This window comes from Streptomyces sp. NPDC006332, assembly GCF_040612855.1.
Classification (GTDB): domain Bacteria; phylum Actinomycetota; class Actinomycetes; order Streptomycetales; family Streptomycetaceae; genus Streptomyces.
In genome coordinates, this window is the sequence record NZ_JBEXRA010000016.1 from 104,402 (window position 1) to 161,365 (window position 56,964).

The 56,964-nt window shown below is 67.0% G+C and carries 50 protein-coding genes and 2 pseudogenes (1 of these 52 running past the window's edge); 25 read left to right on the plus strand and 27 right to left on the minus strand.

Translation table 11 applies throughout. The features are described from left to right. A pseudogene (locus tag ABZ027_RS17145) lies at positions 1–2,962 on the minus strand (hypothetical protein); the annotation flags it as partial. 103 nt (positions 2,963–3,065) lie between these two features. Then, positions 3,066–3,932 carry a hypothetical protein gene (locus tag ABZ027_RS17150; protein WP_356768964.1) on the minus strand — a complete coding sequence of 289 codons (867 nt, stop codon included), beginning with the start codon at positions 3,930–3,932 and terminating at the stop codon, positions 3,066–3,068. Between the two features lie 125 nt (positions 3,933–4,057). Between ABZ027_RS17150 and ABZ027_RS17155 the strand changes: the two genes are divergently transcribed. The 3 genes from ABZ027_RS17155 (at position 4,058) to ABZ027_RS17165 (ending at position 8,470) form a co-directional block, all read left to right on the plus strand. Beyond that, the gene (locus ABZ027_RS17155; RefSeq protein WP_356768966.1) at positions 4,058–4,348 is read left to right on the plus strand and encodes a GH32 C-terminal domain-containing protein; all 291 of its coding nucleotides are present in this window, start codon (positions 4,058–4,060) and stop codon (positions 4,346–4,348) included. A gap of 402 nt (positions 4,349–4,750) precedes the next feature. Then, positions 4,751–5,131, plus strand: coding sequence for a hypothetical protein (locus ABZ027_RS17160; protein ID WP_356768967.1), 381 nt, complete (start codon positions 4,751–4,753; stop codon positions 5,129–5,131). A 63-nt stretch (positions 5,132–5,194) separates the two neighbouring features. Next, complete coding sequence (locus ABZ027_RS17165; protein WP_356768969.1) at positions 5,195–8,470, plus strand: hypothetical protein; 3,276 nt, start codon at positions 5,195–5,197, stop codon at positions 8,468–8,470. 70 nt (positions 8,471–8,540) lie between these two features. On the opposite strand, the gene ABZ027_RS17170 is transcribed toward ABZ027_RS17165, so the two are convergent. The 4 genes and pseudogenes from ABZ027_RS17170 to ABZ027_RS17185 form a co-directional block, all read right to left on the minus strand. Next, on the minus strand, positions 8,541–8,798 hold the full coding sequence (locus ABZ027_RS17170; protein ID WP_356768971.1) for a hypothetical protein: 258 nt from the start codon (positions 8,796–8,798) through the stop codon (positions 8,541–8,543). Positions 8,799–8,864: 66 nt separating this feature from the next. Next, positions 8,865–9,854 carry an NmrA family NAD(P)-binding protein gene (locus ABZ027_RS17175; RefSeq protein WP_356768973.1) on the minus strand — a complete coding sequence of 330 codons (990 nt, stop codon included), beginning with the start codon at positions 9,852–9,854 and terminating at the stop codon, positions 8,865–8,867. 98 nt (positions 9,855–9,952) lie between these two features. Then, positions 9,953–10,503, minus strand: a pseudogene (locus ABZ027_RS17180) (alpha/beta hydrolase); the annotation flags it as partial. A gap of 55 nt (positions 10,504–10,558) precedes the next feature. Next, positions 10,559–11,260, minus strand: a complete 702-nt coding sequence (locus tag ABZ027_RS17185) for an SDR family oxidoreductase (RefSeq protein ID WP_356768975.1) — start codon at positions 11,258–11,260, stop codon at positions 10,559–10,561. A gap of 843 nt (positions 11,261–12,103) precedes the next feature. Here ABZ027_RS17185 and ABZ027_RS17190 point away from each other — a divergent pair. Further along, positions 12,104–12,283: a hypothetical protein gene (locus ABZ027_RS17190; RefSeq protein WP_356768977.1), complete on the plus strand. Its 180-nt coding sequence runs from the start codon at positions 12,104–12,106 to the stop codon at positions 12,281–12,283. A gap of 304 nt (positions 12,284–12,587) precedes the next feature. On the opposite strand, the gene ABZ027_RS17195 is transcribed toward ABZ027_RS17190, so the two are convergent. From ABZ027_RS17195 to ABZ027_RS17230, 8 genes are all read right to left on the minus strand, one after another. Next, complete coding sequence (locus tag ABZ027_RS17195) at positions 12,588–13,157, minus strand: TetR/AcrR family transcriptional regulator (RefSeq protein ID WP_356768979.1); 570 nt, start codon at positions 13,155–13,157, stop codon at positions 12,588–12,590. 231 nt (positions 13,158–13,388) lie between these two features. Then, complete coding sequence (locus tag ABZ027_RS17200) at positions 13,389–14,687, minus strand: SNG1 family protein (protein WP_356768981.1); 1,299 nt, start codon at positions 14,685–14,687, stop codon at positions 13,389–13,391. Positions 14,688–15,389: 702 nt separating this feature from the next. Beyond that, positions 15,390–16,352 carry a lipoyl(octanoyl) transferase LipB gene (gene lipB, locus ABZ027_RS17205; RefSeq protein ID WP_356768983.1) on the minus strand — a complete coding sequence of 321 codons (963 nt, stop codon included), beginning with the start codon at positions 16,350–16,352 and terminating at the stop codon, positions 15,390–15,392. A 142-nt stretch (positions 16,353–16,494) separates the two neighbouring features. Next, complete coding sequence (locus tag ABZ027_RS17210) at positions 16,495–17,652, minus strand: L-dopachrome tautomerase-related protein (RefSeq protein WP_356768985.1); 1,158 nt, start codon at positions 17,650–17,652, stop codon at positions 16,495–16,497. A 289-nt stretch (positions 17,653–17,941) separates the two neighbouring features. Then, positions 17,942–18,460, minus strand: a complete 519-nt coding sequence (locus ABZ027_RS17215; RefSeq protein ID WP_356768987.1) for a nuclear transport factor 2 family protein — start codon at positions 18,458–18,460, stop codon at positions 17,942–17,944. A 66-nt stretch (positions 18,461–18,526) separates the two neighbouring features. Beyond that, the gene (locus tag ABZ027_RS17220) at positions 18,527–19,339 is read right to left on the minus strand and encodes an oxidoreductase (RefSeq protein WP_356768988.1); all 813 of its coding nucleotides are present in this window, start codon (positions 19,337–19,339) and stop codon (positions 18,527–18,529) included. Between the two features lie 476 nt (positions 19,340–19,815). Beyond that, a complete protein-coding gene (locus ABZ027_RS17225; RefSeq protein WP_356768990.1) occupies positions 19,816–19,971 on the minus strand; it encodes a hypothetical protein in 156 nt (51 codons plus the stop codon). A gap of 385 nt (positions 19,972–20,356) precedes the next feature. After that, positions 20,357–20,998: a TetR/AcrR family transcriptional regulator gene (locus ABZ027_RS17230; RefSeq protein ID WP_356768992.1), complete on the minus strand. Its 642-nt coding sequence runs from the start codon at positions 20,996–20,998 to the stop codon at positions 20,357–20,359. Positions 20,999–21,150: 152 nt separating this feature from the next. Here ABZ027_RS17230 and ABZ027_RS17235 point away from each other — a divergent pair, with 152 nt between their 5' ends. From ABZ027_RS17235 to ABZ027_RS17255, 5 genes are all read left to right on the plus strand, one after another. After that, positions 21,151–22,062: an SDR family oxidoreductase gene (locus tag ABZ027_RS17235; protein WP_356768994.1), complete on the plus strand. Its 912-nt coding sequence runs from the start codon at positions 21,151–21,153 to the stop codon at positions 22,060–22,062. 4 nt (positions 22,063–22,066) lie between these two features. After that, entirely contained in the window at positions 22,067–23,221 is a 1,155-nt protein-coding gene (locus ABZ027_RS17240) for a hypothetical protein (RefSeq protein ID WP_356768996.1), read from the plus strand. Beyond that, entirely contained in the window at positions 23,218–24,141 is a 924-nt protein-coding gene (locus ABZ027_RS17245) for an alpha/beta fold hydrolase (protein WP_356768998.1), read from the plus strand. The genes ABZ027_RS17240 and ABZ027_RS17245 overlap by 4 nt, the downstream gene beginning before the upstream one ends. 88 nt (positions 24,142–24,229) lie before the next feature. Next, the gene (locus tag ABZ027_RS17250) at positions 24,230–25,141 is read left to right on the plus strand and encodes a metal-dependent hydrolase (RefSeq protein WP_356769000.1); all 912 of its coding nucleotides are present in this window, start codon (positions 24,230–24,232) and stop codon (positions 25,139–25,141) included. A gap of 23 nt (positions 25,142–25,164) precedes the next feature. Next, entirely contained in the window at positions 25,165–26,265 is a 1,101-nt protein-coding gene (locus ABZ027_RS17255; RefSeq protein WP_356769002.1) for a PDR/VanB family oxidoreductase, read from the plus strand. Between the two features lie 847 nt (positions 26,266–27,112). Here ABZ027_RS17255 and ychF read toward each other — a convergent pair. Continuing rightward, positions 27,113–28,201, minus strand: coding sequence for a redox-regulated ATPase YchF (gene ychF, locus ABZ027_RS17260; protein ID WP_356769004.1), 1,089 nt, complete (start codon positions 28,199–28,201; stop codon positions 27,113–27,115). 398 nt (positions 28,202–28,599) lie between these two features. On the opposite strand from ychF, the gene ABZ027_RS17265 reads away from it, so the two are divergent. Beyond that, positions 28,600–29,028, plus strand: coding sequence for a DUF6542 domain-containing protein (locus tag ABZ027_RS17265; RefSeq protein WP_356769006.1), 429 nt, complete (start codon positions 28,600–28,602; stop codon positions 29,026–29,028). A gap of 50 nt (positions 29,029–29,078) precedes the next feature. On the opposite strand, the gene ppgK is transcribed toward ABZ027_RS17265, so the two are convergent. Both ppgK and ABZ027_RS17275 read right to left on the minus strand, forming a co-directional pair. After that, complete coding sequence (gene ppgK / locus ABZ027_RS17270; RefSeq protein WP_356769008.1) at positions 29,079–29,834, minus strand: polyphosphate--glucose phosphotransferase; 756 nt, start codon at positions 29,832–29,834, stop codon at positions 29,079–29,081. Between the two features lie 29 nt (positions 29,835–29,863). Then, positions 29,864–30,889: a 4-hydroxy-3-methylbut-2-enyl diphosphate reductase gene (locus tag ABZ027_RS17275; RefSeq protein WP_356769010.1), complete on the minus strand. Its 1,026-nt coding sequence runs from the start codon at positions 30,887–30,889 to the stop codon at positions 29,864–29,866. A 159-nt stretch (positions 30,890–31,048) separates the two neighbouring features. Here ABZ027_RS17275 and xseA point away from each other — a divergent pair, with 159 nt between their 5' ends. Together xseA and ABZ027_RS17285 are read left to right on the plus strand one after the other, a co-directional pair. Continuing rightward, on the plus strand, positions 31,049–32,257 hold the full coding sequence (gene xseA, locus ABZ027_RS17280; protein WP_356769012.1) for an exodeoxyribonuclease VII large subunit: 1,209 nt from the start codon (positions 31,049–31,051) through the stop codon (positions 32,255–32,257). Positions 32,258–32,278: 21 nt separating this feature from the next. Continuing rightward, positions 32,279–32,533 carry an exodeoxyribonuclease VII small subunit gene (locus tag ABZ027_RS17285; RefSeq protein ID WP_356769014.1) on the plus strand — a complete coding sequence of 85 codons (255 nt, stop codon included), beginning with the start codon at positions 32,279–32,281 and terminating at the stop codon, positions 32,531–32,533. Positions 32,534–32,590: 57 nt separating this feature from the next. On the opposite strand, the gene ABZ027_RS17290 is transcribed toward ABZ027_RS17285, so the two are convergent. Then, entirely contained in the window at positions 32,591–33,820 is a 1,230-nt protein-coding gene (locus tag ABZ027_RS17290) for an RNA-guided endonuclease TnpB family protein (protein WP_356769016.1), read from the minus strand. Positions 33,821–34,132: 312 nt separating this feature from the next. Here ABZ027_RS17290 and ABZ027_RS17295 point away from each other — a divergent pair, with 312 nt between their 5' ends. After that, positions 34,133–34,723: a malonic semialdehyde reductase gene (locus ABZ027_RS17295; protein WP_356769018.1), complete on the plus strand. Its 591-nt coding sequence runs from the start codon at positions 34,133–34,135 to the stop codon at positions 34,721–34,723. A 64-nt stretch (positions 34,724–34,787) separates the two neighbouring features. Here the strand turns inward: ABZ027_RS17295 and ABZ027_RS17300 are convergent, their stop codons facing one another. Continuing rightward, the gene (locus ABZ027_RS17300) at positions 34,788–35,309 is read right to left on the minus strand and encodes a DUF4245 domain-containing protein (RefSeq protein ID WP_356769020.1); all 522 of its coding nucleotides are present in this window, start codon (positions 35,307–35,309) and stop codon (positions 34,788–34,790) included. A gap of 125 nt (positions 35,310–35,434) precedes the next feature. Between ABZ027_RS17300 and glpX the strand changes: the two genes are divergently transcribed. Continuing rightward, positions 35,435–36,469, plus strand: a complete 1,035-nt coding sequence (gene glpX, locus ABZ027_RS17305) for a class II fructose-bisphosphatase (protein ID WP_356769022.1) — start codon at positions 35,435–35,437, stop codon at positions 36,467–36,469. A gap of 111 nt (positions 36,470–36,580) precedes the next feature. Here glpX and ABZ027_RS17310 read toward each other — a convergent pair whose 3' ends face one another. Next, positions 36,581–36,958: a WhiB family transcriptional regulator gene (locus ABZ027_RS17310; protein WP_356769024.1), complete on the minus strand. Its 378-nt coding sequence runs from the start codon at positions 36,956–36,958 to the stop codon at positions 36,581–36,583. A 196-nt stretch (positions 36,959–37,154) separates the two neighbouring features. Then, a complete protein-coding gene (locus tag ABZ027_RS17315) occupies positions 37,155–37,862 on the minus strand; it encodes a DUF1707 domain-containing protein (RefSeq protein ID WP_356769026.1) in 708 nt (235 codons plus the stop codon). Between the two features lie 188 nt (positions 37,863–38,050). Here ABZ027_RS17315 and ABZ027_RS17320 point away from each other — a divergent pair, with 188 nt between their 5' ends. The 4 genes from ABZ027_RS17320 to ABZ027_RS17335 all read left to right on the plus strand — a co-directional run bounded on the left by ABZ027_RS17320 (position 38,051) and on the right by ABZ027_RS17335 (position 41,532). After that, entirely contained in the window at positions 38,051–39,730 is a 1,680-nt protein-coding gene (locus tag ABZ027_RS17320) for a fumarate hydratase (RefSeq protein ID WP_356769028.1), read from the plus strand. Positions 39,731–39,996: 266 nt separating this feature from the next. After that, complete coding sequence (locus tag ABZ027_RS17325) at positions 39,997–40,203, plus strand: hypothetical protein (RefSeq protein ID WP_319198958.1); 207 nt, start codon at positions 39,997–39,999, stop codon at positions 40,201–40,203. After that, positions 40,187–40,702 carry a DUF6879 family protein gene (locus tag ABZ027_RS17330; RefSeq protein ID WP_356769030.1) on the plus strand — a complete coding sequence of 172 codons (516 nt, stop codon included), beginning with the start codon at positions 40,187–40,189 and terminating at the stop codon, positions 40,700–40,702. The genes ABZ027_RS17325 and ABZ027_RS17330 overlap by 17 nt, the downstream gene beginning before the upstream one ends. After that, positions 40,699–41,532: a helix-turn-helix transcriptional regulator gene (locus tag ABZ027_RS17335; RefSeq protein WP_356769032.1), complete on the plus strand. Its 834-nt coding sequence runs from the start codon at positions 40,699–40,701 to the stop codon at positions 41,530–41,532. The genes ABZ027_RS17330 and ABZ027_RS17335 overlap by 4 nt, the downstream gene beginning before the upstream one ends. A 1,635-nt stretch (positions 41,533–43,167) precedes the next feature. Here ABZ027_RS17335 and ABZ027_RS17340 read toward each other — a convergent pair. Together ABZ027_RS17340 and ABZ027_RS17345 are read right to left on the minus strand one after the other, a co-directional pair. Further along, positions 43,168–44,334 (minus strand): phage major capsid protein, encoded by a 1,167-nt coding sequence (locus ABZ027_RS17340; RefSeq protein ID WP_356769034.1) that lies wholly within the window; start codon positions 44,332–44,334, stop codon positions 43,168–43,170. Between the two features lie 525 nt (positions 44,335–44,859). Continuing rightward, positions 44,860–46,098 carry an IS701 family transposase gene (locus ABZ027_RS17345; RefSeq protein WP_356769036.1) on the minus strand — a complete coding sequence of 413 codons (1,239 nt, stop codon included), beginning with the start codon at positions 46,096–46,098 and terminating at the stop codon, positions 44,860–44,862. Positions 46,099–46,268: 170 nt separating this feature from the next. Here ABZ027_RS17345 and ABZ027_RS17350 point away from each other — a divergent pair, with 170 nt between their 5' ends. Continuing rightward, on the plus strand, positions 46,269–46,853 hold the full coding sequence (locus tag ABZ027_RS17350) for a GNAT family protein (protein WP_356769039.1): 585 nt from the start codon (positions 46,269–46,271) through the stop codon (positions 46,851–46,853). Positions 46,854–47,209: 356 nt separating this feature from the next. After that, complete coding sequence (locus tag ABZ027_RS17355; protein ID WP_356769041.1) at positions 47,210–47,794, plus strand: hypothetical protein; 585 nt, start codon at positions 47,210–47,212, stop codon at positions 47,792–47,794. A gap of 13 nt (positions 47,795–47,807) precedes the next feature. Here ABZ027_RS17355 and ABZ027_RS17360 read toward each other — a convergent pair whose 3' ends face one another. From ABZ027_RS17360 to ABZ027_RS17375, 4 genes are all read right to left on the minus strand, one after another. Continuing rightward, entirely contained in the window at positions 47,808–48,134 is a 327-nt protein-coding gene (locus tag ABZ027_RS17360; RefSeq protein WP_356769043.1) for an HNH endonuclease signature motif containing protein, read from the minus strand. 290 nt (positions 48,135–48,424) lie between these two features. Then, on the minus strand, positions 48,425–48,862 hold the full coding sequence (locus ABZ027_RS17365) for a hypothetical protein (protein WP_356769045.1): 438 nt from the start codon (positions 48,860–48,862) through the stop codon (positions 48,425–48,427). Between the two features lie 246 nt (positions 48,863–49,108). Beyond that, positions 49,109–50,677, minus strand: coding sequence for a recombinase family protein (locus tag ABZ027_RS17370; protein ID WP_356461546.1), 1,569 nt, complete (start codon positions 50,675–50,677; stop codon positions 49,109–49,111). A 176-nt stretch (positions 50,678–50,853) separates the two neighbouring features. Beyond that, positions 50,854–51,240 carry a hypothetical protein gene (locus ABZ027_RS17375; protein WP_356769081.1) on the minus strand — a complete coding sequence of 129 codons (387 nt, stop codon included), beginning with the start codon at positions 51,238–51,240 and terminating at the stop codon, positions 50,854–50,856. Between the two features lie 503 nt (positions 51,241–51,743). Here ABZ027_RS17375 and ABZ027_RS17380 point away from each other — a divergent pair. The 5 genes from ABZ027_RS17380 to ABZ027_RS17400 form a co-directional block, all read left to right on the plus strand. Next, positions 51,744–54,149, plus strand: a complete 2,406-nt coding sequence (locus tag ABZ027_RS17380) for a glycoside hydrolase domain-containing protein (RefSeq protein WP_356769047.1) — start codon at positions 51,744–51,746, stop codon at positions 54,147–54,149. Between the two features lie 11 nt (positions 54,150–54,160). Then, entirely contained in the window at positions 54,161–54,619 is a 459-nt protein-coding gene (locus tag ABZ027_RS17385) for a hypothetical protein (protein ID WP_356769049.1), read from the plus strand. 196 nt (positions 54,620–54,815) lie between these two features. Further along, the gene (locus ABZ027_RS17390) at positions 54,816–55,253 is read left to right on the plus strand and encodes a hypothetical protein (protein WP_356769051.1); all 438 of its coding nucleotides are present in this window, start codon (positions 54,816–54,818) and stop codon (positions 55,251–55,253) included. A gap of 258 nt (positions 55,254–55,511) precedes the next feature. After that, entirely contained in the window at positions 55,512–56,069 is a 558-nt protein-coding gene (locus ABZ027_RS17395; RefSeq protein ID WP_356769053.1) for a hypothetical protein, read from the plus strand. Between the two features lie 397 nt (positions 56,070–56,466). Beyond that, positions 56,467–56,964: the start of a class II fumarate hydratase gene (locus ABZ027_RS17400; protein WP_356769055.1), read on the plus strand. It continues 888 nt past the right edge of the window; 498 of the gene's 1,386 nt are visible here — the first part of the coding sequence; it begins with the start codon at positions 56,467–56,469; the stop codon falls past the right edge of the window.

Genomic DNA, 56,964 nt, shown 5'->3' on the forward strand with positions numbered 1-56,964 from the left:
CGTCCGCGAGTTGGGCGCCGCTGACCGCCCGCACTACGTCTTTGTGGCCGGTGAGGGTGTGGCGGGGGGTGCCGGTTTCCAGGTCCCACACGATGGCGGTCTTGTCGTAGCTGGCCGTGACGGCGACGGGCGTCCCGTCCGCGAGTCGGGCGCCGCTGACCGCCCGCACTACGTCTTTGTGGCCCGTGAGGGCGTGGCGGGGAGCGCCAGTTTCCAGGTCCCACACGATGGCGGTCTTGTCGTAGCTGGCCGTGACGGCGACGGGCGTCCCGTCCGGCAGGGCGGCACCGGTCACTCCATTCACCTCACCGCTGTGGCCGGTGATGACAGGACGGTGGGCGCCGGTACGCAGATTCCAGAAGATCATGCTCCTGTCGCTGCTGGTGGTGATGGCAAGCGGCGTCCCGTCGGACAAGAGGATGCTGCTCACCGCTCTCACCCACTGGGTGTGGCCCGTGGGGCTGTGCACATAAGCAGGGACTCGCCGAGCATTGTGCTGTGTTGTCGACAGGTGCAGTGCCAGGGGCGGCCGGCCATTGAGTGGAACCGCAGCAATCGCGCGGGCCAGGCTGGGCCTCAGCTTGGCAGCGTACCAGGCTAGGAGGAAGCGGCGTGTGGCGGTGGCATGGCCTTTGGGAAGGCGGGCTGCGGCAACACGGTAAATGTGGGCGTGGAGGACAGCTCGTTCTGTGTTCGCTTCAGGCAGATGGGGGACGAGGATGTCGGGGTCGGCGTGGACCAGGAATGAGGGGTCTTCCAAGAGGTGATCAACGGCTCCGTTGCCGACGGTGGCAGCGTGTTCGGCGATGTGATGGAGCAGATAGGGGGGTGCGTGTTCCCAGTCACGGCCGCCGTCAGCAGCGGTCGGCACGGTTGCGAGGAGCGCGGAGTAGAGGACGGCCGGGTCGGTGAGAGGCGCCGTATGGTCGGTGAGCGCTTGATGGAAGTAGCGGTAGAGCAGGCGCTGTTCGGCGTCGGGCGCGGTGCGTAGGTAGAACGCGGCCTTGGCCAGAGCGCGCTTGGTGTCAGTGAGCTGGGGCGTGGGCTGGCCGCGATCGGGAGGCTGGTGGGCGAGAGCGGCGGTGTGGATCAGGTCGAGAGGCATTCCTTGGCCGCGAGCGTGGCCCAGGACGGTCAGGACGGGATCGATCCAGAAGTCCGTGCGGGCGAGGGTGGCGCGGTGGAGTTCGAAGACTTCGGTGATGCTGCCGGGTGGCGGGGCCGTGTCGTCGCCGGTCGAGGTGAGGAGGTGGTCGGCGTAGAGGGTGGCGACGAGGAAGACGCCGCTGTCGGTGTAGCGAGCGATCTGTTCGGCGATGTCGCGGACGCGCTCCGGGGGGTAATGCGTGTCGAGGGTGAGGTCGAGGTAGGTGTGCAGGTCGTCGGCCAGAACGCGGCGATCGTCGTCAGTCTTCGGGTCGAGATCCAGCACCGCCTCAGGGTGCTCGCGTGTGTATCTGTACAGGGAGGGCAGCTGGTAGCCGTAGCCGTCCCGGAAAAAGTACTCAGTCCTCCACCACCGACGGGTACCGAGGAGAACTCGAGGCCCCGGCCCCTGGGAAGACTCGTTGGCAAGCGGCATGAGAAGTTCGCTCACGACTTGGGCGGGGTCGATCGCTTCGTCGAGGGCGTCAAGGATCACCAGCGTGTCGCCCGCCCTCTTGAGTTCCTGCAACAGCTCTGCTGTCCTCACGCGGCCGGAGGGTTCCCAGCCAGGCCGGTCGTCGGTGCGGGAGACCTGCTGGTGGAGCTGATGGTGCAGGGAATCGGTGATCTGCTGGATGCTGAGCTGACGGGCGTGGACTGCCAGGACGGGCCCGGCCAGGGCAGGCCGGAAGCCACGCACGGCATTACGGACGCGGCGACGCAGGGGGGCGAGCTCCGGGTGCGTGAGGCATGCGGTGACGCCGAGCAAGGCGGACTTGCCGCTGCCGGCACCTCCGGTGACCATCAGCAGCCGACGCCCGCCGTCAGCGGGCTGGTCGTCGGTATCGCTCTGGTCGGCAGGGTTGTTGATCCAGTTCTGAATGAAGCCGAGTGCGCTGGCTCGTCCGGAGAAGTGGACGACGTCGGCCTGGGAATTGCCGGCGGCGCGGGTCGCGAAATGCAGCGGATCCAAGCCGGGCGAGCAGGCATGGGCGAATTCACGTAGGCGGGGATCCATACCCTCCAGCAGAGCGGTGCGAGGATCACCGGTGTGAGCGGGATTCCGCAGGAAGGGCTGGGGTTCGGGGGCGGCTTCGAGTTGGGGGGTGCGGACGATTGTCTGATGGTGGCGGCCCGCAGCGATGTCGGCGCGGGCGAGCTCGCGGTTGATGGCGGCCGCAAGGGTGTCGACTGGCAGGTATTCCAGGGTGGGCGTGAGGTCTAGGGCACCGTCGGCGAGCCGGTTCACCACCGTGGCGGTGGCAGTGGTGAAGCGAGCGCCGTAGGTATCAGTATCGTTCGTGCACGCCCCGATGATCCAAGCGTTGCGCACGCCGTCTTGCGGGCGACAGGCGGCCAGGTCCTGCAGCTGCTGCTGAACAACGGCCTGTCCGGCCCCGCACACATCGAGCAGGAACAGAACCAGCCGCCCTCCGTTCTCCGCCATGGACAACAGCCTGTCGAAGGCGACACAGGTGTCGTCGAGGAACTCGTCTCGCGCGTCGGCGCCGGCCGTACACAGATACAGGCCGCCGTTGGCGCCCCGGATCCCGTGGCCTGCGAAGTGCAAGATCAGCGGCTCACCATCGGTGCTCTGCCGCAGCCTGCGCCAATGGTCGAGGAGCGTGCTCTGGTCGGCCTCCAGCAGCGGGTCACCGCCGGTGCTGACCCCTGCACGGTGCAGAGTCGAAGCCAGCGTGCGCACTGCCGTCTCGACTGAAGGCAGCGGACGGAGCTGCAGAATGCCGCTGGCCTGAGCCTTCTCGCTCTCGTCAGGCTCGGGAAACGCACCCGCGCCCGCCAACAGTGCCCTCACCACTATCCTGCGCCCTCCCCGCGTTGCTTACCTGCAATCCGGCACGGAGCCGCGCCCCTGCCGAAACCGATGTCGGTCACGAGAGGCGACGTGTGATATCCGGTCAGGAAAGGTAGGGAATGATGGCTAGGCCGGTGAGTCCATTCGCCAGGTAACCACCGAGCCCGTGAAAGCCCAGCCCGTTGTCGAATGTCTCGTCTTGATCCACTGGGAACACTTCGGACAGCTTCGGCGGGATCGCCACCAGATCCCCGACATCGGCGAAGTTTGTCCAGTGGCCCACTCCGGCGGGTTTGGCCCCTCGCCCGCCGCGCAGGCCCGGCTCTAGGCGGCGCACCAGCGACGGCAGCCGCAGCGGCGAGCCAAGGGTTACGAACTGAGGGGCGGTCAGCTCCGGGTGGGCGTGAAGCGTTTCGTACGCGACGACGGAACCGAGCGAGTGCGCAACGACCACATGCGGACGTTCACGCCGGATCGTCTCGGCGACACGCTCCCGCACCAGTGCGCGTCGCTCCGGCCACGATGTGTACGCCTCCACCTCGCGCAGTAGAGCGACCATCACTCTTTCCAGACGCCGCACGGTCTGCTCCCTGACCCGCTGCCCGACCCGGCCGATGCGGTCGTCCACCAGCCAGCCGAGCATCTGTCGCAGGGGGGCCAGCGCGACGTTCTGCAACTCCCCGGGCACCGGAGCGCCAGCCTGCACAAGCCACTCCGCGGCCAGCTCCCGCTGAGGTGCCGTCAGGTTCTCAAAGCTCAGGCCGGCGTCGGAGGACTGCGTCTCTCCCGGCACATCCGGGCACAGAAGATCTGCGTAGTACGCCATGACCAACTCTGGTACGTCGGCCGCCAGTCTGGCCTTGGCCATCCCCTCGGCGAGCTTCACACGGCAGTCGTCGGCCTTGACCGCCGCTGCCTTTGCGGGCGGCATCCCGCGGACGTAATTGAAGATGCCGTGCACCAGCACCACAGATGCCACTTCTCTCCCCCGTTCGACACAGTGGTTCCACTGGCAGCCGACTCCGTCTACGTACGAGAGGTAGCACATCACACGCCTGCCGCATCGGCGCATTGACTCAGAAGTCACACAAGCGTGTGGGAGGCCAGCCCTGTCGCCAGCCCCGGACGAAGTGGGGCGCCCTGGTCGGCCGCCGGCGAGGCGCGACCGACTTCGACCCCACCTTCTCCGGCGTCCAGCGCGCCCCGCTCGATCTGCACGACGGCCGGCTGAGCCTGCACGTCCTCGTCGACGCCTCCTCCGTCGATGTCTACGCCCAGAACAGGTGCGGCGAACAGGTGACCCTCACCGATCAGATCTTCCCCGCCCCCGCCAGCACCGGCATCGACGCCTTCGCCGAGGGCGGCACTGGGTGCTTCGCACCTTGACCGACCACTGAGTTGCACCGTTGCACGTCTTCGGAGGGCCCGCCCAGAGACTTGTCACATGGGGTGGGCCCCTCTGCTGTGGCGGCTTCCTGGCACCTGCACCACGGGAGCGCGGCCCGCGCCAGTCGGTGCCGGAGAAGCAGGGCTTGCAGATAGACGGTGAGCCGACACCGCGGTGCAATGTGCCGTCTGAGCAGGTCGGCCTTGTCCAGCGAGCGAACCTCATAGACGCGCGTGCGGTGACCCAGTTCACCGGATCCGGCGCTTGGGCGTCACCCAAGGCGATGGGTGGAGGCCCGATTTCTGTTCCCTGAGGAGTAGTTGATGTGAAACTTGTAGCCCATGTCCCCTCCGCGCAGCAGGGTGACGTTGAATAGATTCGGTCAGACGAAAGGGGCAGGTATGAACGGGGTGGAGCTGGTGGTCGCCGCGCTGGCCGCGGGTGCTGCGGCGGGCCTCACGGACACTACAAGCAGTGCGATTCAGGACACTTACGCCGGGTTGCGTGAGTCGGTGCGACGGCGTCTTGCGACTGGCAGCGCGGATGGCGTTGGGATCCTGGAGGCCAGCGAGGCCGAGCCCGTCATGTGGCAGGACCGGCTGGGCGAGCTTCTGTCGGTGTCCGGCGTCGACCAGGACGAGGAAATCCTGGCCGCCGCACGGTCCTTGCTCCAGGACCTGGGTGGCTTCAGCCCGCACGGCGGGCCGCGTGTCGTGGATGCCCGTGGGGCCAAGGGCGTCATGATCGGGACCCACAACACCCAGACCAATACGTTCAACTGACGGGCCGCACAGGTGGCCACGGACGAACTCGGCTCTGAAGCAGACCTCCGCGGGGCCAGGGGCGTGCAGATCGGCGACGGCAACGTCCAGGTCAACGTGACCGCGCCCGCGGTCCCGGCGGCACGTTCGGCGTACCTGTACCAGGTGAAGGCAATCGCTCCCGAGGCTCTGAATGGCCGGGAGGAGGAACTGGCCGAACTCGCTGACTTCTGCACCCGGCCCGGTGCCGGCGACTACCAGTGGTGGCGCGCCGAGGCGTGGGCGGGAAAATCCGCTCTGCTGTCTTGGTTCGTTCTGCACCCACCGCCCGGGACACGTATCGTCTCGTTCTTCATCACGGCCCGTCTCGCTGCGCAGAACGATCGCGAGGCGTTCCTGGACGTGGTCATCGAACAGCTGGCGTCCCTCCTCGGCGAGCCCATATCGCCTTTCATGACCGCCGCCACCCGTGCCGCACACCTGTGGCAGTTACTCGATGCCGTAGCTGTGTCCTGCAATGACCAGGGACAACGCCTCGTACTCGTCGTAGACGGCCTCGACGAGGACAGCGGAGCAGCCGCCCACAGTATCGCCGCGCTGCTGCCAGCCCAACCCCCGGCCGGTATGCGCGTTGTCGTGGCGGGGCGCCATCACCCGCCAGTTCCCTCGGATGTGCCCGCAGGGCACCCGCTGCACGATCCGGCAGTCGAAAGGATCCTTACGGTGTCCCCGCACGCGCAGGTCGTACGGCATGACGCGGACCGGGAGCTGAAACGGCTGCTGCGCGGCACGGCGGCGGAACAAGACCTGCTGGGCCTGGTTACCGCAGCTGGTGGCGGTCTCAGCAGCAGGGATCTGGCTGAACTGACGCGTTTTGAGCCATGGGAGGTGGAGGAAGCCCTGCACGCCGTGACTGGACGGACGTTCGCCCGTCGGCCGGCCTCTGACCGGACCGGGCTTGCGAATGACGTCTACATGCTCGGCCACGAGGAACTTCAGCAAACCGCCGTAAGGTTCCTGAGGGACGCGCGCTTGGCGCAGTACCGGCAACGGCTGCATGCCTGGGCTGACCAGTACCGCTTCAATAACTGGCCCGGCGAGTCTCCCGAGTATCTAATGCGCGGCTACTTTCGCATGCTGCATGCTGTCGGAGACCTGCCCAGGATGATCTCCTGCGCTCTCGACAAGACCCGCCACGACCGAATGCTGGACGTGAGCGGCGGCGATTCGATCGCGCTAACCGAGATCATCACCACGCAGGACGCGATCCTTGATCGCGGAAAGCCAGATCACTTGCCGGCCATGACCCGTTTGGCGGTCTGCCGCGACAGACTTGCCCAACGCAACACCCACATCCCCGTCGGCCTGCCCGCTGTTTGGGCCTTCCTCGGCCGTCCCCTGCGCGCCGAGGCGCTGGCCCGGTCCATCCCAGATCCAGGTAGCCGGGTTCGGGCGCTGGATGCCCTCATCGGGGCGCAGGGCCAGCGAAGTGCCCTAAACCGGGCGCGAGGAGCGCACCAGGTCGCCCCCTTTGGTGAGGCCCTTGCATACGAGGCCGCGGCAGTGGCCCGCACCATCATCAGCCCATTTGAGCGGGCCTTGGCATTGTCGATGGTGGCGGAGTCGGCAGTGCAGCTGGGGAATGTCCCCCATGCTGATGCCCTGGTCCGCGAGGCCGCGGCCGTGGCACAGGCCATTGCCAATCCAAAAGCGCGAGCGCGAGCATCAACAGCGGTGGCAAAGGCCGTGGCTCGAGCCGGGTACGTTGACCTCGCTGAGGCCCTCGCCCAGACCATCACCAATCGGCAGGAGCGGGCGCGGGCGCTAGGGGCGGTGGCGTCGGTTCGAATTGCAGATGCCGACCGTCACGAGGTCTCGGACCATGCCAGCACACACGTGTACCAGGCGGCGGACGCAGCTTCGGGGGCCCCTGAAATTCTTGATCGGGCCGAGGCCGAAGCCAGGGCCAACACCGACTCGTCCCGCAGAGCGTCGGCGTTGGTGGCGGTGGCGGAGGCGGCAGTTCGGGCCAGGGACGTTGACCGAGCAGAAGCCCTCGCCCACGAAGCTGAGGCCACGGCCCGCAGCATTAGCGACCCCTCTGAGCTAATGGCAGTCGTGGAGGCAGTGGCCAAGGCAGCGGACTCCACGCGCGCCGAAGCTCTCGCTCGCAGGATCACGGAACCAGGTTTGCGGATACAGGCGTTGGTGGCCGTGGCAGAGGCGGCAGCTCGTGCTGGGGACGCCGAGCGTGCCGAGGCTGTCGTCCGCACGATCACGGAACCGGGCTTGCGGATACAGGCGTTGGTGGCCGTGGCAGAGGCTGCAGCTCGGGCCGGGGACGTTGACCGCGCGGCAGCCCTCGCCCACGAGGCCGCCGCACGCGACATCAGCGACCTGCCGGAGCAAGTGAAGGTCACAGCCGCCGTGGCGTTAGTGATGGCCCGGTGCGGGGACACTGAGCGAGCTGAGACGCTTGCTCGCAGCATTTCCGCTCCGCATCAGAGGGCGTCAACGTTGGCTGCTGTGGCTCGGGTTGGGGACGTCGATCGCGCCGGGCCACTCTTGGCCGAGGCCGGGGCGGCAGCCCGGACCGTCACGAGCCCGAAGCCACGAGATATGGCGCTATCGGCTGTAGTGAAGGCCGTGGGACGAGCCGGGGACATTGACCTCGCTGAGGAGCTCGCCCAGACCATCACCAACCCTTATGAGCGGGCGTCGGTGCAGGCATCGGTGCGGGCGTCAGCGGCGATAGCAGCACGAGCCGAGGACGCAGACCGCGCGGAAGCCCTTGCCCGCACCATCACCGAGCCAGGACCACGAGTGCGCGCATTCATGGCGGTGGCGTCGACTGTGGCTCGGGCTGGTGACGCCGACCGCGCCGAGGCCCTGACCCGGGAAGCCGAGGCCGATGCGTTGGCCATCTCAGACCGGGGAGTGAAGGTGCGAGCGTTGGAGACGGTAGCTGTGGCTCTCGCTCGGGCTGGCAACGCCGGGCGCGCCGAGGCGCTCACCCGGGAGGCCGAGGCGGCTGTTGCAAAGCCGCGGGTACGAACACGGGTCGCGGGAACACCGGTGCGAGCACGGGTGGCGGCGGCGGTTGCTCAGGCTGGGGACGTCGACCGCGCTGAGGCGCTGACCCGGGCCATCATCAACCCGCGAGAGCGGGCAGGGGCATTGGTGGCCGTGTCACGCCAAGCCCAGGCAGATCGAGCCTCTTCCCTGATCATGCAGGCGTTGCGGCTCGGCTCATGGGAGGTGGCAGCCAATGCCCTTGCCGCGCAGTTCCCTGAAGTGCTGCTGATGGTTGCCGACGAGCTTCTGGCTGGCCAACCAGCACCCCTGGGATCTCGTCTGTGACGGCCTCGGCTTCGAGGCCGCCACAGAGGGCGACAGTGAAGAGTCGGCCTCGGGCTAAACCAACCTGGGATCACCAGCCGTATTTCACGCGTGGATCCCATTTCCCCAGGTCAACGACGTGGTGGAATTCATACACTGAAGCGGAACTCCACCATAAGGCTTTGACCTGCCGAAACGCCCGCGCATCCAGCACCGATCCAGCACGGGCGCCACGACGAAGCGCGAGAAGACTCAAGGTCACCAAACGTACCCGACAGCGCCCGCACATGTATGAAGTCTGCGAGCCTTCCGCGCAGACCACATCAGGCTCACGGGCCAGCGGCAGCATGTCACTCCTGCCTTGAGCCATCGCAAAAAAGGGTGGAATCCGGGAGTGAGAGGGGGCCCGGATTATTCAGTGGTTCAGGCGGATGCCAGCTTCTGGATGAGCGGATGGTTCTCCAGCGCCCAGCGGAGGGTCTTCGGGGGGGCGTCCGAGGAGGGTTTCCAGCTGGTCGGTGGTGCCGCGGTAGCCTCCGCCGCCCATCAGCCGGGTCAGGGTCTTCAGATGCTCGATGGTGTGCGGGACCGCGGCCAGGGCGTCGGCGGTGTCGATGTAGGTCTCGTTCCAGGTCTCGACCTCTATGGGGACGTAGGTGACCGGGCGTCCCAGCACGGCGGAGAAGTCCTCCGCGAAGCCGTGCATGTCCTTCAGCTCCGGGCCGTTGAGCTCGTAGGACTTCGAGATGTGCGGTTCCGGATCGGCCAGGATCCTCGCGCACAGCTCCGCCACGTCGTAACCCGCGATGGGCGCGAGCCGGTGGGGGCCGAAGGGCAGGCGCAGTTCACCCCTGCTCAGCGGCTCCAGCACCAGCCAGGTCATCAGGGGGTTCTCGACGAACATGGCCGCCCGGATGTTGACGGTCGGGAGGCCGGACCACTCCAGCACCTGCTCGGCGACCCAGTGGGCCCGCTGCTGCGGCGACCAGTTGGCGACGAGTTCGCCGAGCCACGCACGCCGCTCTTCCTCCGGCGCGGTCATCTTGTCGAACGTCATGAACGACTGCTCGTACTCGGAGATGTTGACGAAGACCTCGATGTCGCCCTGGGCCCGTGCCGCGGCGGCCATCAGGCTGACGGCGTCGGTGTAGTACGGCGACAGGCTCATGCTGAAGTAGATGCGCCGGACGCCCTTCAGCGCTGCGGTCACGTCGGCGATGGTGAGCAGGTCACCGACGAACACCTCGGCCCCGGCCTGGCGAAGCGCATGCGCGCGCTCGTCGTCCTGGCGCACGAACGCGCGCACCGGGTGCCCTTGTTCGAGCAGCATGTCGACCATCGTCCGGCTCACACCGCCGACTTCGCCGGCTGCACCGGTGATCAGGATGGGGTTGCGCTCTGGCATCAATGTGTCCTCTGTCTGGTGGGGGGAGTCAGTTGTTGAGAAAGCCACGAGGCTGGCGCCGCGTACCGCCATCGGGACGCGGAGCCGTCGTTGCGGTTGAGGAAGTCAAGGAGTGTGGCGTTGACCTCGGCGGGACGCTCCTGCTGTGTCCAGTAATCGCGCCCCGGCAACGCCGCTGGGTCGTGCAGTTGAGTCGCGGCAGCGGTCGGCGGGTTGTCCGACCCGCCCTGGCCACGGAAAATCTCGCTCTGCCAGCTGCCCCCGCCCGGGGGACGCAGCCCGGTGACCATGTCGCGGTCTCCCACCACATCCAGCGCAGGAACGTCGATCCCGAGACCCCGGAAGGGTGCGAGCAGTTCGTTGTTGCGTTCTGTGTTCCGGCACCAGTCGAAGGCCCCGGTGAACGCCCGCTCGCCATGCAGGACGAAGTCCTCCGCGTACGCCCGGTTGTCGTCCTGCGTCGGCCATGCCGGGAGAGCGGGTGACTCCCGGCGTAGACGCGCCGGCCGGGGACGACGACCCCGGTACCCGGCCGACGTCAGCGCCCCGAACTGGTGACGCCAGGAGTACCAGCTCTCCGGCCAGCCGTGCAGCAGCAGGACCAGCGGCCCCGCCCCTGTTCGGCGATGGGCAGCAGGACCCCGTTCACATCGACGAAGCGGGCGAGCTGTCCACACGGGGTTCCCTGGAAAACGCGGGTGGTGTCACTTCTTCAACTGGGCGTACATGGCTTCCAGGTCGGCGGACAGCTGGGACTTGACCCAGCGGGTGGTGTCGTCGGCGAGCACCTCGTGCGCTCCCTCCTCGATGCCGTCGAGTGCGGCCACGGCGATGTCGCGGGGGTCGGCCTTGGGCGCGTCGACGCCCGAGGTCATGTCGGTGTCCACGTAGGCCATGTGGAGCCCGGTCACCGCGATGCCGCGCGGCTGCAGCTCCAGGCGCAGGGAGTTGGTCTGCGACCACAGGGCGGCCTTGGAGGCGCCGTAGGGCGTGCCGTCGGCCAGCCAGGACAGAGCGGAGTGGGCGTTGAGGATGTGGCCGCCGCCGTTGCGCTCGATGATCGGCACGAAGGCCCGGGTGACCAACAGCGGCCCGTAGAAGTTGGTCTCCAGATCCCGACGCACCTCCTCCATCGGGGAGTTGAGGTACGAAGCACGGACGGACGCCCCGGCGTTGTTGATCAGGATGGTGACGTCCTGGGCCTGCTCGGCGGCGGCGGCCACGGATGCCGGGTCGGTGGCCTCGAGCGCCAGCGGAACGGCATCGGGGTGGGTCACCGTGCGCGGGTCACGGGCCGTGGCATAGACCTTGCCGGCCCCACGCGCATAGAGCTCCTCGACCAGCATCTTGCCGATGCCACGGCTGCCTCCGGTGACGAAGACGCCGGCGCCCTTGATTGCTGTCATGACTACCTCCACGAAGATAAAAACCGATCGGTTTCACCTCACCGTAAACCGATCGGTTTTGTGATGCAAGTCGGTCGGAACTCAGGCTTCAGGGGCTGGCTGGCCTCGTGTCCATCGGCGAAGTCCGTACTCGCCGGGCGCAGGCCGGCGATGTCGCGAGCCCCCTGACAGTGATCGACGTGGCCTGGCTGGATCTCAGGCGGGGTCAGCGGAGTGACGTGAGGAGTGGCGTGCCCGTACGGCTCGGTGTTGCCGACGTACTCGGCCGCGCGTTCCGAGCCGGCCTGGGGTCGGCGGCCAAGGGCGGCCAACTGCCGGCGGCGCAAGGACAGCCCAGGTACGGCGGGCAGGTCGGCGAGGCGCGCACGACAGGGACGTCAGGCCCGACGGCCCCGACGACCTTTGTGGCGACGCGACCTCGCGACGAGAGGCCCAGTCCGCGGGGGCCTGCGCGCGGCCCCATCGGACGGGTCACGCATTCTGCGTGAGCTGGAGCCCACGTATAAGAGTCGCGGGATGATCCGGCCCCTGCGACGGCCCTCCTTGTGTCGCCTGTCGCCTGTCGCCGAGCGCCGCGACGCCGCATGCAGGCGCCCCGGTCGCTGGTGCGTTGGGAGGGAAACGAAGACCGGAGGGTGACGATCAATCCCACGACTGTGGCGGCTCAACGGACGTAGCGCTGAGGATCACCCGGTGCGAGATGAAATCGCCCATGTCCGCCCGTGTGGATCTCCGGTGCTTCTTATGGGACCGGAACCACCGGCAGGACGATGCGCCAGGACGAACGCCGCGCCGAGATCGAAGCCATGGCCGCCCTCGCCGCACAGAACGGAGTGATCTGAAATGCCTTGCAACTGCCAGAAGGGCAAGACCCGGTACGAGGTCGTCGTCACCACCGACGGAAAGGAGAAGGTGGTGTTCTCTTCGGGCAGCAAGCCGACCGCCGAGACCGTCGGTAAGCGCTACGCCGGGAGCACGATCCGCGAGAGCGCGGCCGTGAAGACGGTCAGCGACGCCACCTGAGCCGCAGGTCGGGAAGACAATCTGTCTCCAGCGGAGTCGGGCGTGGGACCAGCGGTACCGCCGCTGATCTCCCACGCCCGCTACGCGGCCACCAGCTTCCCCGAACGCCTCTTCTCGCAGGATTTGCGACGGTGCTGGGGTGGTGATGTCCTGGAAGAGGGAGAAGTAACTGCATTCATTGGGCTTCCCTCCGATTGCAGGGGAGCAGGGGCGTGAGGTCATGGGCGCCGCTTCGGCTGCCGGAGTCGGGCAGCAACCCGAAAGAGCACTTTGGTCGCCGACCCTGCTCGAAGTCGGGGCGGTATCAGTGCATGTCTGCCGCATCGAGCAGGGTGGTCACAGTGGGCGCGATGAGCCCGGTCAGATTGTCGGCGCCGATCCCCGCGCGGGCGCTGGCGCCGTCGAAGACCAGGATGAGCTGCCGGGCCAGCAGGTCGGGATCGCTCGCCCCACCCCGTTCGGCCTCGGAACGGAAAAAGGCCGTCAGGTTCGCTTTGATCTGGTGAGCCACCCGGCTCGCGGGGTGGGTCTGATCCTTGAGCTCGATCTGCACAGCCAGGTACCGGCAGCCTTGGAAGTCGGGCGCGACCGCCTGCGACTCCACCCGCTCGAAGACGTACAGGATCCGCTCGCGGGGGGAACGGCCATCATCCGCCGGGGGCAGGGCCCTCGCCACGAAGGCGGCAGCACGCTCCTTCAGGCTCGCCGCCAGCAGTTCGTCCTTGCTCTCGAACAGCTGGTACATGGAGCGCTTCGACACCCCCGCCGCCTTGCACAGCGCCTCGACGCCGATGTTGACGCCGTCGCGGTAGGTGAGCGTGGCTGCTGCCTCCAGCAGCCGCTCCCGGGAGCTTTGCTTCACTTCGGTAGTCATACCGTGAGGTTAACTCGAATCGGACGAAATAGAAACCGATCGGTTTCCAGGGTGTCGGGGAGGCGCCCGCCGCCGGGCGGGCACCTGAAGGCCCCTCAGAGGCTCGACCACGACCTTGGGGGAGAGACAGTCGCCGAGCCCTGATGGTGCACGCGCCTCTCGTCCCCACGGGGGCGACGCACACCGGGGCCACGCCGAGTAATGGCCCCGTCTTGAGTGAGCGGCCTTCCGCTACGCCGGGGCAGCGGCCTTCTCGGGCTCCGTCTCGGTGGGGACGCGGTGCAGCCCCTTGCGGTCGTACCAGCTGGTCATGCCGAAGCCGAAAAGGGCGGCCGCCGCGAGGCCGACGGCCATCATGACCCAGCCCCGGGTCAGGCCGGCGTCGGCCTGGGCGTCGTAGTAGAGGATCGAGCGGATGCCGCCGGTGATCTGCCGCAGCGGCTCGAACTCCGCCAGGAAGCGGTAGAAGCCGGGCAGTGCCTGAAGCGGCGTGGTGGCGTTGGCCGTCGGCACCGCCATTCCGATGAAGACCAGAGTGACCACCAGCATGCCGGGCGTGCCGAACACGGCGAGCAGGGTGAGCGCACCGATCCCGGAGACAGCGATGGCGCACACCGAGTACAGCCACAGCAGTGGCAGATGGGCGGCGTGCATCCCCATGAGGCCGACCGCGCCCACCATGACCAGGCTCCCCATCAGAAGGGACAGACCGGCCATGAGGGTGCTGCTGATGGCGAGGGTCTGCACCCGGGTCGCCCGGATGAGCGGGCGGTGCAGGCGCAGCGGGCCCATGTCGTTGTGGGTGTAGCCGAGGGCGTGGTCGACCTGGCCGCTGATGACGTTGGCGGAGAGCATGCCGCAGACCACGAGGACGAGCGCGTAGTAGAAGGCCGTCAGACCCAGGCCGCTGTGCGAGCCGAGGGGATGGCCGTCCTTCACCGTGACGGCGGCCGGGTCGGCCAGCAGGACGCGTGCTGCGGTGGGCAGCTTCGCCTGCCCGGTCCCGCCCTGGGACGTGAGTTCCTTGCCCACCTGGAGCGAGGCGCTTTCGGCCGCCTGCGTCGTCGCCGTCCGGGCCAGGCTGGAGCCCACGCTGCCGGCGGACTGGTTGGTCAGCACCGTCAGCGTCGGGCGGGTCGGGGTCCCGGTGGTCGCGGCGCCAGTGAGTGCGGTGGTGGCGGAGGTGAAGTCGGCAGGGACGACGAGCGCGCCATACAGCTTGCCCTTGCCGAGTTCCTCCTTCATCTCCTTCTCATCCATCACCTTCCAGTCGATCTTGTCCCCGCTCGCGGTGGACTTCTTGATCGACTCGGTGATCCCAGCCCCCAGGTTGACCTGCTTGCCACCGGCAGCGGCCCCCTTGTCGGCGTTGACCAGGCCGACGGGCAGATTCTTCATGTGATCGACGGGATCGATGTTGGCCCCGACATAGAACACGGTGAACAGCAGCGCGAGGACGCCTGTGATGGCGCCGTTGGCGATCCACAGGGGTTTGGCACGCAGGACGCGGAACGGGTGAATCCCACTCATGACTTACTCCGGTCTCGGACAACACACTCATATCCGAAGAAGGGCGGACGGCTCCATTGCGGTCCGGCGACCCTCGGAACGTTCAATCTCGGCACACACGGCCGTCGACGCGGAACCGGGGATGCGGCACCCCGCCGGGACTCCGACTGATGAAACCGGTCGGTTTCAGACTCATCGTAAACCGATCAGTTTACAATTCCAAGTCGAGGCGCTGGCCCATATCCCAGCAGCGCCAGGAAGCCGCGTGCCGACGCCGCCCCTGTCGTGGGACGCTTCGAGCCGCGAGTGGAGCGACTCGCTCCCGGACGAAGCCGATACCGTGCTCTGCCCGGTCGGTGGACGGACACCGACCCCCTGCGGAGCTGACGTTCACGGCCAGTTCTCCGGTGGCGGGCCTGTGGGACGTCGTGATCAATCTTGCCGATCCGGACCCGGTAGGAAGGCGGATCCGGCAGGAAGGCGATCGTGATGCGCAGGCAACTCACCGACAAGCAGTGGCAATTGATCGAGCCGTTCCTGCCGATGGGCGAGCACGACCCGTACCCTGAGCGGCTGCGTGAGCAGTTCGAGGGGTGATCCGACGGTTCCGCACCAGCAGCCAGTGGCGGGAAATGCCGGGCAGGTTCGGTCCGTGGCCGCCGGTCTACGGGAGGCGGAGACCGGAGACTGAGCTGCAGCCACCGCGCAAGCGCCCGCCCCGGCTCAGGAGAGTGCGCGCGTTGGCGCCAGCTCGGCTGTTACGGCATCGGCTACAGCATCCCTCACCTGCGCCTCCGTGGGCGTGGGCCGGTCGAGTTCGGCAGCGAGTTGAGCCAACGAGGTCATCCGGACACCGGGCAGGGCGCAGGCCGTGAACGTGGTGTAGACGTCGAGGTCCGGATCGACGTTGAGCGCGAATCCGTGGCTGGTGACGCCGCCGCTGATGCGCATGCCGATGGAGGCGATTTTGCGGTGGTCGGGGGTCCACACGCCGACCAGGCTCTCGGCGCCTCGGGGTGTGTCCCGGCGTATCGCGTCGAATCCGAGTGATCCCAGCGCACGGATCAGGGCGTGTTCGATCCGCCGTATCAAGCCGCGTGGCCCCAGCTCGCGTACGTTCAGCACGAGATACCCGATCAGCTGCCCTGGCCCGTGGTAGGTGGCGTGACCTCCCCGGTCGACTTCGACCAGGCTGATCGGTGAAGTCGGCTCTGGCAGTTGGTCGGCCGGTGTCCGCGCCGCGCAGGTGATCACGGGAGGGTGAGTGAGCAGAAACAGCCGATCCCCGGTTCGCCCCTGCTTCCGCTCGGCCACCCAACCGGCCATGTCGGCCTGCGCCACCTCATACGGCACCTCACCCAGATCGACCCGCTCCATCTTGCCTGGCTGCATTACCTCTCCTGTGCCTTCGAGGCGACGTCGCCTCGCGCCGCGCCTGCAAACTCCTGGTCCGGTGTCGCCGATGAGCAGACCGTGCATCGCATGGCGCGGGCGGTCTCGGCGGCGAGGCGGCCCCCTCGCCTCGGTCGAGGTGACCTGTTCACGCTCGGCCACGCCCGGCTTCAGCCACTGCTTGATCTGCTCCTCGGGGAATGTGCCGAGCCGACGGAGAAGATGCGCATGGTCGATGCGGTCGAACGGCGCTGCCAGGGCCGCGTCGAGACTCCACCGGCGGTGCGGGTTCATGCGCCCGCGACCGCGTCGCCGCGCACTGCACCGGCAAGCCCAGCCCCGACCGGTTCCGCGCCCGGGCCGGGGTCGCCCGCTGCACAGCTGGGGTGCGCTCCGATCCAGCGACCATGCGGCCACCTGACGTGAGCCGGAGAGGTCACACGAGCCTGACCGGCCCAGCACCGATGGGCAGGCGGACCAGGAGGTAGGGCTTGCGGCGCAGGTCCTTGCCCTCGTGGAAGGGCGACAGCCGGTTGAGCTGGTTGGCGATGGCGTACAGGTGCCGGTCCGAGGCGACGGACAAGGTGTCGACCCAGAGCAGGTCGCGTCCCTGGGCGAGGGTCCGGTAGGTGCCGTTCGGGCTCCTGCGCCAGATCGCGTTGTGTTCCAGGTCGCCGCCGTAGAGCCGCCCCCTGTCGTCGCTCTCCAGGCCGTCGGCCATCGGCTTGAACCCGAGGTCCTCGACCGTCGCCGCCACCTCGGCGTCCGTGGCGTCCGGGTCGGCGAGGGCGTCGGTGGACACGCTGTGCAGTCGACGGCTGGAGAGCGGGCAGTAGTAGAGGCGGGTGCCGTCGGCGCTCAGAGCGATGCCGTCGGAGCCGGTCTCGTAGTACGTGGGCTCGCCACCCGCGGGGCGGACCATGAAGGGCTCGCCCTCGATGACCGGAAGGAACTGCTTGTCCGGGAGTGCCGAGGGGTGCCCGGTCAATCGCCGCCACGAGCGGCCGGTGGCGAGGTCGACCACGATAATGCCGTTGGAGCCGCCCGAGTCGGTGATGAAGGCCATGCCCTCGGCGCCGCGCCGCAGGTCGAAGCGCACGTCGTTGGGGTAGCTGTTCGCCGGCACCACCTCGGGCGGGAAGAGGATCTTCCTTACGATCCGGTCGGTGCGCAGGTCGACCGCCACGAGCTTGGGACCGCCGTAGGAGGATCCGGCGAACCCCGGGCTTCCGGTGTCGAGAATCCACAGCCGGTCGGCCCCATCAACGACGACGCTCTGCACCGACTGGAAGTGCCCGGCCAGGTCTGAGGCGTCCTGACGGTTCACCTCGGCGTCGGGGTAGGCAACCGGCTTCCCGCCGCGCAGTTCGGCGACGGTGAACGGGACGTCGTCGCCCCAGCGGGGAAAGTTGACGAAGATGCGGCCGCGGCGCGAGACGGTGACACCCGTCGGCATCGCACCCCAGAAGCGGGCAACGACCTCGTAGCGACCGGCTGTTGAGCCGGAGGGGGAGGCGGAGGCGGAGGCAGGTGCGGCGAGTTGGGTGGCGGCCAGCGACGCGGTGGTTGCCGTAAGGAACGTACGTCGTTTCATGGGAGCGTCTCCTGTTAGGTCAAGTTGCTGGAAAGCACGTCGAGTTGCCGCATCACTTCGACGCATAGGGGGGCCGGACGTTGCCGTGGCCGGTGGAGGGCGGTGCCTCCGGGGAGTCGCCCCCGGGGAGTCGGCTTCGCCCGTGTGGTCAGGGCGAGCCGGAGCCGTCTGGACGGCGGGTACCTCGTGCGTTCCTGCGACCTGGAGCTGTCCGCCGGGGACATCGCCCGCGGCTCCCGCCGGCTCCTGGAAGGGGATTGGGGCCGAACGGCCGGTGGACCCGGTGCTCTCAGGTCCGCCGGGCTGCTGGGCGGGTCTTCGCGACCATGCTGCGGTCCCCTGAGGAGACCATCGCGTGAATGGGTACGGTGCTGACGCTCATGAGCGTCGCAAGGCCCCGGCGGCCCTGCTGGCGAGCGAGCGCGGGACCCATAAGGTGCATCAGGGCGGTGAGGGCCGGCATCGGACGCCCGAAGAGCGTGATCTCCGTGATGCGTGCTTGGTCGTCGAGCCGCAGCATCTGCACCTCCTCGAGCGACTGGGAACCCACCCGCGCCCGGTAGACCAGCGCGTACGCGTCGCCCTCGCCGGTCTGGGTGTGGTAGCGGACGTCCTTGACCGTCGCGAACGCCACGGTCAGGAAGTCGCGCAGCTGGTCAGATCCCTCGAAGCGGAACTGGTCGGTGAGCGGCGAGCTGAGCACGACGTCCGGGCTCAGGCACGCGACCGCCGCGTCGACGTCACCGCGTTCCTCGGCGGAGCGCCAGCTGGCGACGGTAGCGGCGGCGGAGTGCAGGGTCTCGGACATGGGTCTCTCCCGGTATCAGCGGCGCGAACGGGTTTGTGGGTGGCGGAGTGCGCGGGGGTGGGGGTGTCAGCCGGTGAGCTTGTTCATGGTGCGGATCTGCTTGTCCAGGACCCAGGCGGGAACGAAGCGGAGCATGCGTGCGCGTCCGGCCATGGGACCGGCGGCGTAGCGCAGTTTCGGCTTCGCGTCGGTGGCGGCTGTGACGATCGCCTTGGCGACCACCGCGGGGTCGTCGCCGGCCTTGATCGCCTCCGCCATCAGGCGGTCGAAGACGTGCCGCTGGTCGGCGTAGGTCTGCAGGGGGGTGTCGGGCTTGGCGCTGTTGGCCTCGAACCCGGTGTTGGTATAGGCGGGTTCGACCAGGAGCGAGCGGACGCCGTACTGCCGAACCTCGTGGTCCAGGGACTGGGAATAGCCCTCGATGGCGTGCTTGGACGCGCCGTAGACGGCCATGTAGGGGGCGGGGATGAAGCCCTGTACGGACGAGAGGTTGATGATGCGGCCGCGCCCCCGGGCGCGCATGTGCGGCAGGACCTCCTTGACCATGCGCATGACCCCGAAGACGTTGATGTCGAAGACGCCCTGGGCCTGCGCGAGGGAGGTTTCCTCGGCCGCGCCGATCGAGCCGATGCCGGCGTTGTTGACCAGGACGTCAATCCGCCCGAACCGGTCGATCACCTGCTGGACCACTGCGGTGACCGACTTGTCACTGACCACGTCGAGGTCGAAGAACGTCACACCCTGAAGCGGGGTGACGCGTGAGGTGTCGCGGCCGGTGCCGGCCACCTCGAAACCCGCCGCGACCAGCGCGAGGGCGGTCTGCTTACCGATGCCGGAGGAGGCGCCCGTCACGAGGGCCACCGGTCGATTTGTCGTCATCACGCACTCCCGAACTCACCTGGGAAACCGATTGGTTTCCCCTTGGCCTCACTGTAAACCGATCGGTTTCCAGTGCGCAAGCTCAAGCACGGAACTGATCCCGGGCCGCGTCGCCGGCCGGCTTCAAGTCGAGCCGACCGACGCCCGCCGACATGGCGGCACGCGCCGGATGAGCAGGCGGGAGAGACGCGACAGCACCATCAGCGCGCTGCGATCGCGAGTTCGGACCCAAGGGCTGCTATGGCATTTCCGCCGAGGCGATTGCCAAGCGGGCCGGTGCCACGCAGCCGTACCTCTTCCGACTCTTCCCGGGCGAGAAGGCGATCGCCGCCACCTTGACGCGGAGCACGGAAGAACGCCCTCCTGGCGTGCGAGAGGTGGCCAAGGACGAGCGGCACGAGCTGGCCTCACGTGCCATGAGTAGCTCAACGGCGATCGGATACGTGCGGCTGGTCTCGGCACACCCCGAAAACGCTTCAGACGCAGATGCGGGGATGCCTGGTCGCGGCATCCGCCAGGCACACCAAGCAGCAGAAGCCCTCGTCGGCGTCGGGTGGGACAGGCACGAGCCCGATGCCGTCGACGATGATCACCAGCTGGGCGCGGTACTCGATTCTGGCGAATGCGTCCACCGCGCGAATGGACAGTGGCTGCGGTCGAGGACGCAGGCACCTAGGGCCGCGTCAGCCAAGGTTTGCCCGTCAAGGAGCGGCGTCGTGGGGGCCCCTCCCGCTCGAGCGCAGCCGAGAGTGGGGGAGCGTGCTCTCGGCGTGCCGGCCGGAAGTCCTCGTACTGGACGTACTCGGGCTTTCGGCCGGTGCGGCGAGTGGGGGTCCCCCCGGCCGAAAGCTGGGGGAGCGTGCTGGGCGTCGCGACGGGGCGAACCTTGGCTGCCGCGGCACCAGCGGGTTTGGGCAGCTGCGGGCGCCCAGCGATAGCGGCAGGGCCTGTCCGGTGAGCAGGGGGTGTGGGCTGCCGTCCGGTGCAGAAGCTCCTGAGGGAATCCGGCCTGCCTGATCAGAGCTGATCGCTGATGGCTCGGTAGGCCGCGATGTACAGGGTGTGGCACAGGTCGATCAGTTCTTCGACGGTGGCGTTCTGGTGGCCGAGGGTCCAGTCCACGAGGAGTTCGTTGACTCCGCCGACCAGGCTCATCGCGGTCATGGTGAGCCGGCTGGAGGAGGCTTCCGGGTCAGGGAGCGGTGCAACGACGGCGGCGACCATCGCGGCGAATTCATGCAGGACCTCACGGCGGCGTACTTCGAGGCGGGGGCTGGCGCCCACGACCTCGATGAGCACCAGGCGGGCCTTGCGGGCGTCGCCGGCCAGTGTGCGGATGAAGACCTCGAGTCCGGCGCGCAGCTGGGCGTCGACATCGGGTGCGGCAGCGGCTGCGGCCTGCGCGGTTTCGGCGATGATCGTAGTGATCAGCTCGTCGTAGACCCCGGCGAGAAGGTCTTCGCGGTCGCGGAACGACTCGTAGAAGTAGCGCTCGGTCAGTCCGGCGTGCGAGCACACCTGCTTGACGGACGCTGCGGCAAATCCGGCCGTGCCGAACAGGTCGAGGCCCGCCTGGATCAGGCGGGTGCGGCGCTCCTGCTGTCGCTGCGCCGCGTCGCGTCCGCCGTAGCGCCGCCCGGCGGTCTGTGTGCCGGTCATTTCTCCCCTTCGCAGAGGTGTTGACACCGGTGTGCTCCGAACTGACACTCTAGCTTGTCAGTTCATCTGACATGGCATCGTGTCAGACGAGCGTGAGGTCCGCCGGCCGCTCGGCGTTCCGCTCATGCTCAGGGCAAGAAAGGGGCTCGATCGTGGCAGCACCGCCCAAAAACTCGTACACGTCCAGCCGGAGAGACCGCGACAGGCTCCCCCGCACACAACCCCTGACCGGCCGAGTGATCGCGGTCACCGGAGCGGGCCGTGGAATCGGGCGTGCCGTCGCAGCCCGGCTCGCCGCAGCCGGAGCCGCCGTGGCGATCGGCGATCTCGACGCGGAGCTTGCGGTGGAGACGGCCGGTGCCCTCAGCGCGCGTCCCGGGGGACGGCTGCTCGGGCTGTCTCTCGACGTCACCGACACCCATTCCTTCGAAGATTTCCTACGCACCGTCGAGACCGAGCTGGGGCCCATCGACGTACTGATCAACAACGCCGGAATCATGTGGGTGGGCCCCTTCGAGGAGGAACCGGAGGAAGCCGCCCTGCGCCAGTTCGACGTCAACGTCCACGGCGTACTGCGGGGGATGAAACTCGTGATCCCGGGGATGCGGAAACGCGGTCGCGGTCACGTGGTGAACATCGCCTCCGCCGCCAGCAAGGTCGCCCCGGCCGGCGAGGCGACCTACGCGGCGACGAAGCACGCCCTCCACGGCTACAGCACAGCCGTCCGCGCCGAACTGCGCGGCACCGGCGTGCACGTGTCCCTGGTGATGCCCGGCGTCGTGGACACCGAGCTGGCCGTGGGCACCGCGACCGGCCCCACCCGACGCCTGACGACGAATCAGGTGGCCGACGCGGTGCTCGACGTCGTGCTGCACCCTCGGTTCGAGGTCTTCGTTCCCCGCCAGGTGGCCGCCCTGACCCGGTTGGCCTCAGTGCTGCCGGGCCGTGCCCGCGACACCCTGCATCACCTCCTCGTCCCCGACCAGCTCGCCGCCCTGTCCGACCGGTCGGTCCGCGCGGCCTACGAACAGCGCACCCGCACCGCCCGCCTGCCCGAAGGATGAGCCCGTGACCACCACGCCCAAGCCGGCGCCCAGCGCGAAGAAGACCAAGGAGGCCAAGGAGGCCCAGGACGCCGCCGCTCCGCGCCCCATCCCCGAATTCGAAGGTGTCCACGGCGTATGGCCCCGCGGTGACCGGCTGCGCGCCGTGGGCAGCGCCGCGGCCACCTACCGTGAGCGGTTCGTCCAGCAGGGCCGCATCCGCGCCGTCCGCAGTTTCGACATCGCCGCCGCCCCGTACCCGACCCGGTTCGGCTTCCACGGCGCCGCGCTCGCCGTCAACCCGTTCGTGAGCATCGTCAACCGGATGCTCGTCGTGCAGTTCGACGGCTTCGACGGTGAGCCGAAAACACTGGTATGGGAGCCGACCGTCGCCGCCGGAACGGCTCAAGCACCGTTCTACGCCCAGCTCAAGCGTCTGGCGGGGGACTTTCTCACCGAGCACGTCTTCGCCCGCTTCTATCAGGACCCGAACACCGTCCTGCCTTCCTGCGGTCTGCGACCCGAGGACGTGGACTTCGTCAGCTTCGACCACCTGCACGTCCAGGACGTGCGCATGATCATGGGAAGTACCAGCACCATTCCCGGCGAACGGGCGCCCCGCGAAGCGCTGTTCCCCCGCGCCAGGCTGCTGGTGCACCGCAGGGAGCTGGGCACCTTCGAATCGACGCATCCGATGCAGTGGGCCTGGTACGTCGACGGAGGCATGGACGGGGTGCCGCCCGAGCGCGTCACCGCCTTCGACGGCGATGTCGAACTCGGTGTCGGAGTCAGCCTGTTGTGGACCCCCGGCCATACGGACGGCAACCACTCCCTGGTGCTGAACACCCCTGACGGCGTGTGGGTCTCCTCCGAGAACGGCATCTCGGCCGACAACTGGCAGCCCGAGCTCTCCCGCATCCCCGGGGTACGCCGCCACGCCGCGTTCTACGGCCATGAGGTGGTGCCCAACGCCAACACCCTGGAGGACTCTCTCGACCAGTACGACTCCATGGTCAAGGAGAAGACCCTCGCCGACCCCAGCCGGCGTGATCCGCGCTGGCTGCAGATCCTGCCCTCCTCGGAGCTGGCCCCCTTCAAGCGGCACTGGCCGGTGCGGCCCAGCTTCTTCCACGGCGGTCTGAACTACGGCGAACTGACCCCTGCCGGTGGTGGCCGATGACCGGCCCGGCCGCCCGCCGAATCGCCGTGGACGGCGTGGAGTTGGCCGCCTACCAATGGGGAGCGTCCACGGACCCTGCGGTGGTGCTGGTCCATGGCTATCCGGACACCAGCGCCGTGTGGCGACCGGTCGCCGAGCGCCTGGCCGACCGCTTCCACGTCACCGCCTTCGACGTGCGGGGAGCCGGAGCCTCCCACCGGCCCAGGGGGTTGCGCGCCTACCGGATGTCCCGCCTGGAAGCCGACCTGGAGGCGGTTCTCGACGCCGTGAGCCCCGACCGCCCGGTGCACCTGGTCGGACACGACTGGGGATCGATCCACTCCTGGGAGTCGGTCACCGGCACCCGCCTGGCCGGGCGGATCGCCTCGTTCACCTCCCTCTCCGGACCCTGCCTGGACCACGTCGGCCACCTGCTCCGGGCCCGCCTCCGACCGCGGCATCCGGATCTGCCGAAGATGCTGCGGCAGGCCGCACGGTCCTGGTACATCGCCTACTTCCACCTTCCGCTCCTGCCCGCCCTGACCTGGAGAGCACTGGGACACCGCTGGCGCGCCTTCCTCACCAACTCCCAAGGCGTGCCCGGGCACACCCCCTACCCCGCGCCGACGCTGGCCCGCGACGCCGTGGTCGGCACCGCGCTGTACCGAGCCAACATGCTGCCCCGCCTGCTGCGTCCCCGGGACCGGCCGACCACCGTCCCGGTTCAGCTCATCATCCCCACCCGCGACTTCTGCGTCACCCCGGTGCTGTCGTACGGAGTGGAGCACTGGACGGGCCGGATTCAACGGCGTCCGATCGACGCCGGGCACTGGGTACAGCTCAGTCACCCCGAGGAGGTCGCGTCCCGGATCGCGGAATTCGCCCACCACGTCGAAGACGGCTCCCGCCGCAGTCCGGACCACACCGCGCACCCGATCTGACGGACCAGCAGCAACAGACCGGCAGTACTGGACGACTGCCTGACCGCCCCTTCCCACACACCGATCGCCGACGGAGGAGGAACCTGTCATGTTCCGAGCCGCACATGCCCACCCGGAGCGTCCGTCTGAGCCCATCGACCACCACGACCTGGTGCTGCAACCCCGGGACGTCACCTTCGACTGGAGCACCACCCCGCTGCACTGGCTGCCGGGTGAGCCCTTCGCGACCCACACCTTCGACGTGCTCCACCTCATGCTCCCCGAGCTTGAACGCTGGTTCGTGCGCACCTTCGAGCAGGCACTGCCACTGATCACCGACGACCGGCTGCGCGAGGACGTACGCGGCTTCATCGGCCAGGAAGCGATGCACGCCGAGGCGCACCAGGAGGTCCTGGAGCACCTGCTCGCCAAGGGGCTGGACCCGGCCCCGTACACCCTGCAGTCCGAATGGATCTTCCGAAGGGTGCTCGGAGACCGGCCGGAACTGACGCCGGCCGCCACCCACGCGCACCTCCTCCAACGGCTCGCCCTCATCGCGGCCTTCGAGCATTTCACCGCGTACATGGGTCACTGGATTCTCAGCAACGGGCACCTGGACCAGGCCGGCGCGGACCCCGCGATGCTCGATCTGTTCCGCTGGCACGGCGCGGAGGAGGTCGAACACCGTTCCGTCGCGTTCGACCTGCTGGTGCACCTCGATCCCCGCTACCGGCGCCGAGTGGTCGGCATGCTCGTCACCGCTCCGGTGCTGACCCGGCTGTGGATCCGCGGAGTCCGCTTCCTGATGAGCGCCGACCCCGAACTCGACGACCGGGTCAAGGTCCGCTTCCGCGACTACCTGGCCGCCGCCCGCAAGGACCTGTTGCCGCCACCGAGCGCGTTCACCCGCTCGGTGCTGCGCTACTTCCGCCCCGGCTACCACCCGACCCAGGAAGGCTCGACCCAGCAGGCGGTCGCCTACCTGGCGGCGTCCCCCGCTGCCCGAGCGGCTGCCGAGTGACCCGGCAACCGGCAAGGCACCCCATGGACATCAGCACACCGCTCACTCGGCCGCCGGACCTGTACGGCAAGCCACGCGGCGACTCCTTCATGCAGAAGCTGGCGGCTTTCAGCGACAACGCGGCCACGCGCCTCTCGCGGCGCAGCACTCCTCCCAGGCGCCCGCCGGCCACCGAGACGCCCGAGAGCCGGGAACTGGTGGTCGCCACCAAGCACCAAGAGGCCGAGGATGTCGTCTCCCTGCGGCTGGCAGCACCCGACGGGGGAACACTCCCGCCTTGGCAGCCCGGCGCCCACATCGAACTGCACCTGCCCTCCGGCCGCAAGCGGCAGTACTCTCTGTGCGGCGACCCTGCCGACCGGCACCGGTACCGCATCGCGGTGCGCCGCATCGCCAACGGCGGAGGCGGTTCGGCCGAGGTGCACGACGTCCTCGGAGAGGGTGCGCTGGTCGCGATCACCGAGCCCCGGAACGCGTTCCCCTTCGCCGCCGAAGCGTCCATCCTGCTCATCGCGGGCGGCATCGGAATCACCCCGATCCTGCCGATGGCCCGGGAAGCCGCACGGCGCGGGCTGGACTGGAGGCTCGTGCACACCGGCCGCAGCCGCGGCTCGATGCCCTTCGCGGCAGAGCTGGCCGAACTCGCAGCCGCAGCCCCTGGCCGGGTCTCCATCCGTCCTGACGACGAGTCCGGCGTGCCCGAAGCAGCCGATCTGCTGAACGTGAGCCCGGCGGCGGGTGCGGTGTACTGCTGCGGGCCCGCGCCCATGATCGACGGCGTTCGGCGCGCGTTCGGTGGCAGCCGCGCCTCAGCCCTGCACTTCGAGCGTTTCGCCCCGGCCCCGATCACGGACGGCCGTCCCTTCGAACTCCAACTGGGCGACACCGGACGGGTTCTGCCAGTGCCGTACGACCGCTCCGCCCTGGATGTTCTCCACGAGGCCCTGCCGAACCTGCCGTTCTCCTGCCGCCAGGGGTTTTGCGGCACCTGCCGGGTACGGGTGGCCCATGGCCATGTCGATCATCGTGACCGCCGGCTCACGGCCACCGAACGTGCGGCCGGCGCCATGCTGCCCTGCGTCTCGCGTGCACCGGAAGGAGAGCGGTTGGTGCTGGATGTGTGAGCGATGGCCGAGCGCCCGTCGAGGAAGTCCTGCGTGACGCCCTCGCATGCGTACCTGAGGTGTGTTCCGACAATGCACCGAGCCCACACCCGTTCCTCTTCCGCGTGATGATGTCGACCCCGGTCGCGATGTGCGCCGTCTCGAAGACTGACTGCGAAGAACGCACTTCCAGCGCTCGGGTGAAGACTGAGGCCGCGGGAACCCGAGTACGCTTCCCGTTCCGTTGAGTAGACCTTTTGGCCTCCGTGCGCCCCACAGCCTCGTTGGTCAAGCCGCGCCGCGGCCAGACTGCTGCACTGGTCCACCTGACGCAGACGCCACCATGCAACAGCCTGCCGCAGCCATTACCGACGACGATCCGCCGACAAACCCCCTGGATAGATCACGAAACCGCACTGGAGCACTAGGCGGTTACCTGCGACGTCGCGCGGGGAAGCCATCCGCACTCCTCAGTAATAGGGGTTCGAGACTCGCCCACCTCCGCGACGGGAAACCGATCGGTTTTCGCGCGCAAGTCCGACCGGAGGGGCGTCGCTCGGTGTGCCCCGACGGCCGCGCGGACTGGCTGCTCGTGGCTGGCGTAGGGAGGTCGTTCACCCATGCAGTTCCCGACATCGCCACGCCCTGGACAGGGCACACCCCAGCACGGGCGCTCTCACCCTTCTCAGCAAGGATCCAGCACGGATCCAGCACGGTAGGGATGAGCGGGGGTGATGACAGATGACGAGAGGTCAGAAAATCCAGCACCTGTCCAGCACGGTAAAAATCAAGGGGCCTGACCCCGAAGAGTCAGACCCCCATCGACCTGCACGTTTGCCAGATCAGCGATGTGGTGCTAAGTCACCGGCTAGACATTGAACCGGAACTCCACCACATCCCCGTCCCGCATCACATAGTCCTTGCCCTCCATGCGGGCCTTGCCCTTGGCACGGGCCTCGGCGACCGAGCCGGTCTCGACCAGGTCCTCGAAGGAGATGACCTCGGCCTTGATGAAGCCCTTCTGGAAGTCGGTGTGGATGACACCGGCGGCCTCGGGGGCGGTGGCGCCCTTCTTGATGGTCCAGGCTCGGGATTCCTTGGGGCCGGCCGTCAGGTAGGTCTGCAGGCCGAGGGTGTTGAAGCCGACGTGCGCGAGGGTGGCGAGGCCGGGCTCCTCGGCTCCGACCGATTCCAGGAGCTCCATGGCGTCCTCCTCGTCGAGCTCGGCGAGGTCCGCCTCCAGCTTGGCGTTGAGGAAGATCGCCTCCGCCGGGGCGACCAGGGCGCGCTGCTCGTCCTTGAAGGAGTCGTCGGTCAGCTCGTCCTCGTCGACGTTGAAGACGTAGAGGAAGGGCTTGGTGGTCAGCAGGTGCAGGTCGTGCAGGAGTTCGGCCCGCTCACTGCCCTGGAGGATGCCCTGGGAGAACAGCGTGTCGCCCTTCTCCAGGATCTCCTTGGCCTCCTCGACGGCCTTCACCTTCGGCCCGATGTCCTTCTTGATCCGCGACTCCTTCTGGAGCCGGGGAAGGACCTTCTCGATGGTCTGGAGGTCGGCGAGGATCAGCTCGGTGTTGATCGTCTCGATGTCGTCCTTCGGCGAGACCTTGCCGTCGACGTGCACGACGTTCTCGTCCTCGAAGGCGCGGATGACCTGGCAGATCGCGTCGGACTCACGGATGTTGGCCAGGAACTTGTTGCCCAGGCCCTCGCCCTCGGAGGCGCCGCGCACGATGCCCGCGATGTCGACGAAGTCGACGGTGGCCGGCAGGATCCGCTCCGACTTGAAGATCTCGGCCAGCTTGGCGAGGCGGGGGTCGGGGACGCCCACGACTCCGACGTTCGGCTCGATCGTGGCGAACGGGTAGTTGGCCGCCAGCACGTCGTTCTTGGTCAGGGCGTTGAACAGGGTCGACTTGCCGACATTCGGCAGACCGACGATTCCGATCGTGAGCGACACGGTGCGACTTCCCGGAGTGAGAGTGAGACGGCTGACGTGAGAGGGCCGAGGGGACAGGCCCCTGGGGGCCGATCCACCAGTCTACGGCGTACCGCACCCCGCCCCGGCGACGTATCGAACGCATGGCCAAGGTCCGGCCGACGGCGTGTCTGAGGAGCGATTCTGCACATTAACCGACCTAGGTTTGTCCAGTGGAGCGACACAGGACCCGACCCCGGCAGCACGAACCGCGACGCGGCACGACCCCGCCCTTCCCCCCGCAGGCGGGACGGGATGCGGACGGCCACCCGGCGCGACCCGGCAGAACCGCCGCTCCGGCGGGCCGGGACGGTGGGGTCCCCCGGCGTCCCCCGGAGGTACGGCCGTCCGGTCCCCCGCTGGTCCAGGCGCTGCGGCGGATGCCCAACCCCCGGCTCACCGGACTCGGCGGCGGACTGTTCTGCGGGACGCTGATGGTCCTGCTCGGCTGGGTCGACGCGCTGCTGTTCGGCTCGTCGCTGACGGCGTACAGCGTGCTGTTCGTCCTGGCGTCCGCGCTGACCGCCTTATGGATCCGCCGAGGCGATCTGCTGACCGCCCCTGTCATCGTGCCGATCGCCTTCACCGTGGGGCTCCTGCCCGTGATCGACAGCGATACCGGGCTCGGCGGCCACCTGATGGGACTGTTCACGGCACTCGCCACGCAGGCGGGATGGCTCTACACGGGCGCGCTGGTCGCGGGCGTGATCGCGGCCGTACGGAAGATCCGCCTGCTGAGGCGTCGGTCGGCGCGGGACCAGCGGGACCGGCGGGACCGGCGGGACCGGCCGGACCGTACGCCGGTGTGATCCGCCGGCGCGCCGCGCCCCGGCTACTCCTCCGCCGCGTGCCGCCCCGGCTACTCCTTCGGCGCGTGCGTGGCCGCGTGCATCGCCGCGCCCACGATCCCGGCGTTGTTCTGCAACTGCGCCGGGACGATCTCCGCCTTGATGCCCTCGATGTGGGGCAGGAACTTCTGGGACTTGCGGCTGACGCCGCCGCCGATGATGAACAGCTCGGGCGAGAAGAGCATCTCGACATGGGCGAGGTACTTCTGGACCCGGCGCGCCCAGTGCTCCCACGTCAGGTCCTCGTCCTCCCTGGCCTTGCTGGACGCACGCTTCTCCGCGTCGTGGCCGTGCAGCTCCAGGTGCCCCAGCTCGGTGTTGGGGACGAGGGCGCCGTCGACGAACAGGGCGCTGCCGATGCCCGTGCCGAACGTGAGGAGGAATACCGTGCCGCCGCGCCCCCGGCCGGCGCCGAAGGCCATCTCCGCGACGCCCGCCGCGTCCGCGTCGTTGACCACGGTCACCGGCAGGCCGCCCAGACGGTCGCTGAACAGGGCACGCGCGTCCGTGTCGATCCACGCCTTGTCGACGTTGGCCGCCGTACGGATCGTGGATCCGCCGGTGACCACGCCGGGGAAGGTGAGGCCGACGGGGCCGGTCCAGCCGTAGTTCTCGACGACCTGTCGTACGCCGTCGGCCACCCCGTCCGGTGTCGCCGGGTGCGGGGTCAGCACCTTGAAGCGCTCCTGGGCGAGATCGCCCCTTTCCAGGTCCACCGGGGCACCCTTGATCCCGGATCCGCCGATGTCCACGCCGAAGATCTGCATGTCTCTACGTTACGTTGAACGACTGACAGTCACTCCGCCGAGGGGTCGCCCGCGAGGTCCTTCACAACGCCGCCACGCTCCGCGACCAGCGCCGCCGCTTCCTCGCGCAGATCGCGGCGCAGCTCCTTCGGCAGCGAGAAGGTGATGGATTCCTCGGCCGCCCTGACCAGCTCGACGTCGCCGTAGCCGCGCTGCGAGAGCCACTCCAGGACCTCCTCGACGAGCACCTCCGGCACGGAGGCGCCGGAGGTGACGCCCACCGTGGTCACGCCCTCCAGCCAGGCCTCGTCGATCTCACTGGCGAAGTCCACGAGGTAGGCCTCGCGGGAGCCGGCGAGCTTGGCGACCTCGACGAGCCGCTTGGAGTTCGAGGAGTTGCGGGAGCCGACGACGATCACCAGCTCGGCCTCGGCACCCATCTGCTTGACCGCGAGCTGACGGTTCTGGGTGGCGTAGCAGATGTCGTCGCTGGGCGGCGAGATGAGGCCGGGGAACTTCGTCTTGAGGGCGTCGACGGTCTCCATGGTCTCGTCGACGGAGAGCGTGGTCTGGGAGAGCCAGACGACCTTGGAGGGGTCGCGGACCTCGACCTTTGCCGCGTCCGCGGGGCCGTCGACCAGTGTGATGTGGTCGGGCGCCTCGCCGGAGGTGCCGATGACCTCCTCGTGGCCCTCGTGCCCGATCAGCAGGATGTCGTAGTCCTCGCTCGCGAAGCGGACGGCTTCCTTGTGGACCTTGGTGACCAGCGGGCAGGTCGCGTCGATGGTGGCGAGGCGGCCCTGCCTGGCCTCGTCGTGGACGGTGGGTGCGACGCCGTGCGCCGAGAACATGACGATGTTTCCCGGGGGCACCTCTTCGGTCTGTTCGACGAAGATGGCGCCCTTCTTCTCCAGGGTCTGCACGACGTACTTGTTGTGGACGATCTCGTGCCGGACGTAGACCGGAGCGCCGTACTGCTCCAGGGCTTTCTCGACGGCGATCACGGCGCGGTCCACACCCGCGCAGTAGCCACGGGGGGCGGCGAGCAGGACACGGCGGCCAGGCGAAGCAGTCATGCGTCCCATCGTAAGGCCGCGTCCGGCCCGTCGAAGATCGCCTCCGAGCCGGGGTGGTGGTGCGGGGATCTGCGGGGGCTCACACCGCCGGGGCCCGAGCCCCCGGTGGCCGTGCACGCGTGGCGGGGCGTTGTCGGACCCGGACGTTAGTCTCGGCTCATGGCTGCGAACACGTCCCCGGAAGCCCCCCTGCCCGTCGGCGAGGTGTCGCGGCTCATCGGGGGGTGGATCGACCGGCTCGGTGCCGTGTGGGTGGAGGGGCAGATCACCCAGCTGTCGCGGCGGCCCGGCGCGGGAGTGGTGTTTCTGACGTTGCGTGACCCGTCGTACGACATCTCCGTGAGCGTCACCTGTTATCGGCAGGTGTTCGACGCCGTGGCCGATGTGGTGAGCGAGGGTGCCCGGGTCGTCGTGCTGGCGAAGCCGGAGTGGTACGCGCCGCGGGGGCAGCTGTCGCTGCGTGCCGCCGAGATAAGGCCGGTCGGGGTCGGCGAGTTGCTCGCGCGGCTCGAACAGCTGAAGAAGTCGCTCGCCGCCGAGGGGCTGTTCGCGCCGGAGCGGAAGAAGGCGCTGCCCTTCCTGCCCCAACTCGTCGGGCTGGTCTGCGGGCGCGCCTCGGCCGCCGAGCGGGACGTCCTGGAGAACGCCCGGCACCGCTGGCCCGCGGTCCGGTTCGAGGTGCGCAACGTCGCCGTGCAGGGCGTGCACGCGGTGCCGCAGGTCGTACAGGCGGTGAAGGAGCTCGACGCGATCGACGAGGTGGACGTCATCGTCGTCGCCCGTGGCGGCGGCAGCGTGGAGGACCTGCTGCCGTTCTCCGACGAGCAGCTCATCCGGACGGTCGCGGGATGCCGGACGCCGGTCGTGTCCGCGATCGGGCACGAGCCGGACAACCCGCTGCTGGACCTCGTCGCCGATCTGCGCGCCTCCACCCCGACCGACGCGGCCAAGAAGGTCGTACCGGACGTGGGTGAGGAGTACGAGCGGGTGCGGATGCTGCGGGACCGGGCGCGGCGGTGCGTCGAGGCGTTCGTGGAACGGGAGGAACGCGGGCTGGCGCAGGCGCTCGCGCGGCCGTCGATAGAGGATCCGCACCGGATGATCGACGAGCGGGCCGACCATGTCGCCTCGCTCCTCGACCGGGGCCGGCGCACCCTGGGCCACCTGCTCGACCGCGCCGACTCGGAGCTGACACACACGCACGCGCGCGTGGTGGCCCTCTCCCCCGCCGCGACCCTGAAGCGGGGGTACGCGGTGCTGCAGAAGACGGACGGCCATGTCGTCCGCGACCCGGCCGAGGTGACCGGGGACGAGGTCCTGCGGGCGCGGGTGTCCGAGGGTGAGTTCGTGGTTCGAGTCGATGCGTAGGCCGATGCGTAGGGTGGGCGGATGACCAGCAAGACGGAGGAGACGGCGGCGGTGGCCGAGGGGCTCGGGTACGAGCAGGCACGGGACGAGCTGATCGACGTCGTACGGCGGCTGGAGGCGGGCGGTACGACGCTGGAGGAGTCCCTCGCCCTGTGGGAGCGCGGCGAGGAGCTGGCCAAGGTGTGCCGCCGTTGGCTCGAGGGGGCGCGGGCCCGGCTGGACGCCGCCCTCGCCGGGGAAGAGGGGCGGGACGCGGGTTCCGAGGACGCCGATTGACATGCTCCTCGGGCTGATGCCCGGGGATTCTGGCCGTCCTCACCTGTTGCTGTGCCGCTACGCGGCACAGGTTCGGGTGGGGATTCCGTGGCTTCCTGTTTCTTCGCGCTGCGCCGGGACAAGTCCCGGTCTTACCGGCGCTCCGCAGGCTGATGCCGCCAGTCCGGCGGCCTGTTTGACGTTGATTGCGGCGTTGTGGTCGCGGTCGTGGAGGGTGTCGCAGGCGGGGCAGGTCCATTCCCGTACGTACAGGGGTTTGGGCCCGTCCCGATGACCGCAGGTGGAGCACACCTGACTCGTGGGCTCGAACCGGCCGATCTTGACGAACGTCCGGCCGTACCTTTTCGCCTTGTACTCCAGCATGGTCACGAACTGTGACCAGCCCACGTCGTGCACACTCTTGGCCAGCCGGGTGCGCGCGAGCCCGGATACCGCCAGGTCCTCCACCGCGACCGCTTGGTTCTCGCGGATCAACTTCGTGGAGAGCTGGTGGTGGAACTCCTTGCGCGCATCGGCCACAGCCGCGTGGGCACGGGCGACCTTCAACCGGGCCTTGGCCCGGTTCTTCGATCCCTTCTGTTTGCGGGACAGCTCCCGCTGGGCTTTCTTCAGCTTCTTCTCCGCCCGGCGAAGGAACCGCGGAGAGTCGATCTTCGTGCCGTCGGAGAGGACCGCAAAGTGGACCAGCCCCAGGTCGATGCCGATCGCGGCCTCGGGGTCCGGCTCCGTCCAGCGGGCCCGGTCGGTGTCGGGATCGGTGTCGATGACGAAGCTGGCGAAGTACCTGCCTGCCGCATCCAGGATCACCGTCACACTCGACGGCACGGCGGGCAGGATCCGTGACCACTTGACCTGCACGTCGCCGATCTTCGGCAGGGATAGCCGCCCGCCCCCGGTGATCTTCCAGCGGGCGTTGGCGGTGAACCGGATCGCCTGCCGGGTGTCCTTACGTGACCTGAAGCGTGGCGCACCCACCCGCTTCCCCTTGCGCTCCCCTTTCAGCGAGGCGAAAAAGTTCTTGTACGCGGCCTCCACATCCCGCAGAGCTTGCTGCAGAACGACCGAGGAAACCTCGGCCAGCCAGCAGCGTTCAGAGGTCTTCTTGGCCCGGGTGATCAGCTGCTGGGACAGGACAGCGGCACTGGGGTAGGGCTCCTGGGCCGTACGGGCATCCTCACGGGCACGTACCGCGTCGTTGAACACGACACGGGCACACCCGAACGCCCGCGCCAACGCGGCGCGTTGACCAGGCTCCGGGTACAACCGGAAGGCGTACCGAAGTTGCATTCGGTGATCGTACGAACACGCGACACTCGATGTCGCCGGGAACACCCGTTCCCTACGTCACCCCGATGGTCGCAGCGTCCGGCTCCACCTAACGACACCGCGACGCGATCACGAGATTCGCTTCACCACCGGACTGAAGCCCGATGCGCTACGAATGAAACTCGGTAGCACCGGGTGGCGGCCCGGGACTGTGAAGCGGGTCACCACGCCCTGGTTTTAGTTGAAGGTTGAATTTCACTGGCGTACGGTCGTGTCCGTAAGCGGTCCCCGGTCCGTTTCCGGGTCCGACGCATACTTCGAGAAGGTTCACGCATGTCTCTCGTCCTTGACCCCGCCGCCCAGGACCTGCTGTTCCGCGAGGCCCGCACCGCGAACACCTTCACCGACGAGCCGGTGACCGACGAGCAGGTGCAGGCGATCTACGACCTGGTCAAGTACGGCCCGACCGCCTTCAACCAGTCGCCGCTGCGCATCACCCTGGTCCGCTCCCCCGAGGCCCGTGAGCGCCTGGTGAAGCACATGGCCGAGGGCAACCAGCCGAAGACCGCCGCGGCCCCGCTGGTGGCGATCCTCTCCGCGGACAACGAGTTCCACGAGGAGCTGCCGGTCCTCTTCCCGCACTTCCCGGCCGCCAAGGACGCCTTCTTCTCCGAGCGCCCGGCCCGCGAGGGTGCCGCCGCGCTGAACGCCGCCCTGCAGGCCGCGTACTTCATCATCGGTGTCCGTGCCGCCGGTCTCGCCGCCGGCCCGATGACCGGTCTCGACTTCGCGGGCGTCCAGAAGGAGTTCCTGGACGACGACCACACCCCGCTGATGGTCGTCAACATCGGCAAGCCGGGCGAGGACGCCTGGTTCCCGCGCTCCCCGCGCCTGGCCTACGACGACGTCATCACCACCGTCTGAGCGGTGCGCGCACAGCGAAAGGCCCCCGGCGACGACGCCGGGGGCCTTTCGCACGTCTGATGGCTCACGCCATCCTGAGCGCCCCGGCCATCTGCGTCAGCTGGGCGAACGAGCCCGTGCCGGCCACCACCGTGGTCGAGCCCTTCCCCGCGAGTACCAGGGCGTCGTAGCGGCCGCCGGTGTAGCGCGTCCACGTACGGCCGTCGATCACCTGGGTGGTCTTCGTCGCGGCACCGCCCTGACTGGCCTCGCCGATGAACGTGGACGGCTTCTGAGTGGACTGCTCGATCTGCACGTACCCCCCGTCGGGGGCCTGGAAGCCCAGGTGCCAGGCGTCGAACTGGTCGCCGCGGAAGCGGACCGACGTCGCCTTCCAGCTGCCGGACAGGCCCTCGGGCGCCGCCACCGGGTAGGCCGCCGCACGGCGAGCAGTGAGCAGCTCGACGCGGTAGTCGACCTTCTTGATGTCCGGAGCGGAGTCGTCGTGTGGGATGAAGACATAGATGACCGCGACCGCGATCCCGATCAGGCCCAGTGAGAGGACCATGTCCCGGACCGTCTTCTGCTTACCGTTCGAACCTGCCACGTCCCTATCGTCGCAGGTACCCTGGCCCGCTCATCCGTGGGGCCCCCTGCTCATTTTGTCTGCCTGACGATAGAGTCGGTCCACACCCTCATCCGGCCGTCGTCGTATCAGAAAGGTGCGCTCCGATGACCGAGCATCATCATCTGCCGTCCGAACTCGAAGTTCCGTCCGAGGCTCCCGACCGCAACCTCGCCCTGGAACTCGTCCGGGTCACCGAGGCCGCGGCGATGGCCGCGGGCCGCTGGGTCGGGCGCGGCGACAAGAACGGCGCCGACGGCGCCGCGGTACGGGCCATGCGGACTCTCGTCTCCACCGTCTCGATGAACGGCGTCGTCGTCATCGGCGAGGGCGAGAAGGACGAGGCCCCGATGCTCTTCAACGGAGAGCAGGTCGGCGACGGGACGGGGCCCGAGTGCGACATCGCCGTCGACCCGATCGACGGCACCACGCTGACCGCGAAGGGCATGACCAACGCGATCGCGGTGCTGGCCGCCGCCGACCGCGGGTCGATGTTCGACCCGTCCGCCGTCTTCTACATGGACAAGCTGGTCACCGGGCCCGAGGCCGCCGACTTCGTCGACATCAACGCGCCCGTGTCCGTGAACATCCGCCGGGTCGCCAAGGCCAAGCGGTCCACGCCCGAGGACGTCACCGTCGTCATCCTCGACCGGCCGCGCCACGAAGGTCTCATCGACGAGGTCCGCGAGACCGGCGCGCGCATCCGGCTGATCTCCGACGGCGACGTGGCCGGCTCGATCCTGGCGCTGCGCGAGGGCACCGGCGTCGACCTGCTGCTCGGCGTCGGCGGCACGCCGGAAGGCATCATCTCGGCCTGCGCGGTGAAGTGCCTGGGCGGCACCATCCAGGGCAAGCTGTGGCCGAAGGACGACGAGGAGCGGCAGCGGGCGATCGAGGCGGGGCACGACCTGGACCGCGTCCTGACCACCGACGACCTGGTGTCCGGGGAGAACGTCTTCTTCGTGGCGACCGGCATCACGGACGGTGAGCTGCTGCGGGGCGTGCGGTACCGCTCGGAGACCGCGACGACCGACTCGATCGTGATGCGGTCGAAGTCGGGGACGGTGCGGAGGATCAACTCCGAGCACCGCCTCAGCAAGTTGCGGGCCTACAGCGCGATCGACTTCGACCGGGCGAAGTAGTTCCCCGGACCGGTCGAAGCAAGTCCCCGAGCAAAGAAGTGAGGCGTCCCCGGTGCGGCGGGGCGCCTCTCTTCTTTGCCCGATGCCTCAGCTCTCCGGCTGTGGCGCGGGTCAGCCGACTGCCGCTATGCGCTCACCCGCCCTGGCCGCCTTCTTCAGTTCCAGGTCGCGGCGGCGGCGCCGGGCCAGGACGACGCGACGCTCGGCGGCGGTCAGGCCGCCCCAGACGCCGTAGGGCTCCGGTTGCAGGAGCGCGTGCTCGCGACACTCGACCATGACGGGGCAGCCGCCACAGACGCGCTTCGCTGCCTGCTCCCGGGAGAGCCGGGCGGCGGTGGGTTCCTTGGATGGCGCGAAGAACAGGCCGGCCTCGTCACGCCGGCACACCGCCTCGGTGTGCCAGGGTGCGTCTTGGTCCCTGTCCCGCACTGGCACCCGCTGGGCCGGTACGGCAGCTACCTGCAGGGACGAATGCGGCGGTTGCAGCACGGTCTACTCCTGACGACGGCTTCGCGAGCGAGAGACGATGCAGCAAGCCCTACCCGCTGTACGCGCGCCTATGCACTGAGTTCCCAACCACCGGATCACGACGACTCGTACGCGCTCTGTACGCGCTCTCAAGCCGGCCGGACCATGATCCCTACCGTCCGGAACGCGACCGGTCACCCCGTCGGATTCACACCCGTCAACGATCCAGGTGCTTGCGCAAACCCTTGTCGACCTTGCGCTGCACCCGGTCGAGGATGTCCGCGACGAGTTTGCCGCGCTTGGGCCGCCCTTCGACGTTGCCCAGCACGGCCCAGCCGTCCACATAGACCACGGGGGCATGCGGGTCGCCCGAGTCGACGGTGTCCACCTCGAAGTTGCCGAGGACGCCGCCGCCGGTGCCGCGCAGCGACACGTTCTCCGGGACACGGACCTCGACGTTGCCGAAGACCGATATGGCCTTGATCACGACCTGCTGGTACTCGAAGATCGCCTCGCTCAGGTCGATCTCGACGGTGCCGAAGACCGCGTACGCGTGGATCCGGCGGCCCGCGCGCCAACGACCCTTGCGGACCGCGCTGCTGAACACCGCGACCACGTTGTCGTCGGGGTCGTGCGGAAGCGGGTCGGTGGGGTGGTTGGGGGCCGGGGAGTAGCCGGGGGCCGCCCGGTGGCTGTGGGCGGCCGGCAGGTCCCGTATGAAGACCTCCAACTCGCCCACCGTCTTGGCGTTCAGTACCCCCTCGACGCGTTCCGCGTGCTCGTCGGCGGTGAGGCGCCCTTCGGCGAGGGCCTCGCGCAGGATGTCGGCGACGCGGTCGCGCTCGGCGTCCGAGGCGCGCAGGTCGGCGACCTGCGCGCGGGCGGGTTCCTGCACCTGCGGTTCGGTGTGCTTGTGAAGGTCCACGGCAGCAGCGTACCGAAACGCGATAGATCGCGACCAGGGGTGTGGACGAACCTTGCACCGGCCGGCTGAAGGCCCGCTGAGGGCCGACTGAGGACAACCTCACAACAGCGCTGCCGGAGGCAGGTTCTACGCTGGTGGGCGCTGCCAATGGAGGCCAGCGGCCATCTGTCGAGTGAGGAATGGGCGACATGCCTGAGTTCGCGTACACCGATCTGCTCCCCATGGGAGAGGACACCACCCCCTACCGGCTGGTGACCTCCGAGGGTGTCTCCACCTTCGAGGCCGACGGGCGGACGTTCCTCAAGGTGGAGCCGGAGGCGCTGCGCAAGCTCGCCGAGGAGGCGATCCACGACATCCAGCACTACCTGCGCCCGGCCCACCTGGCCCAGCTGCGCCGGATCGTCGACGACCCCGAGGCGTCGGGCAACGACAAGTTCGTGGCGCTGGACCTCCTGAAGAACGCGAACATCGCGGCCGCGGGTGTGCTGCCGATGTGCCAGGACACCGGCACCGCCATCGTCATGGGCAAGCGCGGACAGAACGTGCTGACCCAAGGCGGCGACGAGGAGGCCCTCAGCCGCGGCATCTACGACGCGTATCTGAACCTGAACCTGCGCTACTCGCAGATGGCGCCCCTCACCATGTGGGAGGAGAAGAACACCGGCTCCAACCTCCCGGCGCAGATCGAGCTGTACGCGACGGACGGCGGCGCCTACAAGTTCCTGTTCATGGCGAAGGGCGGCGGCAGCGCCAACAAGTCCTTCCTCTACCAGGAGACGAAGGCCGTCCTGAACGAGGCCTCCATGATGAAGTTCCTGGAGGAGAAGATCCGTTCGCTGGGTACGGCCGCCTGTCCGCCGTACCACCTGGCGATCGTCGTGGGCGGCACGTCCGCCGAGTACGCGCTGAAGACGGCCAAGTACGCCTCCGCGCACTACCTGGACGAGGTCCCCGCCGAGGGCTCGCCGCTCGGCCACGGCTTCCGGGACAAGGAGCTGGAGGAGAAGGTCTTCGAGCTGACCCAGAAGATCGGGATCGGGGCGCAGTTCGGCGGCAAGTACTTCTGCCACGACGTGCGGGTCGTGCGGCTGCCCCGGCACGGCGCGTCCTGCCCCGTCGCCATCGCCGTCTCCTGCTCGGCGGACCGCCAGGCCGTCGCGAAGATCACCGCCGAGGGCGTCTTCCTGGAGCAGCTGGAGACGGACCCGGCGCGGTTCCTGCCGGAGACCACGGACGAGACCCTCGACGAGGGCGCCGAGGCCTCGGACGTCGTGCGGATCGACCTGAACCAGCCGATGGACGACATCCTCGCCGAGCTGACCAAGTACCCGGTGAAGACCCGACTGTCCCTGACCGGCCCGCTGGTCGTGGCCCGTGACATCGCGCACGCCAAGATCAAGGAGCGGCTGGACGCGGGCGAGGGAATGCCGCAGTACCTGAAGGACCACCCGGTGTACTACGCGGGCCCGGCGAAGACGCCCGAGGGCTACGCGTCCGGCTCCTTCGGTCCGACGACGGCCGGCCGTATGGACTCCTACGTCGAGCAGTTCCAGGCGGCGGGCGGCTCCAAGGTGATGCTGGCCAAGGGCAACCGCAGCAAGCAGGTCACCGACGCGTGCGACGCGCACGGCGGCTTCTACCTGGGCTCGATCGGCGGCCCGGCGGCCCGGCTCGCGCAGGACTGCATCAAGAAGGTCGAGGTCGTCGAGTACGAGGAGCTCGGCATGGAGGCCGTCTGGAAGATCGAGGTCGAGGACTTCCCGGCGTTCATCGTCGTCGACGACAAGGGCAACGACTTCTTCAGCCCGCAGCAACTTTCTCAGCCGACGTTCACCACGATCCCGGTACGGGGTCCGGGGCTGGCCTGACCTAGGCAGCGACACCACGTAGAGCCCTCGGCCATCGGTCGGGGGCTCTACGTGCAAAGCGGGGCCGCCCCGACCGCGAGCGGCCCGCACAGAGCCGCGTAGGGCCTCACATCGAGGCCAGGCCACGACAGCCAGCGGCACGGCCCTTCCTGGCAGCGGTTTATGCGACAACGCGCATAGTCGCGTGATCGCATAGACGCCCCGATGTGCCCCCTCGTACCGTCGTGCTGACGGCCCAACCGGGGCCATGTATCAGGGGGTTCGCTATGGCGCGCGAAGAACTGACTCGGCTCACCGGGAACGGGAACGGTGAGTGCGGCGAAGACGACTGCCCGAACGTGTACGCCACGAAGCGGGGAACGTTCGTCGTGCAGGGCGACGTGTCCGAAGCCTTCCAGCCGCCCACGGGTGAGGGGCTGGTCGAGATTCCCGAGAGTGTGCTTCGGGAGGCGTTCCGTGCTCTTGGATGGTGACGAGTGGCGGGCAATGTTCCGGGGGATCGAATCGGAAGCGTGGCGACTGGAAACCCTGCCCCAATACCTCGTACCGCAGGAGGCCGCAGAGATCGAGGCATTCCGAGCGGGCAAGCGAATCGACCCGCACGCATACACCTCGTCATACACGGAAGATCTGAAAAAGCTCCGGAAGGAAGGGAAGAGGAAGGGACGGGTGCACATCCTGACCCAACCTCTTTCCGAGTATCTGAGCTTCGAATTCTCGCGGTACTACGCGCCCCACGCGCTCGCCGGTGAGGATATCCGCATTCTCGATGTGACCGGCCGCGAGAATCCTCTTCGAGGCGTTCAAGACTTCTGGATCTTTGATCGGTCGACTGTCGTCCTCATGCATTACGAGGAAGACGGAACGCAGATCAGTCGAGAGCTGTACGAGGGTGATCCCACGCCGTATGTCGAGTGCCAGCGAATCGCCGAGGCAGAGTCGATCCCGTTTCTGGAGTATGTGAAGGAGTGACGTTCGAACCCGAGCAACTTGGCCAGTCCAGTCAGGAACTGGCCGCGAAGCTCAGAGAACTACGCAAGCAAGCCGGACTCTCAGGGGTCCGGCTTGCTGCGCGCTGCAACATGTCTCAATCCAAGGTGTCCCGGATTGAGAATGGGAAAGTGCGGCCATCGCTGGTCGACGTTGAGCAAATCTTGAGAGCCCTCGACGCGCCGCCGGGCTTGATTGAAGAAGTCTCCTCACTCGCCCGGCTTGCGAACACTGAATGGCGGAACCTTCGAGAGCTGCGGCGCAAGGGTCTAGGAACGAGGCAAGCCGAGCTGAAGGCGCTCGAAGCGTCCTCGGCGCACATTCGCTACTTCCTGTTGTCTATGATCACCGGCCTTCTTGCCACTCCTGAATATGTGCGGGCAAGTCTTGCGCACTCCACGGCAGACACAAGTAAGGCTGTGGCGGGAAAGCTGGAACGTCAAGCCGTCCTCTACGACACGACGAAGCGGTTCACATTCATTCTTACCGAGCAGGCCGTTAGATGGCCCGTGGTGGCTCCGCTAGCCTTGGCCGAGCAGATGGACAGGCTTGCTTCGCTGACTTATCTCCCGAACGTGCGAATCGGCCTCATCCCAATGGGTACGCCTACCCCAAGAACGCCCCTAAACACATTCACCATCTATGACGCATCATTGGCCACGATCGAAACTTCGGCGGGATTGCTCGTTCTCCGTGACGACCGAGACGTTCAAAGCTACCTCGAAGAGTTCTCGGGATATGAGAGCAGCGCACTCTTTGGAGAAGACGCCAGGGCGAAGCTGTCTGAATGGTCGGCGGCCTGCCGCTCATGATCTTTAACCCAAGACGCGCATAAAGCGCCTAACCATGCACCCCCCTTGGCACCATGATGTGACAGACATGGAGCCGAGGGGCGATCGATGCTGGAGCCTAAGCCGCACGCTGAATCCCATTCCGGACCCGCAGCGAGGAATATTCCTGGACTTGAACCGGTCGGGGTAGAGGGGTGCATGACGTGCGCCGCGCTTTCTCACTCCCGCGAAGACGCCCGCGAAGAGGGCGTAACTGAAGCCGTGGCGAGTGCCAATCGGGAAATCAGCAACCATCCGCACAGCGCCGTAGGTGACGGCCGCAAGCTCCCTGTCGTGACCGTGTGGGGGGTGGCCGTGTGAGTCCGCAGCGGGTTCCCCTAGGGGCGCTGGATGACTGGCTATACGAAGCCAAGCCGAAGCCCGATTGCGCCCGGTGTACGGACGAGAAGGCGAAGCTCGACGAAGCCGCGAAGTCCGGCGATGCGAACGCGCGGTTCGACGCGGCCCGCAACATTCGGCAGTGCGAGCACGGGGCCAGGGCGTGACCGTCGCCCCAGAGCGGCCCCCGAGGCGCGGAGGCCGCCGAGGATTCGACCTCGGAAAGCCTTCCCTGTTGGAGTTCCTGAACGAGATCTCAACCATTTGCGGGATGTGCTTCGGGCACCGGGAACTTTGGTGCCCCCTCTGCGGGGGCCTGGATGGCTGCGAGACGTGCAATGAACGGCTGAAGGTTCCTTGCCCCGAGTGCGCGGGCGGGAACTGGTCCTACTGGCTCTGACGGCTTCCCTATCCTGCGAATGGGCTTCAAGTGCTGCAACCGACTTACAACCCGACAGACCCGCAGAGCGGCCCCACCGTGGTCACACATGACCTGGATAAGCTCGGCATCGGCCAGCATTGGACCCGAGTAGGCGGGCAGGCGGGACTGCCAATCTTTAGCCGACAAATTCCTGCCGGGCACGGCTGGTGTCGCGCTCTCTACGTAGCCGAGGCTCATTGGCCAGACGGTGCGGAACTCTGCGTCGAAGTGGAATGGCACCCCGACCAGAAGATCAGAGAAGAGGGGTCCAAGGCTGAAAACGAAGACCACTGGCGCACTCGGGTGAGCGCCGTAGCTGAAGCTTTGGAGTCTGTCGGCTACGTCGCCCAAATGCCGGGCCCCCGGCCCTCTCCCATGCGCGATACGCGGGCTTCCCTTCTCGTCTACCGTATTCGGGATGGGGTGCAGCCGGCCGCTTGCCCAAAAGACGGTTGGGACCATTTGGAAGAGCGATATCCGGAGCGCCCTCACTGGCCCGATAGAAGCCCCGAAGCTGAGCTTCGGCACCTGCTGCGGGAAGCGGGTCTTACGAACTGGTCGCAACGAAGTGGATACTTCGTCGGGAACATTGACCGGTTTTTCTGGCCCCCTTACTCCTCCGTTTGCTGCTTTGTGGGATGGCACCCACCCAAGCACGCTAACGGCGAAGATCAGCAAAAGGCCCTGTCGGAGCTAAAGCGGTTCCTTACAGGTGCCGGTTACAGCCTCAAGAGGCGTACCGGGTTTTGGCGGTCGAGCGATTGGCCAGGCGTCTTTGCCTATCTGCCCATGGCCCCTGAAACGCGGAAATCCCCCCGCACCCGGAATGGGTGCGAGGGGATGAGGCGCAGCTAATCTCAGCTAGCGGCAGCCTTGACAATCTGAGCCGAGGAAGCCTCGGCCAGAGAGACACCAGCAAGACGCATAGTCAGCTTGAAGCCCACCTGATCCTTATCGAAGCGGGCATCTTCGCTCACGCGCACCGTGGCGTTTCGACGAACGCCAACCACGATCCGTGAAGCGTCGGCGACCACAACCGTCTTAGCGGGCAGGAACGCGCTAGCGAGAATCGGAAGACCCCAGGCCGTAGAAGCCGGGGAATCCGTGGGAGAACCAGCCTGATAGGTGCCCGACCCGGCGGCCTTCTCCTTACGGAGAGCCGCAGCCATATCGACGGAAGCCCACACGACCGACGGAGTGCCGTTCATGGCTTCGATGCGGGCTACAGCGTCGGCCAGGTCGTCATAGGTGACGGTGACCTTTCCGGTGCCGAGAGTCGTAGAGACACCCTGGGAGACAATCCCCTTGACCGGGTTGGCACCGGAGCCAACGAAGGCGTCGGCATCGAACTTCAGCGAAGCGTCACGCAGGAGGTTATTCGCAATCGAGTTACGCAGATCGATAGCGGAGTCTTCCAAAATCTCAGTCGAAGCCCACTGAATCCGGCCGATCTTCTTCGGCTCGAACTTGACCTCACCCCAGACCATGTCTCCCTCGGGGAGAGACTGGCCTTCCTCGACGTAATCCATGCCGTCCGAGGACACAAGCTGCGGGACAGAGAAAGTCGCCGAGGTGAAGGGAACGATGCTCTCGGCCGGAAGGCCGCGCAGGAACGTCGACTTGGCCTTGAGAGCGTCGATGTACTTCGTAGCCGTCTGCTGGGAGACGGTGTAACCGCCGTCGCCCGGCACACCTTCAGCCACCAGGGCGCGGTACTCGCTGAGCGACGGCATCAGAGCCCGCCAGGAGCCCTCGTCACTGGCCGGGGGTGCCGCAGGCGTCAGCACGCCCAGGCCGCCCGCCAGAGAGCGAACCTCAGCTTCCCGTTCGCCGCGCTCGACAGCGTCGCGGGCCTCGGCCTCCAGACGCATGATGTCCCGGTCGAGCCGCTCGACGCGCGTGCGCTTCGCAGCGTCACTCAGGGACGAGTCACCCTCGACGGAGCGAAGCTCGGTTACCAGCTTCTTCCGATTTTCAAGGGCGCTCATTGCCTGGCGCTTGAATATGTCGCCGCAGTCAGTCATTGGTATTCCTTCTGTTCGGGGCCGGAAGGGGCCAGGAATGCAAAAACCGCCCAACACCCGGAAATGGGTGGGGCGGCTTGAAGGCGGCTGTAATCCGCTAGTTGGCGGAGTTGTTCTCTATGTTCGACGTCTCAGCGCGTGTCGCGCGCTGTTGCTTAATGCGTTCTACGTAGCGGACTCGGCGCGCAATGGCGCGGGCTAGGTTCTTACAGGGAGGGCCGCAATACCGGGGCGGCCTGCCAGGGCCGTACTGAATATTGAATGGCTTCTCACAAGCCCAGCACTTCAGCTCGACTGTGTTGTTCATGTCCCATGTCTCTTCGAGATCGTTCGAGGGGAGCGCAGCGTTCGGCGACAGAACGGAAGACAGCCCGACCCCACGGCCACATTTGGAGAAACATGCCGTGAAGCCGGGCCGTCGTCTTCGCACCGCCCCGTGCGCTTCCTCCCCCGACCCCCGAAGGGTCGAAGTCGCTGTTGCATGAGTAGAAGACCTGTTAATACTCCAGCTGCAGATCGTGATCTTCATGTCTGGGATGCGGCTTGTCGCTTGTAATGACTGGTTCGTGATCGCTGCTGGTGGCGACGCCGCCAGTCGGACCAGCTGAGTCGGTGGGCGATGCCGTGGAGGGGCTGAACGACGAGCGTGAGGAACAGGCGCTGGATCTCGTTGCAGGACAGCGGGACCAGCCCGTCCGGGGCTGGGTTGCGGGCGTGTTCGTCGGCGCGGACGACGGCGAGGAAGGCGTGGGCGAGCATGGCGAGGGTGACCCAGCGGGTCCAGGAGGGGTAGCGGCGGACTTGGTGCTCATCGAGTCCGGCCAGCCCTTTCTCGGTCTGGAAGGTTTCTTCCACACGCCATCTGGATCCGGCGACCCGGACCAGCTCGGTCAGCGGCATGGGCTGGGGTGAGAAGCAGCGGTAGTAGGCGAGTTCGCCGGTGGTGCGGTTGCGGCGGATCAGGAGCTGGCGGCGGCCCGGCGCTGCCTCGGTTAGATCGATGACGGCCCAGTCGTAGAACCGTTGCCCCTTCACACCGCGTCCGGCCGAGAGCTTCTGCCAGGCTCTCTTCGGCACCTTCTTCATCAGGGCATCGGCGCGGAAGGTGCCTGCACCGGTGGTCACTTCAGCCGAGCAGGCCACCGCGAGGACATAGCTGATACCGCGTCCCTCCAGAGCCGTGCGCAGTTTCGGGTTGCCGCCGTAGACCTCGTCCCCGGTGACCCAGCCCACGCGGTGTCCGGCATCCAGGAAACGTTCGATCATCGTGCGGGCCAGTTCCGGCTTGGTCGCGAAGACGGTGTCCTCGCCGAGCCCCGCTGCCCGGCAGCGGTCCGGGTCGCATGTCCAGGAGCGCGGGATGTACAGCTCTCGGTCCACCGCCGCGTGTCCTCGGGCGCCGGCGTAGACGAGGTAGACGGCGACCTGGGAGTTTTCTATTCGCCCGGCCGTGCCGGTGTATTGGCGCTGGACCCCTACCGTGTGGGTGCCCTTCTTCACATCGCCGGTCTCGTCGACGACCAGCACCGCAGCTTCGTCGTAGAGGTGTTCGACAACGTAATTGCGCACGTCGTCGCGGACGGCGTCGGCGTCCCACACGGCCCGGGACAGCAGGTGCTGCATGCCGTGCGGGCTGGCCTCCCCGGCCCACTCCGCGATGGTCCAGCAATTCTTGCGCGGCAGGTCCGACAGCAGACCCAGTACCAACCGCCCGGCCCGCAGGCGGGGTTCGTACCGGGCGAACCGGCCCGCGATCCGTCCCATGGCTACCTCGAACGCCTCCCGCCACCGGGCGGGATCTATGCTGTGACCTGCGGCCACCGTCTCGTCGTTTGTCCACACAACTCACGATGATCAATGGTGGCCGCACCCGTCTGTCCAGCGACCCCACCAGCAAGATCACGATTTATAGGTGGAGTAGTAGCCTTGGATCCATGCTGGACCGGCTGACGCTGCCGCCACTGCCCACACTGCAGGGGGAACATGTCATCTTGCGCGGGCCGCGGGGATCTGATGTTGACGATCGGCTGCGTCATCCCATCGACCCCGAGGAAGAGGATGGCTACGGCTCGTCGTGGCGGCGGGAGTGGGATGGCCGCCGCTACCACACCAGGGAGCACCTGACCGCCAGCCAGCGGTCACCGGACCCCGGCGCCTATACCTGGGCGGTCGAGTACGCCGGCCGTTGTATCGGCCGCGCCGGGCTTGGCGTGGATGCCGATCAGCACTGCGCGACCTACACGGTTGGCTTGTTCGCCGCCGACCTGCGTGGCCAGGGGCTGGGCCGCGAGGTGACTCGGCTAGTGCTGGCCTGGGCGTTTGACGTGCTGGGCGTGCACCGCGTCCAGCTGGAGGTGTTGGCCAGCAATACCCGTGCCATCCGCTGCTACCTGGCCTGCGGTTTCCGCCAGGAAGGCGTCCGCCGGGAAGCTCAGCTGTACCCGGACGGCTGGAAAGACTTCATCGTGATGGGACTGCTGCACTCGGAGCACGAGCCCCAGGCGGAGATCGCTGGCTGACCGGAATCTGGCCAGGCTTGACGCATTTCGTCGGCTGGTCCGACCGGCGGCGCCGCCATCAGGCCCGGTCCCGCACCAGCCATTACTGGCGACAAGCCACATCCCAGACATGAAGATCACGATCTACAGCTGGAGTATTAAGGCGCGCGAAACCCCACGCGTCACCCCGCGCGATTCATGGTGCGATTTCGAAGCCCTGGCCGGATAGCGGTCCGGGTTCCGGTCCCACGACTTCCGGCTAACCCCCGCGCGCTCACGCGAAGGGAAGGCTGCGGGTGCGGGGAAGGATGCCCTCAGAGTTTCAGACCTCCCCTCCCGGCCGAAAACCCCTTGACGGTGCCAGTACCGTGGATCGCATGGGCTGGTCGCTGGGGTACTTGAAGCCGCGTGAACCTCGACTGCTGGATGCGCTTTTCCTGTCAGCTGGCAGGGCGTTGCACCTGGCTAATTCCTTCGAGTCAAAGTGTCAGTACGTTTTGCGTATGGCGCATTTCGCCGAGGCTGCGCAAGCTGACCCCGTCCTGGGCTTGCAAGAGATCATCGCTGGTCTGCCTCAGGACAAGATGCTCGGTGGCACGCTGCGAGACCTATTGAGTACGTCGCTCGGGTCGCGCACCACTGACTTTGATCTACTCGATGGGGCAAGGAAGGCCCGCAACTTCATTGCACACGAAGGTGCCTCGATTGGAACGATATCGAGCGCGAGGCGAGGTGACATCTTGGAACACGCTGTTCGACTGAGGGCAGCTGTGTCCGACCTAGCCTCGGGTGACAATGTCGTATCGCAATGGTGCTTCCACCTCGATGAGCCGAACGAATCTCTTCCGAGGATGCTGATAGACGCTTACCCAACGATGGTTGATGGTTGGGTCTTTGGTCATTTCGGTGGATTGCTCGACCCCGAGGATGAGTCGCCCGTGAGCGGCGCAGGGGCTGAGTGAGTCAGACTTGCCCCTAGAGCGTTCTGTTGCCTCGACTGAAGTTGCACGGCCCGCAGGCCGGGCGAAGGTTCTCTATGTCATTCGTTCCGCCTCGGCTGAGCGGAACTATGTGGTCGGCCGTCTCAGCCGGCCGGGAATAGCAGATAGAGCAGACTGGATTATCCGCGAGGATCGCGGCTCTAGCTTTCCGATATTGAGTGTTGTATCCACGCGCCCAGGCCGAAGGGCGCGTGTGCTTTCTATTCTGCTCCCGTCGCTTCGCTCCGGACCGGGCACACGGCTCACAGCGGGAGCCGAGCGGATAGAGCCGCTTACAGCGGCTGCACATAGACATAGGCATAGCTACTCCAAGAGAGCGCCCCTACAGGGGCGCTTCTAGATAGAAAGAGTTAGGGCACCCTCGGCGGGGTGCCCGTAGTGAGGTTGTCTTTCCTGGCCTTCGTTACTCGGCTAGGGCGAGAAGCGAGCGGCAGAGAGCTTCTATAGAGCAGCGCCCTTCGCGGGGCGCTGCCTCTCTAAGGCCACAACTTCTCCTGGCCTTGATCGGCCAGGGCATAGCTGCGTAGCGGAGCGCAGCAGCTAACGGCCCCGGAAGGGGCCTTACTAAGGCCATAAGTAGCCGAGGGCCGTTCAGGCTGCCTCGGCGAACCACTCCGCATCATCGATCCACCCCAGGCATTCCGAGAAACGCTCACCGGGAAGGAGTCGGAACGTCGTCTTCGCTCCGCGTTTGCTTCCGACCGTTTCAACTTCCAGCCATCCGGCATCGCTTAGGGCTTTTGCCCCGCGTTCGGTGTAGCGGCGCAGGTTCCCGGCCCGGTCACGCACGCCGACGGCATCAGCGAGCGAACGCCATGGAATGGTGACCTCGGATTCGTCGCCGCACAGGCGGGCTATCTGCCTGGCCACGGCCTGACCGCTGCGCGGGACGCACTGAACCGCGTCGGCGTACCACAGGGCGGCTTGCCCGGTCGGTAGTGCCGTCTCAGCCGCGAGGGCAACCCCGCGCTTCCGTAGCTTCACTCTGCTGATCTCGATAGCGTCCGCATACCGTTCGAGAAACGTCATTCACGTAGCTCCATTTCAGGTGGGGCATAAGGAAGGCCCCGACTTGAGTGCTGGGCTGTGATCCGGTTGTACGTCAGGGAGGGTGGCGGAATCAAAGGTGGTTGCGACATAACATCAAACGACTGGCGGTTTCAACGGAAGGTGTTTAAACGGGGGCAGTGAGAGCGTGTAAACGCTCTCTCCGAGTGCAGACATGGGCTGGCCCCCGACGCGTTTACACGCGACGGGGGCCAGCCTCTACCGTCGTCAGCCTCCCACGTAAGGACGGCGAGCGGGGATAATCCACTCGGATTCCGGCTCGGTCCAGAGGTACCCTTCGGGGACGTGAAGGCCCGTCTCCTTCGCAATCTCCGAAACTTCGGGAATCTTGATGCGCGCCCGCCGATTTCCGTCCTCAGTCATGCCGACCGTCACAGTTATGGCGTGCCGCTGAATGAAGACACGACGCTGTTCGTCATCCTTGTTCTTCCATTCCTCGGCGTACGTGCGACCCGTCTCCTTCCAGGACGGCGCGTTCTCCGCCTCTTTGATCTCGCTACGCAGCCTCTCCACCTTGGCGGACTGGAATTCATGCTGCTTCCAGTAACGCTCAACCTGAACATCGGTCTTGATTCGTCCAGCCAGATAATCACTCTCCAGCCGGTCAAGGGTCGCTTCCGCCTCGGCAAGCTCAGTCTTGGCTTGACTGATCGAATTATTCACCCTTTCCATTACCGGCAGAGGGCCGAGGGTGACATTCACGAACTGACCTACGGCCGCGTCAAGGTCTTCTCTCCGGATTCGAGCGGGACTCGGGCAAGTCCCCGTGTTGATGTTGTTGCAGGCGTAGTAGTGAAAGACTCGGCCGTTCTCCTTGGTTTTCTTGGATGAAGACATCTTCGAACCGCATACGTCGCAAATAGCAACGCCGCCCAGCATCGAGCGCGAAGGAGTAGCACGGGCCACGGGTCGATTGGCGGTCATGTCGGCGACCAGGGAAGCCCACTCCCCGTATTCCATGAGCGGGTCATCCGTGATCCGTACCGGCTCACCGTCGTCGTCCATGACAGGCTCGCCCTTGTACGTGTAGATGCCGCCGACCGTGGGGTTAGTCACGATCGCTCGAATGGCGTTGGCAGTCCAAGCGACACCCTTCGGTTCGTCGCCGCGATCAATGCGCAGGTAATCCCGCCACGTAGGAACGCCACGCTTGTTCAGATCAACGGCAATCTTGTACGAGGACCAATCACTCTTCAGCTTCTCCACAATGTCACGAAGAAGGTTCGCGTATTCGTCATCCTGAATGAGCTTCTTACCCCCGTCCTCTTGGCGCTCAAATCGGTATCCGAACGGGAGGACACCGCCGATCCAAACGCCCTTCGCCTTCCGGGCCATCGAGCCGGACAGGGCACGCGCACGGATGGTGTCCAACTCGCCTTCGGCAAAGGCGGCGATGATCTGCGCGAACATCTTCCCCATGGGGGTGGACATGTCGATGCCCTCGGTCACGGACACGATCACCTTGCCGTGCTTCTGGCACCACTCGAAGACCTCGGCGAAGTGACCCGCCTTCCTGCTGAGGCGGTCGAGCTTCCAGACGGCCAACACGTCCCACTCGTCGGCCCGCTCGTTGAACCAGGGACCGAGGCCCGGCCTCTTGAAGGGGTGCATAGCGCCGGACACGTCTACGTCCTCGGCCCACCCGACGATGCGTCCTTCTATAGAGGGTCCGTTCGCCCAGTGCTCGACGGCCGCACGCTGCTTCTCCGGGCTGGTCGTGTCGTCCTTCATGACGGACAAGCGGACGTTGCCCAGCACCCTCGGGTTAGAGATCATGCGCGGATGCTACGGGTGGTGCCGTCAACTGAACAAGTCGAACGACTTCTTCCAGGACCCGGCGCCGCAGCCGACGTTCACCAGCATCCCGGTGCGGGGCCCTGGCCTGGCCTGAGCCGCCGTCCAGATGTAGCGCCCCGAGAGGATGAGGACACGGCCGACGGGTGGTTGGCCTTTCATCGCGGCGCGTCCGCGGTGGTGATGGTGGTTGTAGGTGTGCAGTCAGGCGGGGAGGGCCTGGCGTCCTTCCCCGCTCCGAGCGGCAGGGGCGGGCGTCGGCCCACTCGTTCGGCAGTGTCCGGTTGAACCGTTCGCCCTTGCCGGTGGTCTGCGGGCCGTAGGAACGGGTTCGCTGGCCTTTGGTAGCGGCGTACGACACGGCCGGTGGCGCGGTCGGGGCTGGCTAAGCGGACCAGGCCATAGCGGACCGGCACCAGGTGCTCGATGGAAGGCACCAGGCGCAGCCGGTGGGCGATGCGGGCCGGGCCCCAGCGGCGCGGCACGCGGTCCTTGATGATCCGCCGCGCCGGCGAGACACCGAACAGCGGAGCGAGCTGCCTCATCGTGAGGTTCGTGCGGTGGTACAGCCACCAGCAGCACCCGCTCAACCCTCAACATCCCACCCGTATACGAGAGATGCACTGATCACAGCCTTCTGCAACTCCTTTTCGGAGTGGGCGAGTCGGGGCTGCGTGTATGCAGCGGTGATCAGCCATAACCCCCGCTTGTCATGAATCATTCAGGCCATTCCTCCCGCTGCCCGACCCACTTCTCTTGATCCTCGGCTGTGGCCTATGCCTATCTTGATGCCCGCATAAGGCAGCCCGACCAAGCTGCTGGCCCAGGCGGCCGCCCAACGACCGGGGCAGCCGTCACCACAGGGGGATACATCGTCATGCATTGCTGCCGGGCTGCCGCGCACGCCGATCCAACCTTGCGTGCCCGCCCTGCTCTGCGTGCGACTCCTTACGCTCAGCACCCAGCGGACTGCCGGGGATGAAGTGCGCGGCCCCCTTCCCTCCTTTTCTTTTTTGAGCGCTTCGACCGTTTGAGGAGAGTCCGTCGCATGGCCGATGAGAAGGTCCTTGCTGCCCAGAAATGGGTCAACGCCACATACGGCAACGTGCCGGGCTACGCGAAATGTCCCGAGGACGGGAAGACTGGCTGGTCCACCATGTACGCCCTCACGATGGGATTACAGAAGGAACTCGGTGTCAGCCCCGTAGTAGCGAACTTCGGCGACGGCACTGTCTCCAAGCTCGCTGCGCTCGGCGAGATCGGCAGCGGCTGGGCGAAGAACGCGAACATTGTCAAGATCATCCGACACGGCCTGTTCTGCAAGGGCTACAACGGTGGCTACTCCGACACCGGTTACTTCGACCCGGACATCGTTCTGGCCGTCAAGCACATGCAGGACGACATGGGCCTCACCCAGAACGGCACGCTCCACCCGAAGGTGTTCAAGGCTCTCCTCAACATGGATGCCTACGTGCTCACCGCCGGTGGATCGGACGAGGTCCGCTCCATCCAACAGTGGTTGAACGGAAACTACTGGACGAAGAAGACCGTCGACATAGGCCCCGCCGACGGGCACTACTCGCGTAACGTCCAGCAGAACCTGATGAAGGCCATCCAACTGGAGATCGGAATCGCCGAAGCGGACGCCACCGGCAACTTCGGCTCCGGAACGCAGGCCGGCCTCAAGTCCAAGGCCGTCGTCTCCCAGGGCTCTTCCGGGATCTTCGTTCAACTGTTCTCCGCCGCGTGCGTCTTCAACCAGCCGATCGTCACCATCAACGCGGCAGGCGACACCGTCCAGACGAAGACGGTGTTGAAAAAGACGTTCGACAGCAATCTGACAACGTTTGTCACCATCTTCCAGCGGTTCTCCGAGCTGCCTGTCACTGGCAAGGGCGACTACGCGACGTGGGCCCAGCTTCTGGTTTCGATGGGTGACCCGGACCGACCGGTCACCGCTTCCGACACCGCCTACACCATCACGCCGTCCCGGGCGAAGAAGATGTACGGCGACGGCTACCGGTACGTCGGCAGGTACATCAACGAGGCCTCCGCAGGCGGGGGGTCGAAGATGCTTGAAGAAGGCGAACTCGCCAACATTTTCGCCGGCGGCCTGAGCGTGTTCCCGATCTTCCAGGACAACGGAAGGACCCTTTCCGAGTATTACTGGGGCAACGGATACACGCACGCTCGGAAGGCACACGACCAGGCCGTGCACTTCGGGTTCAACCGTGGCACGGTCATCTACTTCGCCGTCGACTTCGATGCCACCGACGCCGACATGTCACACATCCTGGAGTACTTCCGGGGCGTCGTGTCGGGCCTCGGAAGCAAAGGGAAGCGGTACCTGCACGGCGTGTACGGGTCTCGGAACGTATGCGCCGAGGTCACCAAGGAGACCTACGCACGCCACTCGTTCGTGTCCGGCATGTCCTGGGGTTTCTCCGGCAACCTGGGCTATCCCCTGCCGTCGAACTGGTCGTTCAACCAGGTGAAGGAATACAAGGTCACCGACGGAACGGACACGTTCTGGCTTGACCGTGACGCCCACCGCGTCGGTTCCGACCCCGGCCAGCACAGCATCAACAAGCCGGCGTCGCCCGCAGGTGACTTCATCAACTACATCCAGTCGCTGTATGACCTCGCGAAGGCCTACGGCAAGGGCGACCCGAACCAGCTCGTCATGGAGTACATCCGTAGCGACAAGTACGACGACGCGACCTTCCGGGGCCTCATCGGGAAGGTGGACGCCGGGTTCGTCGCGTACGCGAACGATCACAACATGAGCATCTGGGACGAGTTCAAGGACCCGTTCACGGGCCAGTACCTTGGCCCAGAGCACATGATGGCCACGGCGAACGGCCAGTACGTCAAGCCGAACCCCAAGGGAGACATCAGCCTCGGCGACGTCGCCGGCTGGGGCGGCGACCTGATGACCCTGTACGGCGAATGGCGGCGCGACCACGATTCCTACGCCTCCGGTGCCACCTACATCCGCGACAAGATGGGCAAGATCGGCGTCGCATCCACGTTCGGATTCACCGACCTCGTCGAAGACGTCGACGGCTACCTCATCGCCCAGGCCGTGCGCGGCGGCAAGACCATCGTTCAGGCCGTGCGCGACCACTACCAGGGCAACGCCGGTCTGACCCGGTTCAGGGACTACGTGAAACAGCGGTTCGGCGGCACCATCAGCGAAGCAGCCGCCCAGGCGAAGAAAATCCTGACGGACACTCCCCTCAGCACCGACGGGGCGATTCTGGTGGGTGGCCGCGTCCTGCTGATCAAGAAGTTCGGGGGCACGGACGCTCTGATGCCGCACCTTCTGCCCAGCGGTCAGCTCGACGAGTGGTGCAACGCGTTCGGTGACAACCTTGTGCAGCACGCCTCCACGGAAAGGGTTCGACGGGCTGAGTACCAGGCGAACCAGCAACGATTCCTCGGCTCGAAGTAGCGTCAGGGCGCATGGTGTCCCTGTTCACGTTCTTCGGCCCGCCCGCCATCACCCTCCTCCTCTTTGCCGTTGGGGCATTCCCGTACGCGTTGTGGGTGACCAGGAGGAAGCCCTCGCAGCCGGCCCGCTGGGCCGTGATCGGTATCGCGGCAGCGATCGCTGCCTACGGTGCTGGGACCCTCTACGGCCTCGCCTTCACGAACCCGCTTGACGTGTGTGGGGACAAGACGGGCGACGGCGTGTACATGGACGCCGGGCGGGACTACAGCCTGACATCGGTGAGCGTGGACAGCTTTCCCCCCTCCATCACCTGCCACTGGACCAGCGGCCACGACACCGAAGAGGGGTGGTTCTGGGTCCTGCCTCTGCTGTACGCAGGGCTGGCCTGCTCCGTCGTCTGCTTCGCCCTGCTTCTCATCAACCGCTACAAGGACAGAAAGGCTTCTCGTGACCACGAGCTTGACGCGTAGACGGGCTCTCGGCCTCGGCATGGGAGCAGGGGCGGCAGTCGCCCTGGCGACTGCCGGGTCTGCGCAGGCCGCCCCTGCTTCCAGTGCGCGGACGTGGAAACGTCCACAGTCCGCGAACGGCTGGCCCGTCCTTGATCACGCCACGACGTATCAGGTGGAGGGCACGGACGTCGAGGTCTCCTTGGCGAAGGGCGACGTGGCGACCGTACTGGTGCACGTGGCCCGCCGGTTCGCGTACGAGATCGGCATGCTCAGGGCCGGAGACCTCCGCGGTCACACCACCGATAGGACGGTGGCTGCCTCGTTCGAGTCGAACTGTCTCTCGGGCACTGCCATGGTGATCCGACCCATGCACTATCCGCTCGGCGCAGACGTCGAGAACACCGGCATGAGCGAGACCGAACGGATCGTCGTCGCAGACATCCTCGCCGACTGCGAAGGCTTGGTCGCGTGGGGCGGGGACCTGAAGCCGGTGAAACAGTCCCATTTCCACATTGACGTCAAGCCCGGAGATCCCCGCTTGAAGCGTCTGGCCGCCCGCATCCGAGGACAGAACGACACACCTGGTGAGGGTGCCGGGGCCATCGACGCCTTCGCGCCTGCCAGGCGTCGTCTCGCCGCCCGCTACCAGTAGTCCTGTTGCTACCAGGCCCCGTCGGGGCGAGATCCTCGCCCGCCCTGGCCCAGGACGTACGGCTCCGGTGAAAGAAGCCGGTCGCATCCGGCCGACTCACCCCGGCCCGGGTCCACCCTCGCCCGCCGAATCCGAGGTGCGCAGGCCCGGCCCCGGACCCGCCGCCGGGTCCATCGACCATTCCTTCCGAACTGCCGCAAAAAGACTGCGGCTACCACCAAAGCGGCTCATCCGCGAAGAAGGGAACACCTGATTTCCATGCGCAGACTGCCAGGCATTCTTGCCACCTCCACCGCTCTCGTCTCCATTCTCGCGGTCACTCCACAGGCGCTGGCCGACACCCGCGCCTCAACGGGCAGCGACGTGCTCGTTTCTGGGACCAGCGTCGCGTTGTCCGAGAACGGCGCCCGCGACCCCGGGACGCGCGCCGTCGCAACCGCGAACCCTGCCGCCGTCCGTGCCACGGCATCACTGTGCGGGTCCGGATACCAGCTCGAGAGGGCCGAGCGTCTCCCGGACGCACGCCGATTCGGCACCCTGTTCACCTACATGAAGCTCTCGAGCAGCATGGACGGGGCTTGCGCGGTGTTCGACAACAACCTCGGCGTGGCGAAAAAGATGAAACTGAAGCTCTGCCCGAACAAGGTCGGCGCGACATGCAAGGTGGACGAAGGCACCTTTTCGCAATACGCAGGGCCGGTCAAGTACGAGTCAAACAGTGACATATCGATCAACTGTTCAAAGGTGACCGCGATCATGTGGTCAGACGGTGTCCCGATCATCGACCGAGTCATGTCCGTCTCGGAATGTGACTGACCGTACCCAGACCGCTGCGCACCAGCGCCCACCTGTGCGGGGGCCGGGTCTGGTGTGAGCCTGTGACGGACGGCCGCCCCTGATTGGCGCAGGGGCGGGCGCCGTGTCAGATCAAGGTCTGGTCAGCCGACGCAGACGACGAAACTGATGCCGAGCTTCGTCCGCGTCTCGTCGAGGCACGTCGGCCCCGTCCAGGCTCCAGCCCGCGAAGTCGACCGGAAGGGTCGGGTCCTCGCCGTAGCGCATCGTGGTGGCGTCGCTCTTGGTGGCCGTGACCTCGACGCACGCACCCCTTCGTCTGCTGCACGGCCGCCGTGAGGGCTGGGTCACCCGGCAAAGGGCCCACGGGCGGCCGAGCGTCCGGAACATCCCGGGCGCCCCGTTCGCTGTACAAGGCATGAGTGACTACCGCATCGAGCACGACTCCATGGGCGAGGTACGCGTACCGGCCGACGCCAAGTGGCGGGCCCAGACGCAGCGCGCCGTGGAGAACTTCCCGATCTCCGGGCAGCACATCGAACGCGCCCACATCGAGGCACTCGCCCGGATCAAGGGCGCCGCGGCCAAGGTGAACGCGCGTCTCGGTGTGCTCGACAAGGACATCGCCGAGGCGATCCAGGAAGCGGCGGGTGAGGTCGCCGAGGGGCGGTGGGACGAGCAGTTCCCCGTCGACGTGTTCCAGACCGGGTCGGGGACCTCGTCCAACATGAACACCAACGAGGTCCTCGCCACCCTCGCCACCGAGCGTCTGGGCCGGGACGTCCACCCCAACGACCACGTCAACGCCTCGCAGTCGTCCAACGACGTCTTCCCCTCGTCCATCCACATCGCGGCCACCGCCGCCGTCACCCAGGACCTGATCCCCGCCCTGGAGCACCTGGCGGCGGCCCTGGAG

What these genes read in the sequence shown, in the direction of transcription:
- ABZ027_RS17385 (WP_356769049.1), top strand. Translation starts at nt 54,161, where the DNA reads ATGGTGTCCCTGTTCACGTTCTTCGGCCCGCCCGCCATCACCCTCCTC.
- xseA (WP_356769012.1), top strand. Translation starts at nt 31,049, where the DNA reads ATGGCTGCGAACACGTCCCCGGAAGCCCCCCTGCCCGTCGGCGAGGTG.
- ABZ027_RS17365 (WP_356769045.1), bottom strand. Translation starts at nt 48,862, where the DNA reads ATGACGTTTCTCGAACGGTATGCGGACGCTATCGAGATCAGCAGAGTG.
- ppgK (WP_356769008.1), bottom strand. Translation starts at nt 29,834, where the DNA reads ATGCAGATCTTCGGCGTGGACATCGGCGGATCCGGGATCAAGGGTGCC.
- ABZ027_RS17220 (WP_356768988.1), bottom strand. Translation starts at nt 19,339, where the DNA reads ATGACGACAAATCGACCGGTGGCCCTCGTGACGGGCGCCTCCTCCGGC.
- ABZ027_RS17215 (WP_356768987.1), bottom strand. Translation starts at nt 18,460, where the DNA reads ATGTCCGAGACCCTGCACTCCGCCGCCGCTACCGTCGCCAGCTGGCGC.
- ABZ027_RS17230 (WP_356768992.1), bottom strand. Translation starts at nt 20,998, where the DNA reads ATGACCGGCACACAGACCGCCGGGCGGCGCTACGGCGGACGCGACGCG.
- ABZ027_RS17290 (WP_356769016.1), bottom strand. Translation starts at nt 33,820, where the DNA reads ATGCAACTTCGGTACGCCTTCCGGTTGTACCCGGAGCCTGGTCAACGC.
- ABZ027_RS17285 (WP_356769014.1), top strand. Translation starts at nt 32,279, where the DNA reads ATGACCAGCAAGACGGAGGAGACGGCGGCGGTGGCCGAGGGGCTCGGG.
- ABZ027_RS17210 (WP_356768985.1), bottom strand. Translation starts at nt 17,652, where the DNA reads ATGAAACGACGTACGTTCCTTACGGCAACCACCGCGTCGCTGGCCGCC.
- ABZ027_RS17370 (WP_356461546.1), bottom strand. Translation starts at nt 50,677, where the DNA reads ATGATCTCTAACCCGAGGGTGCTGGGCAACGTCCGCTTGTCCGTCATG.
- glpX (WP_356769022.1), top strand. Translation starts at nt 35,435, where the DNA reads ATGACCGAGCATCATCATCTGCCGTCCGAACTCGAAGTTCCGTCCGAG.
- ABZ027_RS17265 (WP_356769006.1), top strand. Translation starts at nt 28,600, where the DNA reads ATGCCCAACCCCCGGCTCACCGGACTCGGCGGCGGACTGTTCTGCGGG.
- ABZ027_RS17320 (WP_356769028.1), top strand. Translation starts at nt 38,051, where the DNA reads ATGCCTGAGTTCGCGTACACCGATCTGCTCCCCATGGGAGAGGACACC.
- ABZ027_RS17250 (WP_356769000.1), top strand. Translation starts at nt 24,230, where the DNA reads ATGTTCCGAGCCGCACATGCCCACCCGGAGCGTCCGTCTGAGCCCATC.
- ABZ027_RS17175 (WP_356768973.1), bottom strand. Translation starts at nt 9,854, where the DNA reads ATGCCAGAGCGCAACCCCATCCTGATCACCGGTGCAGCCGGCGAAGTC.
- ABZ027_RS17325 (WP_319198958.1), top strand. Translation starts at nt 39,997, where the DNA reads ATGGCGCGCGAAGAACTGACTCGGCTCACCGGGAACGGGAACGGTGAG.
- ABZ027_RS17360 (WP_356769043.1), bottom strand. Translation starts at nt 48,134, where the DNA reads ATGCCTATGTCTATGTGCAGCCGCTGTAAGCGGCTCTATCCGCTCGGC.
- ABZ027_RS17275 (WP_356769010.1), bottom strand. Translation starts at nt 30,889, where the DNA reads ATGACTGCTTCGCCTGGCCGCCGTGTCCTGCTCGCCGCCCCCCGTGGC.
- ABZ027_RS17350 (WP_356769039.1), top strand. Translation starts at nt 46,269, where the DNA reads ATGCTGGACCGGCTGACGCTGCCGCCACTGCCCACACTGCAGGGGGAA.
- ABZ027_RS17255 (WP_356769002.1), top strand. Translation starts at nt 25,165, where the DNA reads ATGGACATCAGCACACCGCTCACTCGGCCGCCGGACCTGTACGGCAAG.
- ABZ027_RS17380 (WP_356769047.1), top strand. Translation starts at nt 51,744, where the DNA reads ATGGCCGATGAGAAGGTCCTTGCTGCCCAGAAATGGGTCAACGCCACA.
- ABZ027_RS17375 (WP_356769081.1), bottom strand. Translation starts at nt 51,240, where the DNA reads ATGAGGCAGCTCGCTCCGCTGTTCGGTGTCTCGCCGGCGCGGCGGATC.
- ABZ027_RS17170 (WP_356768971.1), bottom strand. Translation starts at nt 8,798, where the DNA reads ATGCTGCCGCTGGCCCGTGAGCCTGATGTGGTCTGCGCGGAAGGCTCG.
- ABZ027_RS17200 (WP_356768981.1), bottom strand. Translation starts at nt 14,687, where the DNA reads ATGAGTGGGATTCACCCGTTCCGCGTCCTGCGTGCCAAACCCCTGTGG.
- ABZ027_RS17195 (WP_356768979.1), bottom strand. Translation starts at nt 13,157, where the DNA reads ATGACTACCGAAGTGAAGCAAAGCTCCCGGGAGCGGCTGCTGGAGGCA.
- ABZ027_RS17190 (WP_356768977.1), top strand. Translation starts at nt 12,104, where the DNA reads ATGCCTTGCAACTGCCAGAAGGGCAAGACCCGGTACGAGGTCGTCGTC.
- ABZ027_RS17160 (WP_356768967.1), top strand. Translation starts at nt 4,751, where the DNA reads ATGAACGGGGTGGAGCTGGTGGTCGCCGCGCTGGCCGCGGGTGCTGCG.
- ABZ027_RS17185 (WP_356768975.1), bottom strand. Translation starts at nt 11,260, where the DNA reads ATGACAGCAATCAAGGGCGCCGGCGTCTTCGTCACCGGAGGCAGCCGT.
- lipB (WP_356768983.1), bottom strand. Translation starts at nt 16,352, where the DNA reads ATGAACCCGCACCGCCGGTGGAGTCTCGACGCGGCCCTGGCAGCGCCG.
- ABZ027_RS17355 (WP_356769041.1), top strand. Translation starts at nt 47,210, where the DNA reads ATGGGCTGGTCGCTGGGGTACTTGAAGCCGCGTGAACCTCGACTGCTG.
- ABZ027_RS17345 (WP_356769036.1), bottom strand. Translation starts at nt 46,098, where the DNA reads ATGGGACGGATCGCGGGCCGGTTCGCCCGGTACGAACCCCGCCTGCGG.
- ABZ027_RS17295 (WP_356769018.1), top strand. Translation starts at nt 34,133, where the DNA reads ATGTCTCTCGTCCTTGACCCCGCCGCCCAGGACCTGCTGTTCCGCGAG.
- ABZ027_RS17395 (WP_356769053.1), top strand. Translation starts at nt 55,512, where the DNA reads ATGCGCAGACTGCCAGGCATTCTTGCCACCTCCACCGCTCTCGTCTCC.
- ABZ027_RS17245 (WP_356768998.1), top strand. Translation starts at nt 23,218, where the DNA reads ATGACCGGCCCGGCCGCCCGCCGAATCGCCGTGGACGGCGTGGAGTTG.
- ABZ027_RS17340 (WP_356769034.1), bottom strand. Translation starts at nt 44,334, where the DNA reads ATGACTGACTGCGGCGACATATTCAAGCGCCAGGCAATGAGCGCCCTT.